Raw genomic sequence first — 57,671 nt, 5'->3', positions numbered from 1 at the left:
CCAGCAGGACCTCCCGGTCGCCGATGTGGCGCAGGATGACCGAGAGCGGATCGTCGGTCGGCACGGCAAGCCCCATGGCGCCCGCGATCATCGAGGGCACGATCGCCGGATTTTCCAGCATGGCGAAGTCCACGAACGCCACCCGGTTCTCGAAACGCGGTGCAAGCTCGTGCCCGAGCGCGATGGCGAGCGCGGTTTTCCCGACCCCGCCCGGTCCGGCGATCGTGAACAGCGGGGATTGCGCCACTCGGTCTGCGAGCAGTTGCAGATCCTTGCTGCGGCCTATCAACCTGGCCAGTCGGGGCGGGAGGTTGGTGGGATTGGGCAGCGGTGGGGCCGGTTGCGGGGCCGCATCGGGTACGACGGCCGCCCCGGTCCGCTCGAACGGGGCGACGAAGGCATAGCCGACACCGACTTGCGTGGCGATGTAGCGGGCGCCGTCGTCGCCGTCGCCCAGCAGCTTGCGCAGCCCTGCCATGTGGAAGCGCAGGCTGCCGTCCTCCACGACGACGTCGGGCCAGACCCGTTTGAGCAGGTCGCGCTTGGACAGAACCTGCCCCGGCCGGTCGGTCAGGGCGACGAGGAGATCGAACGAGCGTCCGCCGATGTCGACCGGCATGCCGTGTTTCATGAGCAGCCTTTCGGCAGGGGCGAGGCTGAACGGCCCGAAGGAAATGCGATCGCCCGCCCCCCGATTGTCGATGGTCGTATCCGCCAAGAGTTCGTCGTCCCGTTGATCGATGTCGTTGCGAACGCTCATACACGGTCAGCCGAACGTGAATACATAGGCGCGCACGCCAGGGCGGGAAAACTCGATGGTGATCGTTCGGTCTCCGATCGCACTGGACTGGCGAACGAGCTGGTAGAGGCGATCTTCGCGGACTTCGCCCCAGCCGTCGGCATCGATGTCGGTGCCGTGGTTCGTGCCGGGCGCGGCGCCGTCCAGCAGGACGCGGAAGCGCACGGGCTGGCCGTCCGGCGCGCCGCCCAGCACGAGATGGGCATCGCGGGCATGGAAGCGAAAGCGGATCGATCCGCCCGGCGCGTCCAGCGTGGTGAATTCGCGGCCTGCCGTCCAGGCACCTGCCAGATCCCAGCGATTGAGCGAGAGCCGGTCCGCCGATGCGTATATCTTCCGGGCATCCCTGACGAGACCGCCGGGAGAGGCAAAGCCCTGCGCCTTGGCATAGCCCAGATAGGCTTCCGGCGAGCGCAAGTTGGCCCAGTCCGCTTCGGCCTCGATTCCCTGTCCCGTTATCGGCGTAACCGGGATATCCGAAGGGTCGTGTCCGGCTTCGGCCAGGAGCTTGCGGATCAGCGCTTCGCTTTGGGCATAGTCGCCTTCGCCGACACGATAGCCGCGCACACGGCCCTTGGCGTCGATGAAATAGAACCCCGGCCAGCCCTCGTTCGCGAAGTCGCGCCATACGGCATAGTCGTTGTCCTGAAGGTTGGGGTAGCCGACGCCGAGCCGGCTTGAGGCGAGGCGGACCTTGGCCGCGTCATGCTCGAACTGGAACTCGGGTGCATGGACGCCGACGACCACCAGGCCCTTGTCCTTGTAGCGTTCGCTCCACGCCTGCAAGTACGGCAGCGCGCGGATCGAGTTGATGCAGGAATACGTCCAGAAATTGACGATCACCACTTTGCCGCGCAGCGACTGCGGACCGCCGGGGACGGGAGTGATCCAGGGTTTGGCATTTTCCAGCACGTCTACGGGCCTTGTGATCGCCCCGAAGGGAGCGGCGGGGAGGGGCAGGGGGGCGGCAACACTGCGCAAGTCGAAGATCTCGGAACCGGCCGGAGCCAGTCCCAGCGCTTCGGCGCAGCAGAATCCGGTCGTCGCCACGGCGGCAAGCAGGGAGGTGGCGATGACCCCGAAAGAGCGGAATTTGGACATTGTCTTGAACCTTCCATGGCAGCCGTGGTGGCCGAGCAGGCAGGTCTTCATCTAGGCTTTTGGCGCCGGAGATCACGTTAGGGTGCGCTGTGCCGCGTTAGTTCCCGCAAGCACCGTCTAACGCGGCATAACCTCACCTAACGGGCGTCGCTGCAAGGGCTCCGCTATCTACCGGGCAACCCAACAGGATGTTCCCGGTCGAGGAGTAAGACAGTGTTCTCAGGCTTTTCCCTTCCCTTAAGGCCCGACAGGCTCGAACCCCATTCCCGCAGGCAGTTCGTTGCCGGAGCGGCGGCAACGGCGGCGATCGCCGGTGCTCTCGGTGCCATGCCGGGCATTGCCTCCGCTGCGACCAGTGTTCCGGGCGGCTCCACCGCGATCCGGCCCTTCAAGGTCGCGATCCCGGCTGCGGGCATCGCCGCCATGAAGCGCCGCGTGGCCGAAACCCGCTGGGCCGACGCCCAGCCGGCACCCGACGACAGCCAGGGCGTGCGGCGCGAGACGCTGGAGATGATGGCCCGCTACTGGGCGAAGGACTACGACTGGCGCAAGGTCGAGGCCCGGCTCAACGCGCTGCCGATGTTCATGACCGAGATCGACGGTCTCGACATCCACTTCATCCATGTCCGCTCGCGTCACGAGAATGCGCTGCCGATGATCCTGACCCATGGCTGGCCGGGTTCGATCCTGGAGTTTCTCAAGGCGATCGATCCGCTGACGAACCCGACCGCTTACGGCGGCAAGGCGGAAGACGCCTTTCACCTCGTCATTCCCTCCATTCCGGGCTTCGGCTTCTCTGCCAAGCCGACCAGCGTGGGCTGGGGTTCCGATCGCATCGGCCGGGCGTGGTCGGCGCTGATGCTGCGTCTCGGCTATGACCGCTACGTCTCGCAGGGCGGCGACTGCGGCTCGGTGATCTCGCAGCGCATGGCGCTCCAGAAGGTGCCGGGGCTCATCGGCATTCATCTCAACATGCCGGCCACGGTTCCGGCCGATGTGGTCAGGATCCTCGCGGCCGGCGATCCCGCGCCTGCCGGTCTCTCGGCCAAGGAGCGCGGGGCTTTCGACCAGCTCGAAGCGTTCTACCGCGACAACGCCGGGTATGCGGCGATGATGAACACCCGTCCGCAGACGATCGGCTATTCGCTGGTCGACTCCCCGGTCGGGATGGCGGCCTGGATGTACGAGAAGATTGCGCAGTGGGTCCAGGCCGACGGCCATCCCGAGCGCGTGCTCGGGGTAGACGCGATACTCGATGACATCTCGCTCTACTGGCTGACCGGCACCGGGGCCTCGTCTGCCCGGATCTACTGGGAAGACCACACCAACAACTTCAACGCACGTGGGATTATCGATCTTCCGGTCGCAGTCAGCGTGTTCCCCGGTGAGATCTACCGCGCGCCCAAGACCTGGGCGGAGCGCTGCTACACCGACCTCATCTACTTCAATGAAGCGGGGCAGGGCGGACATTTCGCCGCCTGGGAACAGCCGCGCCTCTTCGCCGAAGAAGTCCGCGCCGGATTCCGCTCGCTGCGCTGACCCCCATTTTCTTGCCCCCATTCCCTCAAGGAGACAGATCATGTCCGACATCAAGACCCTCTACACCGCCAACGTTCACGTCACCGGAGGCCGCGAAGGCCAGGCCCGCAGTTCGGACGGCCGCCTCGACGTGAAGCTCTCGCCGCCGGGCACTCCGGGCGAGGGCACCAACCCGGAACAGCTTTTCGCGGCGGGCTGGTCCGCCTGCTTCGAAGGCGCCATGGCCATCGCCGCCAAGGCGAAGGGCCTGACGCTGCCGGCAGACCTGGCGATCGATGCCGAAGTCAAGTTGCGCCACGGCCCGGACGGCTATTCGCTTGCCGCGGAACTTCATGTGAGCCTGCCGGAAGTGCCGGAAGAGGTCGCCCGCAGCCTCATCGAAACCGCCCATCGCACCTGCCCCTATTCGAAGGCGGTCAGGAACAACATCGAAGTGCTGGTGACGCTGGCCTGAACCGCGTTCCTTCGGGAGACAATTCATGAAATCACTACTTGCAAGCACGGCTCTAGCTTTCGCCGCGGGGCTTCTCGCACCGGCTGCGCAAGCCCGGTCCGAGGCGCCCGCTCCCTCCGGCAAGCCGACCGTCGTTCTCGTCCATGGCGCTTTCGCCGACTCTTCGAGCTGGAACGGTGTCATCACTCTTCTTGAGCGCGACGGCTATAAAGTCGTGGCGGCAGCAAACCCGCTACGCGGCGTCCGCTCGGATGCGGACGAGGTTTCCGACATCGTGAAGAGCATCGACGGTCCGGTGGTGCTCGTTGGCCATTCCTACGGCGGATCGGTGATCAGCGAGGCTGCCGAAGGGCAGGGCAACGTGAAGGCGCTCGTCTACGTCGCGGCGTTCGCGCCGGAAGCGGGGGAGACGGCACTGGGCCTGACCGGAAAGTTCCCCGGCAGCACTCTGGGGCCGACGCTCGCACCGCCGGTCCATCTGACCGGCGGCGGCGACGATCTTTATATCCAGCAGAGCCGGTTTCCCGACCAGTTCGCCGCCGACGTGCCGCTGGCCGCCGCCCGGCTGATGGCGGCCGGGCAGCGGCCGATCGCGCAGGCCGCACTCTCGGAAGCCTCGACCGCACCCGCCTGGAAGCATGTGCCGTCATGGTTCGTCTATGGCGACAAGGACCGGAACATTCCGCCCGCTGCCATGAGCTTCATGGCCGAGAGAGCGCATGCCCGTGAGGCCGTAGTGGTCAAGGGTGCGTCGCATGTGGTGATGGTGTCCAACGCCCCGGTTGTCGCCGCCCTGATCGAGCGGGCCGCCACGGCGCGATAACTTCGGGCACCGGCGCTATTCCCCCCGGCCCTCGGCGCCGGTGCCTTGCTTCACGACCGGCTGCGGTCTTCCCTCTACCGCAGCCGGTCGTGGACATTCGGTCATGGGACTACAGGACGGATCACGCCGCGATCGCTTCGCGCAGAGCGGGCATCGTGGCCTCCAGCAGTCGCAGGCTCTTCCAGCCTTCCTCGGGAGAGAGGCCGCCGAGCAGGGGCTGGAAGCCGATATTGCCGCCTTCCGCCTCGCGCACGCGATCGAGCAGCATCTGCGGTGTCCAGGCGGCGAACATCCCGGCGTGGCGAAGCACGGCCGGATCGGTCAGGCCCTTGAACGGCGAGTTCGAGCCGTCGCCTTCCGCTTCGGCCCATTTGGCATATTCGGTAATGACGTGGACTGCATGGGGGGCGATGGCCTCCCATCCCTGGTCGGGATCCTCGCACAAGTGGACCGCCAGCGGCATGCCGGGACGCGGACGGAAGTATCTGCGCGGCGTATGGCCCAGGCGTTCGCACTCGGAAAGGTAGATGTCGACGAGTTCACCCTTCATCGGCCCGAACCCGACGCCGAACTTTGCCGCGCGCTTCGCCGAAGCCGGAACGCCGCCGCCGACGAGAAGGATGTCCTCTGGCTCCTGCACCGGCAGCGGGCGGACGAACAGCGGCCGCCCATCATGCTCGAAGCGCTCTCCCTTCAGGGTGCGCAGGATGATCTCCAGTCCTTCGTCCATCAGCCTGGCCCGGTCCTTGAGGGACTTGCCGAACATCGCGAATTCGTAAGGTACGTAGCCGGCCCCGAAGATCACCCCGAGCCGCCCGTTCGACATATTGTCGACCACGGCGATCTGCTCGGCGAGTTCGAGCGGATCGTGCAGCGGCAGGATCACCGCGCCGAGCAGGAAGCGAATGCGGCTGGTGACGGCCGCCATCCCTCCGGCAAGCACGAAAGGTTGGGGCAGATAGCCGTCGTCGGAGCCATGGTGCTGCATCAGCCCGATCTGGTCCGCGCCGATCCGGTCCACAAAGGCCGCCATCTCGATCGCTGCCCGGTAGAGCTGCGGTGTCGGCGCCGCCCATTGGGGAGAGCGCATGTCGAACGAGACGGAAATCGTGAAGTCCTTCATCGGCATCTCCCGGCGCGGAACGGCTCTGTGGGGCGGGGAAAAGGTCCCGCCATCGCACCGGCCTCCATCAGGCGCGTTCAGTAGATCCGGAACGGGACCGGCAACAAGCCGTCAGGGCTTATTGACGCCCCGGCGATGTCAGTCGCTCGACGATGGCCGCCTTCAGCGGGCGGACATGGAATAGGGCCTTGCCGCCCGCGCCGATCCCCATGCCTTGTCCGGCACGGACTGCATGGTGAAGCGCAAGGTGCCGCCGCCGCGCACTTCGGCATCGGAAATCCATGCGCGGTCCAGCGTTCTGCCGTTCAGTTCCACTTTGCCGACATAGCGGTTGGCGTCCGACAGGCCTTCGGTCTCGACGGTGAATGTCTTGCCGCCGGGCAGGGTAATCGCCGCATGGCTGACGAAGGGGCGTCCGATCACGTACTGGTTCGAACCCGGAGTCACCGGATAGAAGCCGAGCGCGGTGAAGACCAGCCAGGCGGACATCTGGCCGAGGTCGTCGTTGCCCGAAAGTCCGTCCGGCGTCGGTTTGTACTGGCTGTCGACGATCTGCTTCAGCCGTTCCTGGGTCCGCCACGGCGCCCCGGCATGGGCATAGAGATAGGCGACGTGATGGCTCGGCTCGTTGCCGTGGATGTACTGGCCGATCAGGCCGGAGATGTCCTCGGCATGGCTGTAGTCCAGCTTCGAGTTGTCGAAGTCGAACATCGCGTCGAGCCGGGCAATGACCTTGCCGTCGCCGCCGAGCATGTGGAACAGGCCCGCCTGGTCCTGCGGCACGAACCAACTGTATTGCCAGGCATTGCCCTCGGTATAGTCCGATCCGTAGTTGATCGCGGTCGGGTCGAAGGGCGTGCGGAACGTGCCGTCGCTCTTGCGCGCGCGCAGCCAGCCCGTCTTCGCGTCGAAGGAATTGCGCCAGTATCCGGCGCGCCTGTCGAAGCGATCGGCCAGGTCCTTGCGGCCCATGGCCCGGGCCATGCGTGCGATCGCCCAGTCGTCATAGGCATATTCGACGGTCTTGGAGGCCGCTTCCGGTTCCTTGTCGATCGGCACGTAGCCGCGCTTCACATATTCGCCGAGGCCGCCGTAGGGCGCATAGTCGGCGCTGGCGACCATGGCATCCAGCGCCTTGGCCGGATCGAAGCCGCCAAGGCCCTTGAGATAGGCGTCGGCGATCACCGGCACGGCATGATAGCCGATCATCGTCCAGGTCTCGCGTCCGGCGAACTGCCAGACGGGCAGGATGCCCCAGGGGCTGTGCTCGCGGCTGGCGATCAGCGAATTGACGATGTCCGAGGTGGTTCTTTCGGGCTGGACCAGCGTGAGCAGCGGGTGTTCGGCGCGGAAGGTATCCCAGAGCGAGAAGGTGGAGCGGAAGGTGAAATCCCGGGCGAGGTGGACCTGATCGTCGGGGCCGCGATAGCGTCCGTCCGCATCGCTCCATACGCTTGGTGCGAGCAGGCTGTGGTAGAGCGCGGTATAGAGACTGGTACGCATCGGCGCGGGCGCGTCCATGCTGAGGCGGCCCAGCGCCGTGCGCCATTCGCTCTCGGTGCGGTGGCGCACGGTGTCGAAGTCCGCGCCTTCGGCATCGAGGTTGGCGATGGCCCCTTGCTCGTCAACGCCCGAGAGCGCGACCCGCACTTCCAGCGGGCGTTCGAGCGTGCCGAAGTCCAGCCGTGCCTCCAGCGCCTTGCCCAGTTTCTCGGCGAGGGCGTCGCCGCTGCCGCCGGGCAGGGCCTGGGGCGCGCGGAAGCCCTTGTAGGCGACGTGCTCGTCACGGTCGAGGAAGGCATGGTCCCTGAGCGGCGCGGAGAAGCGCATGGCGAAGAACAGTTTGCGGCCCGGCGCCCAGCCGCGCGTCTCGCGAAAGCCGGTGAGGGTGCCGTCCTCGTGCAGGTGCAGGCCGGACCACAGGATCTTGCCCGGATAGTCGTAAAGGCTGCTGCGCAAGTCGAGCAACAGGTGGGCTTCGCTGCCGTGGGGGAAGGCATAGCGATGCACGCCGACGCGGGTTCCGGCGGTCAGTTCCGCGCGGACGCCGCTGTCGGCCAGGGTCACGGCGTAGTAGCCCGCGCTTGCCGTCTCGGTATCGTGCGAGAAGCGCTGGCGATAGCCGGAACCCGGCTGGTCTGGGCTGCCGGGATCGAGCTTCACCGCGCCCGCCGGGCCGATGGCGGGCATCACCAGAATGTCGCCGAGATCCGAATGCCCGGCACCCGAGAAATGGGTATGGCTGAAGCCCTGGATCGTGCGGTCGTGATAGCTGTACCCGGCGGCGTGGGCATAGCAGTCGCGGATCTGGCAGGTGGCATCGGTGTCGGGCGAGAGCTGCACCATGCCGAAGGGGGCGCTGGCACCCGGGAACGTGTGCCCTTCCGGTCCCGTGCCGATCATCGGATCGACCCAGCGCAGCGGATCGTCGTCCGGCAGCGGGGCCGAAGGGGCGGCGCCGAGCGGCTGGATCAGCAAGGTTGAAGCAAGCAGCGCGGCCGTCGGAAACAGTTTCATGGCGTTAGGATGGCGGGGAAAGCGATCGCTGTCGAATCGACGGGGATGCGGAGAGCAGTTTCCGAAAATCCATCGATCTCAAGATCATCGATGATGCGATGCAAAATTCGTGTCCAGCGAGCCTGCAAGGGGCGTTTGTTGCAATTCGGCAACAAGTTTGCCCTATCTTATTTTTGCAACGCAGCATGGAGAACATTGCGTTTGCTACAACTGCGCTAAGCCCCTAAGCGCCCGCGCCATCAGGTCCAGGGTAATCAGGGTTTCATAAAAACATGCATCAGCGCCGATTCCGCCATAGCGCCGCCGCCTCGCTTTTTGCGATCGCCTGCGCCACGCCGCTTGCCGCTCAGGCCCAGAGCACGGCGGCTCCGGCCGGTGAAAGCGCCAGCAGCACCGACATCGTCGTCACTGCAACCCGTCGCGAAGAACGCGCCGTCGACGTGCCGATCGCGGTTTCGGCGCTGAGCGGAGAGAAGCTCGCCGCGATCAATTCGAGCGGCCAGGACATCCGTTTCCTTTCGGGCCGCGTTCCCAGCCTTCTGGCGGAATCCTCGTTCGGCCGTACTTTCCCGCGCTTCTACATCCGTGGCCTCGGCAATACCGACTTCTCGTCGGACGCCGCGCAGCCGGTTTCGGTGGTCTACGACAACATCGCCCTGGAAAGCCCGTTCCTGAAGGCCTTCCCCGCCTTCGACCTTGAGAACATCGAAGTGCTCAAGGGCCCGCAGGGCACCCTGTTCGGCCGCAATACCCCGGCCGGCGTCATCAAGCTGACCTCGGCGCGCCCAACCGACCACTACACCGGCCACGCCAGCGCCTCGTGGAGCACCTACAACACGGTGAACAGCGAAGTCGCGCTGAGCGGCCCGATCACCGAGACCCTGCGCTTCCGCGTCGCCGGCAACCTCCAGCACCGCGACGACTGGGTGAAGAACGACTACGCCGCGACCCTCAACGAGCACAGCTTCGACGGCTATGACGATCTCGCCGGTCGCGCCCTGCTCGAATACGACAACGGCCCGCTCAACATTCTCGCCAATGTCCATGTCCGCCACTTGCGCGGTTCGGCCCGCGTGTTCCGCGGCAACTCGATCAAGCCGGGCACCAACGATTTCGTGGACGGTTTCGACGTCGAGCACACCGCGCAGAACGGGTCCAACCCGCAGCGCCTCGACGGCTGGGGCGCCAACGTCCAGGCCAGCTACGACTTCGACGGTCTCGGCACCCTGTTCTCGATCACCGGCTGGGAGAAGGTCAACGTCTTCTCGCGCGGCGATACGGACGGCAGCTATCCCGCCGCCGTGCCGTTCTCGGTCGAGACCGGCAGCAAGGCCCGTCCGCGCGAATTCACGCAGGAACTGCGCTTCGCTTCGGAGAAGTTCGGCGACGTCAGCTTCCAGGCCGGCGCCTACTACTTCAACCAGAACCTCAACACCGCGGCGGTGAGCTGGAACGTCGACAATACCCGGACCAACGGCAATACCGCGCACCTCGACAACGAGACTTACGCGGTGTTCGGATCGGCCGAGTATACCCCGATCGAGCAGCTGATCCTGCGCGGCGGCCTGCGCTGGTCGCACGACCGCAAGTTCAGCACCCTGAACGCCGTCGACGGCACCCAGCTTTCGGAAGGCCGTGCGAAGGGCTCGAAGGTTTCGTGGGATGCCAGCGCGACCTACAAGCTCGACGACGACCACTCGCTCTATGCCCGCGCCGCTTCGGGCTATCTCGGCGCCTCGCTGAAGAACGACGTGATCGCCGGTGTCGCCACAGTCGCCAAGCCGCAGACCACGACGTCGTTCGAAGCCGGTTTCAAGGGCAACGAGCGCGGTCTCGTCAGCTATTCGGCGGACGTGTTCTACATGAACACGCGCAACATCCAGCTGACGGCCGTGGGCGGCGCTTCGAACACCACCACGCTGATCAACGCCCGCAAGGCGATCGGCTGGGGCGTCGAAAGCGAAATGACGCTTACCCCGGTCGAGGGCCTCGTCCTGACCGCGGGCGGCAGCTACAACTTCACCAAGCTCAAGGACCGCGATCTGAGGGTCGAGCCCTGCTCGGGCGGCTGCACCGTGCTCGATCCGGTCGTGGCGGGCACTTCGCTCGTTTCGATCGACGGCAACCGCCTGCCGCAGGCACCGCGCTGGATCGCCAACTGGACCGCGGGCTATACCTACCCGATTGCCGAGAACCAGGAAGTCTTCGCCTATACCGACTGGGCCTATCGCAGCTCGGTGAACCTGTTCCTCTACGATTCGATCGAGTTCACCGGCAAGTCGTCGCTCGAAGGCGGCCTGCGTGCTGGTTGGCGCGACACCAAGGTGGGTGTGGAAGTGGCGGCCTTTGCCCGCAACATCACCAACCAGATCCGCATCGTCGGCGCGATCGACTTCAACAACCTGACCAGCATGGTCAACGAGCCGCGTATCATCGGCGGCGAAGTGAAGTTCCACTTCTGATCGAATGGTCTCAGCGGCCCGGTTTTCGAAACCCGGGCCGCTGAGGCTGATCCCCCATCGTCCGTCATTGCGAGCGTAGCGAAGCAATCCAGAGTAGGGCTCAAGCCGCCCTGGATTGCTTCGCTACGCTCGCAATGACGAACTGGCATAAGTTCGCGATTCACCGCGTGACCGCTTCGGCGTGAACGACGTAGCGCCAAGGGCCGCGCCGGATCGCGTCGAACGGGTAGCAGGTTACCAGATCCAGCCGCTCGCCCACGGGCGCATCGGCCACCGCATAGCCATCCCAGTGCACCACTTCCGCTCCGGTCACCCGGTAGCGCCGTTCCACGCCGTCGCGGGTCTGGACGAACAGAAGTTCGCCGACCTTGAGTTCGCGCAGGAAGCGGAAATGCGTGTCGCGGTGGGCCGCGATCACGGCGGTTCCGGACTGGCCGAGCCTTGCCCCGCCGGGCAGGAGCGTGGGGCCGAACGCCAGCGCCTGACCCGATCCGCTGTCCAGCACCACACTCGAAGTCCCAAGGCCCGGAACCACCAGACGGGCCAGCGGCGTCATGTCGGCCCAGGGCCAGGGCTTGCGGGGGGCATGATCGACGCGGCTGCGGTCGAAAGCGCGATCAAGCAGGACCTGGGCCACCGCAGCCTTCGCCGGGATGTAAAGTCCGCGTGCGATCTCTGCCGCGCCGGACAGGCACAGAGCCAGCGCCAGCAGGGCGAGGAGGCCGCGCTTATGCGCGACCTCCCGGATGCGGAGCGGCATGCGCAGGGCCGCCGCGTTCATGCTGCCCTCCGGCGCAGGAGCAGCGCGAGGCCGGTCATGCCCGCGAGCAGCAGGGCAAGGCCCTTGCCGACGAGGCCGAGGAAGCCGGTGGCGGTCTGCGGCAGTTCCAGCGCCTGGGCCTGCATGGCGGCAAGATCGCCCGAGCCGTCCTTCGGTGCCTGCTGGACGGCATCCTGGCCGAACAGCGTGTCGAAGTCCCAACCGGCGGGCAGGTTGATCGGCAGTTCCTCGCGTGTCAGCCGCGCTCCTGCCGGGCGGGTTGGCGTCTCGTCCACGGCGACCAGGCTGGTGCGGCTGGTGACGATGCCGCTCTCCATGCCGATCCGCTCCACTTCGGCATCGGCGCGGTCGTCTTCCAGCTTGCCGAGCGCGCGGTCCGCCTCGACGTCGGTGATCCGGCGGTGTGCCCAGAGCTTCTCGATGGCAGGGCTGGGCAGGGCGGAGGCGAGGTCCACGCGCTGTTCCCAGGGCTTGCCTCCGATCTTGCCGCTGACGGTGAGGGTGCCCGCCAGCTTGTCGGTGCGACCGACCAGCACCAGCGGCCGTCCGGCATAGACGTCGGGCAGGCGAGAAGGTGTCAGGTCGAGCGAACCGCCTTCGACCCGCACCGAAAGGTCGCGCACCGCCGGGTGGCTGAGCACGTCGAGCAGCGGCATCATCTTGGCCGCGACTTCGCCGGGTGCGCCGACATGGGTGTAGACCCCGCCGCCGATCGTCGACATGCGCTCCATCAGGAAGTCGTTCGGCGCGGAGCCGATGCCGACCATGAAGACATGGCTGCGTCCGCCGTCGGCGCCGATCGCGGCCATCATCTCGCGCTCGTTGGAGATCTCGCCGTCGGTCAGGAACACGATCTGGCGCAGGATGTCGGGATCGTTCCCGCCTCCGGTTCCGGCATCTTCCAGCGCGGACTTGAGGGCGGGCAGCATCTCGGTGCCGCCTTGCGCTTCCAGCGATTCCGCGAAGCGGGTGGCCAGCGCCACCTGGTCCGGCGTGGCGGCGACGCTGTGCTCGAACAGGCGGGTCATCGTGTCGTCGAAGCGGATCACGTTGAAGTGGTCCTGCGGGCGCAGGGTGCCGAGGGCGTGGATCAGGCTGGCCTTGGCCTCATCCATCGAGTCCCCGCCCATCGAGCCGCTGTTGTCGATCACGAAGACCATTTCGCGCGGGGGGCGGGGCAGGCCGTCGAGATTTGCGGGCGGCGTCACGGAGGCCATGACGTAGTCGCCCTTGTCGGTATGCTGCGCGAAGAGGCCGAGCGTCGGATCGGCCGAGGCGGAGCGCCATTCGAGCACGAAGTCGCGGTTGGCGGGCACGGTCGCATCGGCCAGGCTGACGGCGCGGTTGTCGGTCGGCCCGGCGACATTGATCTTGTGGTAGCGGCTGACGAGATTGGCGACGCCGAAACCGGGAGCGAGGCGGACCGAGATCGAAGTGGGGTTGAGGCCCCCCTTAAGTCCGGCGCCCAGCCTGGGATCGAGCACCGGCGCGGCGGTGACGGCATCCGCGTCTTCCACGGCGGCGGCGGAAGTCAGGGTATGGGGCGGCGTGTAGCGTGGGCCGACGACTAGCGGCAGGCGCAGTGAGAACGTGCCGTTGGCCTGGGTGACCGGCGCCTGGTACTCGATCGAGATGAGCACGGTCTCGCCGGGGCCGACATTGGCGACCAAAGTGCTGAACATGTTGGGCCGCTGCTGTTCGACGAGGCCTGCCTTGCGGCCGCTGGCCTTGGCGGCTTCATATGTCTGGCGGGCCTTCTCGCGTGGTTCGATATGGCCGACGATCACGCGCTGGCCGACGACCATCTTCAGCGAGTCCACCGCGCCGTCCTGCGGCAGGGGATAGAGATAGCTGGCCTCCATCCACTTGTCCGAGGTGTTGCGGAAGGCCTGCGTGACCCGCACGCGGGCGACCTGTCCGGTCACGGTGACGTCCATGTCGGTGCCGAGGCGCACGGCGGGAAGGCTCTGGGCGACGCCCTTTCCGCGCAGCATCAGGGTGCCTGCCGCTGGGCCGTCTTCCGAGGCGGCATCCTCGGACGCGGCTTCGTCGGCAACGGCGGTGGTGGCATGGACGGCGATGGCGACGGGTGCACCCAGTGCCAGCACGACAGCGGGGATGAGGGCGCCGCGAAGCAGGGGCGGGCGGAAAGCGGGGGAAAGCGGCATGGCGGGCTCCAGTTCAATCGGGAGCCTTTTCTCTATGCGCACGGCGTACCGCACAGCCACGAGCAGTCTTGGCCGGTTTTCGCCATGCTTGTGCGGAAAGTGCGCCGCCGCAGGAAAGGATTGACGAAATGTGCGCATTTGTGCGGAAAGAGGCGGTGATGACTGCTTTCGAAAACGATCCGACCGAATCCGAAGCGCTTTCGGCAGAAGGAGCCGAAACTGCGCGCCTCGTCCGCGAGGAAATCGCCCGCCGCCGCATCTCGCGTCAGGCCCTGGCGGACATGGCGCGGATCAGCCTCTCGACGCTGGAAAAGGCCCTGGCGGGCAAACGTCCCTTCACGCTGGCGACGCTGCTGCGCATCGAGGAGGCCCTGGGCGTCACCCTGCGCACAGGCGGGGCGCCTGCCGGTGCAGGGACCGCAGGCGACGTCGCGCCGGACACGATGGGTGCCTATGCCCGTTCGGCGGTGACGTGGATGGAAGGGCGCTACCTGACCCTGCGCCCCAGCTTCGGCACGCCGGGCGGTCTCTTCGCTTATCTGACAACGATCCGCTGGGTGCCGGAGAGGGCCTGCCTCGGCTTTGCGGAATCCGGCCGATCGGATTCCCGCTTCGAGCAGGCGGGGCACGTTTCCATGCCGAACCTGTCAGGGCATATCTATCTGGTGACGAACGAACAGGGCCAGTACCGCCTCGCGATCCTGTCGCGACCTACCATCGACGGGCAGCTTTTCGGCATTCTCACGACGCTGGAAGTCGGCAGCGGATCGCAACTCGTACCCGCCGCGGCACCGGTCGCCCTGCGCAAGCTGGCGGAAGCGGAGGAAGCGCCGCTGGGTCTCGTCACCGCGGACATGCCGCATTTCGAGACGTACCGAGAGATGCTCGCCCGTTCGACCGGGGCCGACTTCGCCCGGCTGCATCTTCCCTGTTGAAGGTGGCTCAGCGCCAGAAGCGTTTCGCGTCCACGAAATTCCCGTAGGCGTCGGCGGCGTGCTCCAGCAGCCTGGCCTTATGCGCCTTTCCGAACAGGTCTGCCGCTTCCGGCATGTCGAGCAGGTCGAGTGCGGCAAGCAACCTGGGCGCTCCGGCGAGATCGTTCAGCGCGCCGAGCCGGTCCTGTAGTTCTTCCAGCGCCGCGACAAAGCGTTTGCGTCGCCGTTTTTCGCGCTTCCCGGGAAAGAGCGCGGCAAAGAAATCGACCGCATAGCGCAGCTTTTTCGTCGTCTTGCGGACTTCGTGGCGGGCGTCATCGTCGAGTTTTTCGAGCTTGCGTCCGCTCTTCTTCACCTTGCGGCGAAAGCGGTCGAGCACCTTCACGGCAAAGTCGCGGGCGGGTATCTCGCGGATGTCGCGGTTCTCCGCATCCGAGCGCCAGTCTCCAGTCGAGGTCCATTCCGCAATGCGGAGCAGGAGCATCCGCGTGCGGTGGGAATCCAGTGCCGCGATGGCCACTCCATAGGCATCGTCCTGCGCGGCAAGGAGGCGGTCGCGCAGCTCACCCGGTGCTGCCCGCTCGATCAGCACGTCGAGTTCGCGGGCTTGCCCGAGCTGTCCGGCGAGCCGGCGCAGCTCCCCATTGAGTTCGCGGCGCGTGTCTTCGTCCAGCATGGCCTTGAACAGGGTCATGGCGGAGCGCAGGCGCCGGATGGCCACGCGGACCTGATGCAGCGCCGCGCCGTCGCGATTGCCGAGAACGAGCGGCTCGTTGCGGCGGAAATGGTGCAGGCAGTCCGCTGCGATCGCCTGAAACGCTTCGGCAGGGGTCATCTTGATGTCGAGTGCGATGCGGTGTGCCTTGGTGGCCGAAGCGACCGGGGCGAGCAGGCGGTAGCCGCGCTCCGCCTTGCTGGCGATGCCGAGGCGCACCGGCACGATATCGGCGATGCGGTGGGCAAGGGCGAAGAGGGCGGCGGCGTCTCCCTGCTTCAGTTCCAGTTCGATCTCGCAGAACGCGATCTCGCGTTCCGACGCGACGATCCGCGTGCGGTCGAGCGTGATCTCGATCCCCTCGTGGAGCCAGACAAGGCGCTCGTTCTCGACCGTGAAGACAGGCACGATATCGTCCAGCGCGTCGCCCAGCAGGGCCGGGATCGGTGTCGTATGGTCGATCACCGGAGTGTCGTCCGCAACCAGGCGTTCCCATTCCGGGCGGATGAAGAGGCCAGCAGCCTTGCCGTCCGCCTTGACGGTCTGCACGCGCCGGATAGCGTCTCCTTCGCTCGCCTTGCGGATGCGCAGCGAGAACCCGGCCTCCGACAGGGCGCGGCCTGGCGTATCGAAGTAGACGGCATGCTGGCGGATCGCGCGCGGCTCGCCTGGGAACGGTCCGGCAGCTTCAAGCCGGTCGGCATCCTCGTGCGCGAGGTCCAGCTTCAGTTCGGCTTCCTGATCGGCACTTGCCGTCATCGTCTTTCCACTCCGCCGTTGAACCAAAGAGAATGCCCGAACGTCCGATCCACAAGGGGTTATTCCGCCGAGCCTCCTTCTGCAAGACGAGGATGACCGGGCCGTTGCAGTCGAGGCTTTACAGTCTCGCTAATTACAGATAAAAAATATCCGCATTGAGAGTCGGCAACGAGGATGAAGCGAATGACCCAGCGTATCGACTATGCGAAGCAGTCCCCCGAACTGGTCCGCAAGATGACCGAGCTTTCCATGGCGGTGAAGCACAGCGCGATCGAGCAGAGCACTCTGACCCTGGTCGATATCCGTTCCTCGCAGATCAACGGCTGTGCCTTCTGCCTCGACATGCACGTCAAGGAAGCCAAGATTCAGGGGGAGCGCGAACTGCGGGTCCATCATGTGGCGATCTGGCGGGAATCGCACTTGTTCAGCCCCCGCGAGCGGGCGGCGCTGGCCTGGACCGAAGCGTTGACGACCCTTGCACAGGACGGCGTATCCGACGAGATCTACGCCCTTGCCCGCGAGGAATTCTCGGAAAAGGAACTGGTCGACCTGACGTTCGCAGTGATGACGATCAATGCCTGGAACCGCCTGTCGATTTCGTTCCAGGCGGTGCCCGGTTCGGCCGACAAGCTCTACGGCCTCGAAAAGTCCGGACTGGCCTGACCCGCAATTTCGCGATGCAAAAGGGCGGCTCCGCAAGGAGCCGCCTTCAGCCTGCGCGGTCCAGAAGCCAGTCGAAGCTGCGCTTCAGCATGTCCGGCGCAAGGTCTTCCGCAAGCATCTCCTGAAGATCGGCGAGCGTGACCGCCGCCAGCGACTGACGCCACGCTTCGTCGGCCCGCCACATGATCCGCGCGACCGCGCAGGGCTTGTCGTCACAGGCATCGGCCGGGCGGCAGGGATTGTTGGCGCGGATTTCGCTGCACTGGAACGTGGACTTGCGGCCTTCCACGGCCTCGACGATGTCCAGGAAGGTGATCTGTCCGGCCTCGCGCGCCAGCCGATAGCCGCCGGTCGGCCCCAGCGTCGTCAGCACCAGCCCGGCCTTCGACAGACCTTGAAGCGCCTTGCCGAGGTATTCCTTGGGCACCCCGTGAAACTCGGAAAGGCTGCGCGTCGAAAGATAGCGGCCTTCCGGCAGCGAACTCATCACCGCGCAGCAGTGAAGGGCCCACTCGACCTGGTTCCTGAACTTCATCCTTGCGCTGCGCCAATCATGGACATTCGATATCCTAGATTGGCGCAGCCTCTTCGGCAACGATGAAAGCGCTCAGTATTTGACGCCCAGGGTTAGGCCGTAAGTGATCGGCTCTGCCCAGACGCTGCCGATCCCGAGCGAGGCATAGTTCACGGCGGAACGATAGCGGTGGTTGGTCACGTTCTCGCTGAACAGCGCCACCGAGATCTTCTCGGAAGGATCGACCCATTCCGCGCGCAGGCCCAGCAAGGCGTACTGGCTCTGCTTGAACTGCTCGGCGATGCCGAAATAGAACGAGGAGGTGTAGTAGAGATTGCCCGACAGATTGAGCCGACCGCCGCCCACGTCTATCCCGTAGGAGACCGCGAGATTGCCGGTCAGTTCGGGTGTGCGCTGCATCTTGAAGCCACCGGCATCGATGGTTGTCTCGACAAGTGCGCCCGGCCCGAGACCGCCCAGACTGGTTGGCGTACAGGCCACCGGCGAACTGCCGAACACCGCAGCGGGGTCGCAGAACTGGTAGAACGGCGCGTTGGGGAAGGACTTGTAACGGGCATGGGTCCAGGCGAGGCCGCCGCTGACCGTCAGGTCGCTGGTGATACGGGCGCTGGCCTGTCCCTCGATGCCGTAGATTTCCGAGCTGGCGGCATTGGTGATGCGCGCGGTCCCGGCCTGGAAGCTGGAGACCTGGAGGTTTTTGTAGTCGTAGTAGAAACCTGAAAGCTCGGCGGTGAAGCGGCCGTCGCCGTACTTGTAGCCGAGTTCGTAGGCGTTGATCTTCTCCGGCTTGACCGGCCGGTAGGAATAGCCGCCGACATTGAGCAGCCCGGCCTTGTAGCCCTGGGTGAAGGACGCGTAGAGGCTCGATTGCTCGCTGGGCTTGTAGCGCAGCACCACGCGCGGAGTGACGCGGTTGTTGGTCAGCTTGGGAACGTCGAAGCGGGTGTAGAGCGGGGTTGCCGGATCGAACGGCACCGGATTGCCGTTCGCGTCCTCATAGACCGGGGCGGTGAGGGCGCGCTGGAAGTAGGCCTGGTCAACCCAGTCATGGCTGTAGCGTGCGCCGGCGGTAATGAAGAACTGCGGCGTCACTTCGTACGTGGCATCGCCGAATACCGCGATCGACTGCGACAGGGTTCCGGATTCGCCGTTGCGCACGAAGGGCGCGGTGCCGAGCTTGGCTTCGGTCGGCCAGGTGTCGCGGTTGCGGAAGTAATAGACGCCGGTGGTCCACTGGAGCGGCGATCCGGCCTTTGAGTTCAGCAGGACCTCCTGTGTGAAGGTCTTCGAGTTCGATCCGATGCCGATGGTGAAGATCGGCAGGGCGGTGGCGTCGAGGTCCTGAATGCTGGTGACGCGCTCGTCGCGGAACTGGGTGTAGGAGGTGAGGTCGGCAAAGCCGAGATCGGCCTTGATCGTGCCCTGGATCACGTCGGTATTGGTGCGCGCGCCCACGCCGTCGCCCGGATTGAGGGCGACTTCGTTGGGCTTGGTGGCATAGAAGCCGGGCGGCGTGAACTGGTAGATCCAGGGTGTGCCGTTCCCGTCGACGAAGGCGTTGTGCATCAGCGCGGAGGGATCGTCGGTCTTCGAATGGGTGTAGCGCAGCAGCACGCTGACGTCCGGCGTGACCTCCACTTTCAGGCCGGTGCGGACCGACCAGCGGTTGTACTTGCCGACCTGATCGTTGCCGTCGACGATGTTGCGCTGGAAGTTGTCGCTGCGGCGGTAGAGGCCCTCGATGTCGAAAGCCACGCCGTCGGTGATGCGCGAGGTTGCGTAAGACTGCACTTCGACGGTGTCGAACCGTCCATAGGAAACGCGCAGTTCGCCGGAAGGGTCTTCGCTGGGCTCGGCTGTCGAGACCAGGATTGCGCCGCCGGTGGTGTTGCGCCCGAACAGCGTTCCCTGCGGGCCTTTGAGCACCTGGATGTTCTGGACTTTCAGAAGCTGGAAATCGGTGGCCGCCGCGCTCGGCAGGAAGAAGCCATCTACGTAGGTGGCGACGTTGGGGCCGCCCCCGGACGTGGCGATCGCGGTGCCGACGCCGCGGATCGTCGGCTGGGTATAGACGCCCGACTTGTCGAAGCGCAGCGCAGGGACGACTTTCGACATGTCCGAAAGCTGGCGCACGCCGGCATCGGTCAGGGTATCCTCGCTGAGCGTGGTGACGGTGATCGGCACGTCGAGGGAGCGTTCGGCGCGGCGCTGGGCGGTGACGATGATCTCTCCCGTTTCGGTTGGTGCCGCAGACGCAGGTGCATTCCCGACCTGCGCGGCAGCTTGCCCGGCGAGCAGGGCCGATGCCAGCGCTCCCGCTCCGGCGCCTGCCGAAATCAGGCCTTTCATCGATTTGCGCATTGCGTTCCTCCCCTTGCCCTTCGGCCATTTCCCCGATCCGGCTTGTCCGCCGGGTAGGGCCATTTTCCATGAACGGGCTGCCGGCGAAATCGGCGGCGGCGCGATATCGCGGAGGCGTTGAGGCACCGCCCCGGCGAGAGGTTTCGGACTTCGAACGGGCGAAAATCCCGTCCCCAAAGGAAATTTTTGCGGCAGGTTGAAATCCAGATGCGATGTTGTGCAAATAGCGCTTCTGCGAATCATTAGCATCAAGGCGATTCTTAAATGACTTTTCCTACTCGGCGTGCGTTTTCCCGGGCGTTGCGGCACTCTTCGGCCCTCGGCGTGGCGGCGATTTTCTGCACCGGTGTTCAGGCGCAGGCTGCGGATGACGAGTCCGTCAAGCTCGGTTCGATGCGGGTCGAGGATACCGCGCTCGGCGAGCAGCAGCAGGGCGTCGATCGCAACGCCGCCGGCAAGCCCGCCGTGCTCACCACGACGACCTCGGGCGAGACCCTGCGCGAGCGCATGGTCGACAACATTGCCGAATATGCGCGCCGCGTGGACGCCGGGGTGAACTTCAGCAGCAACAACCAGAGCATCAACATCCGCGGCCTGGATTCCAACCGCGTGCTGACGACCGTGGACGGCATCCGCCTGCCGTGGATGAACGACGGCGCACGCGGCGTGCAGGGCGGCGTCGCTGCCTTCGACTTCAACTCGTTGAGCGCCATCGACGTGGTGAAGAGCGGCGATTCCAGCTACTTCGGGCAAGGCGCGCTCGGCGGCGTCTTTGCAGTGCGCACGCTCGATCCCGAGGACCTGCTGACCGACGGCAAGAAGCAGGGCGCGCTCGGCAAGGCGACCTATGACAGTGCCAGCGACAGCGTCTACCTGAACCAGGCGGCGGCCTTCCGCACCGGCGACACGCTCGTGCTGATCCAGGGCGGCTACCAGAACGGCCACGAAACCGAGAACCAGGGCAAGGTCTATGGCACCGGCGCCACGCGGACCGCCAAGAACCCGGCTTCCTACGATCAGGAAAACCTGCTGGTGAAAGTTCACCAGTACCTTGGCGGCGGCCACCGCATCGGCCTGACCGGCGAGACCTTCAAGCGCAGCTATGACGAGGACACGCTCACCAGCGTCAACGCCACCTACTCGTCCTATGCGACGCTGGAGCAGAACAAGCGCAAGCGCGTGGCGGGAACCTATGACTATCAGGCCGAAGGCGACGGCTTCGTGCAGGAAGCCCATCTGGTCGGCTACTGGCAGCGCCTGAACCTGCGCACGTACACGCGGGCCATGCGCACCACCGCGCCGATCGGCCAGTACGACCGCGACAGCGATCTTCAGGACGAATCCTGGGGCGCCAACGGCTCGATCGTCGGGCGGGTGACGACGGGTGCGGTAAGCCACGCGATCAGTCTGGGCGGCGAAGTCTATGCCACCAAGACCACGCAATATGCCGCGGGGGTCGACAACTGCACCCCGGCGACGCGGGCCTGCTCGTTCCTTCACGTGAACCAGTCGGACATGCCCGATGTCGACGGCATCGACCTCGGCCTGTTCCTCCAGGATCGCATGACTTTCGGCAACTTCCACCTGACGCCGGGCCTGCGCTTCGACTGGTATCGCCGCAAGCCGCAGGAAACCGCGACTTATACGGCTAATGCGGCCTATGAGGGCCTTCCTGCACGTTCGAGCGATTCCCAGTTCTCGCCCAAGATCATGGCCGAGTACGATATCCTTCCGAACCTGACGGCCTATGCGCAGTATGCCCAGGCCTTCCGCGCGCCCTCGGCGACCGAACTCTACCTGACTTATGGCGGCACCGGCAGTTACGTCAGCATCGGCAATCCGGACCTCAAGCCGGAGACGAGCAAGGGCTACGAACTCGGCCTGAAGTTCGGCGACGCCAAGCGCGGTGCCAAGGTGAGCTTCTACGACAACTACTACCGCAACTTCATCGACACGATCACCACGACCGCGTCCGAGGCAGGCCTCAGCGGCAGCTACCCCTTCGGCGTGTTCAAGTACGTCAACCGCGCCCATGTCCGGATCTACGGCATCGAGGCGAGCGCGCAGTGGGCGCTCACCGACAACTGGCGGGTCTGGGGCTCGATCGCCTATGCCCACGGCAAGGATACCGACGAGGACGTCTACCTGAACTCGATCCCGCCGCTGCGCGGCATCGCCGGGTTCGGCTATAGCCAGGAGCGCTTCGGTGCGGACCTTTCCGCCACGGTCGCGGCGAAGCGCAACAAGGTCGAGGACCCGACTTCCACGATCAACAAGACGCCGGGCTACGGGATCGTCGATTTCACGGCATGGGTCAAACCGGGCCTGTTCGAGGGTCTGCGCCTTCAGGGCGGCGTGTACAACGTGCTCGACAAGACCTATTACAACGCGCTCGACATTTCGGACAGCGCTACCGTATCCCAGAGCTACTACAGCCAGCCGGGACGGACCTACAAGGCGTCGATGATACTGGCGTTCTGACGCATGGAGCCGGGGCGGCGGCATTCGCCGTCCCGGCTTCCCACGCGATGCAACCGAAGAAGGAATACCCATGGATACGACACTTCAGACCCCGGCGGAAACCGGCCGCGCGAAGCGTCTAAAGGCTGCCACCACGGAAACCCACGACCGGCTCGACAAGCGCATCATGGCGGGCGAGCCTTTCGCCGCGGTTGCGAATTACGGTCGCTTCCTGGCAGTGCAGCGTGCGTTCCACCGCGATATCGATGCGCTTTATGGCGATGCGCAGCTGGCCGCGCTGGTGCCGGATCTCGCCGGGCGTCGGCGGTTCGACGAGATCGGCCAGGACATGGCGGATCTGTCGCTGACCCAGTCCGAACCGACCGAATTGCCCCGCTTCATTGCCGGGGAGATCGACGTGCCGACCGCGCTCGGCTGGCTCTATGTCGCGGAAGGTTCGAACCTCGGCGCGGCGTTCCTGTTCAAGATGGCCCGCGCGCTGGGTCTCGACGAGAACCACGGCGCGCGCCATCTCGCCGGACATCCGGACGGCCGCGCGCAGCACTGGCGCACGTTCACCGGCGCGCTCGATCAGGTTGCGCTGGACGAGGCGGAAGAGATGCGCGTGATCGACGGTGCCAACGCCGCCTTCCGCCGAGTTCATGCGCTGGTGGAGCAGCATTACGGGTGAGGTGAAGGGGAAACTTGCCGCGCTTTTAAACGCAAAATAGCTTAAAAAGCCAACGTCATCCTGAACTTGTTTCAGGATCCATGTCTGGCCATCAGCGGCAGCTTGTTCGGCGAGATGGATCCTGAAACAAGTTCAGGATGACGAGTGGACGCGGCAGGGTTGTGGTCATCCATGGACCCTAAGGCTGCATCAGCATGCGGCTGACGCTCCGCGAAACGAAAGGCAGCCTCGCCGCCGCCCGCAGCCCGGCGTGACGGGCCGCGCGTGCAGCTGGATGTTCGGTCGTATAGAGGCCGACGATCATGTTCGTGGCCGTGTAGATCGGGCGGCTGGCCAGGCGGTGGGTCGCTTCGTAGCGGCGCAGGAGCAGGGAGGCGCCGATGTCGCCGCCATGCCGAACCGCATCCGAGACCAGCTTGCCCAGCAGCCGGGCACTCGCCAGCCCGAGATTGAAACCGTGCGCCGTCACCGGGTGCATGCCCACCGCCGCATCGCCGATCAGCGCCGCGCGCCGGGCCGCGAAGTGGCGGGCGTAAGTGGTGGCCAGCGGATAGACATGCGCCTTGTCCACGAGGGTCATCCGGCCCAGCCGTCCCTCGTAGCGGCGCGTGAGTTCGGCACCCAGCGCCTGCGTATCGAGGGCCGCGAGCCGGTCGATATCCTCGCTCGGCAAGGTCAGGACGGCGGAGGAGCGGCGGCCGTTCAGCGGCAGCATCGCGATCGTCTGGCCATGGTCGAACCATTCGGTCGCCACGCCTTGGTGATCGCCTTCGTGCTCGACCCGGCAGACGAGCATGGAGCGGCCGAGCCGGTTTATTTCGGCGCCGATGCCGAGCTGTTCGCGGACCCAGGAGAAGCGCGAGTCCGCGCCCACCAGCAGGCGGGCTTTCAGGTTTGCGCCGCCGTCGAGCGCAATGTTCACACCTCGGTTGTCGTGATGGAGGGCGGAAACCGAACGGCCTGCAAGGATCTCGACCTCGGGTATTGCCGCCACGACTTCGAACAGCGCGCGGCGGATCAGGTGGTTGGAAACGAGATGGCCAAGCTGTTCCTCACCGCTTGCCCCCGTTCCGAAAGCCAGTGCGAACGGCGAGCCGCCGTTCAGCACCCGGGCTTCCTGCAAGGGTGCGGTGCCTTCTGCGGGAATGTGGTCCCAGGCGCCCAGAGCCTGAAGTTCGCGTACCGATCGGAGGGTGAGCGCGATCTCTCGTCCGTCCACCGGCGGGGCGGCGAGCACGGCGGCAGGCTGGCGCTCGATCACCGCGACACGCAGCCCCGATCCGGCCAGCGAGGCGGCCAAGGCCAGTCCGGCCGGGCCTGCGCCCACTATGGCAACGTCATGCGTCATTGTCGGTCGTTCCATCATCGTGGCGCGATCATGAGCGCCCGTTTCGCCAGGCGCCATGATCCGCGTCAATTCAGGCGGCTTCCTTTCGCGCCTCGTCGTCCTCGGCAGGGGCGTGGCCGCTGATCTCCGATCCGGCATCCGGCGCGAAGCGCAGGTTCCAGAACGTGGCGGTCAGCGAGAGGGTCGTCACCACCCAGAAGGCGATCGAGAAGTCGGTGAGCGTCGGTGCCTCGTGGCCGCCCGCCTGCATCGCCAGATGGAGCGCCATCGCCGCCACGCAGATGCCCAGCGAGAGCATGAGCTGCTGGAACGTCGAGTAGAAGGCCGTGGCGCGGCTCATCTGCTTCTTGTCGATGCCGTCGTAGGCGATGGTGTTGTAGGCGGTGAACTGGAACGACATGAAAAAGCCGGACAGCGCCAGCACGCAGAACATCGTCCAGACCGGCCAGCTCGGATTGAACAGGCCGCAGATCGCATAGCCCGCCGTGGCGATGACCCCGTTCCAGATCAGGGCGCGGCGGAAGCCGAAGCGGCGGAGCACGCGCGGGGCGAAGCTCTTCATGGCGAGCGAGCCGATCGCCGTCGCGACCGTGATCGTACCGCTGCGCGCGGCGGAGAAGCCGAAGCCCACCTGCATCATCAGCGGCAGCAGGAACGGCTGCGCGCCCTGGGTGATACGCGTGATCGAACCGGCGATGACGGAGAGGCGGAAGGTATCGTCGCGCATGAGCGAGAGGTCGAGGATCGCGCTCTCGCCCTTGTTCTCGCGCCTGCGGGCGTGGAGTATGTAGAACAGGCCGGTCGCGAGGCCGATCAGGATCAGCACGGAGGCCGTGGCGCCCTCGCCGGGGCGGCTCACCATCTCGAAGCCGAAGAGCAGGCAGCCGAGCGACAACCCGCTCAGCACGAAGCCGGGCGTGTCGAAGCGGCCGGGGTCATCCTCGCGGATATTGGCGATGAAGCGACCGACCAGGTAGAAGCCCAAGATGCCCATCGGCAGGTTGATGTAGAAGATCCAGCGCCAGTCGAGATAGGTCACGATCAGGCCGCCGAGCGGGGGGCCGATGATCGGGCCGATCAGGGCGGGCACCAGCAGCCAGGACATCGCATTGACCATGTCCTGCTTGGCCACCGAGCGCAGCAGCACGAGCCGCCCGACCGGGATCATCATTGCGCCGCCTATGCCCTGGAGGAAGCGCGAGATGACCATCATCTCCAGCGAAAGCGACTGGCCGCAGGCCAGGCTGCCGAGCACGAAGAGCAGGATCGCGGTGCGGAACACGGTCCGCGATCCGAAGCGGTCGGCGATCATGCCCGAGGCGGGAATGAAGATCGCCAGCGCCAGAAGATAGGAGGTCAGCGCGACGCTCATCTCCTGCGGGCGGACGCCGAAATCGCGCGCCATGGTGGGCAGGGCGGTGGCGAGCACCGTTGCGTCCACGAATTCCATGAAGAGGGCCGAGGCGATGATGAGCGCCACCAGCCGGTAGTTGGCCCCCGATACCGGCGGTCCTTCGTCGTGCGTCTTGGCGAGGGAACCGGCGGCGGGGACGATGCCGTCGCGAACTTCCGCATTGACCGAAGCCATGCCGCGACGGCGCGGCCTCAGCATGGGGCCTGCGTGCTGGGGAGAGGGGATGACATGGGCAACTTTCGAATTCGCGGGACTGAAACAATCCCCTCCGTCAGAAGGCCGTCCATCTGTCATGCGGGCGTGCCGACGGAGGACGATATAGGCGAAATCCCGCGAAAATGAAACCCGCGGGTCCGCCGAAAACGGCCGCTTGGGCCCGATTTAACGCAAGATGCGGTTGCAAAAAACGCGCAGTGACGTTCAGATTTCGTATTCGAGCTGCCACTCGCCGCGTGGTGGTGCAGCTGCCGGAACGCGCGGCTGACGGCTGCTCATCTCGCCATGCAGCTTGCGGATCATGTTGCTGCCGGTCCGCACCATCAGGCCCGGAATGAAGCCGTGGACGATCGCACCCAGTCCCGCGAGGATCATCAGCACGCCGAAGCGATTGGCAACGAACCAGTGCTCGCCGTAGGTCTCGTTCACGGTGCGAGGATGATCGACGAACAGTTTGCGGAACACGGGATTCTCCAGAGCTTCACCCGCATGGATCCGGGTGAACGACAAGGGACGGGATACATCGCAGGGGAAGGCCGTTGCAATCTCGGCTCGCAAGTATACGATATTTGAAAATGGATGCGGCACGATGCCCATCGGCAAGGGGCTTGAACGGGTGCGACAATTTCTGGGTAGCTGCGCGATTGGCGGTCTTGTAGCCGGTCTTCTTCTGTCGGCGCCCGCGCAGGCCGAGAGCGCTCCGGCCGAATGGGAGCAGCCGGAAGTCCTGCGCCAGGGCGCCGAGCCGATGCACACGACGTTCGACGGGTTCGAGACCCGCGCCGGTGCCCTGTCCCGCGATGTCGCGAAATCGCGCTATCATCTCTCGCTGGACGGGGCGTGGAAGTTCCATCTCTCCCCCACCCCGGAAAGCCGTCCGGCCGATTTCTTCAAGCCCGACTTCGACGTGAGCGGCTGGGGCACGATGAAAGTGCCCGGCATTCTCCAGGCCGAGGGACACGGGCGCCCGGTCTTCGTCGGCAGCGGCTATCCGTTCCCGCGCAACCAGCCGTGGATCGATCACAGCCTCAACGAAGTCGGCTCCTACCGCCGCGATTTCACGGTTCCTGCCAGTTGGTCGGGGCGCAAGCTGCTGCTGACGGTCGGCGCGGCGGGCGCGGCCTATTACATCTGGGTCAACGGCCAGCGCGTGGGCTATTCCGAGGACTCCAAGCTGCCCGCCGAGTTCGACGTGACGCGCTATGCCCATGCAGGCAAGAACACCGTCGCCATCGAACTCTACCGCTTCGCCGACGGCAGCTATCTGGAGGATCAGGACTTTTGGCGCGTCAACGGCATCGAGCGCAGCGTGACGCTCTACGCCGCGCCGGCAACGCATATCCGCGACCTGACCGTCGATGCCGGATTGGAGAACGATTACCGCGACGGCAAGCTTGCACTGAAGGTCGATCTCGGTGGCCAGCCCGCCGCCATGCGGGTGCGGGCGACCGTGCTCGATGGCAAGCGTGAGATCCTAACGCGAGAGGGGGCTGCGGCAGGCGGCGCGGTATCGCTGGCGGCCTCCATTCCCGCCATACGCACATGGTCCGCCGAAGATCCGCAGCTCTATACGCTGCTGGTCGAACTGCTCGACGACAAGGGCCAGCTGGTCGAGGCGACCAGCCGCCGCATCGGTTTCCGCATGGTGGAAATCGCGGGCGGCGAAGTGCGCGTGAACGGCAAGCGGGTGATGATCCGCGGCGTCAACCGCCACGAGCACGATCCCAAGACCTTCCACGTCATCTCCGAAGAAACGATGCGCCGCGACATCGAACTGATGAAGGCGGCCAACGTCAACGCCGTGCGCACCTCGCATTATCCCAACGATCCGCGCTGGTACGATCTCGCCGACGAATATGGCCTCTACGTCATGGACGAGGCCAATATCGAGAGCCACGGCTATCTCAGCCTTTCGCAGGAACACGGTAACGATCCCAAATACCTCCTGGGCAATGATCCCAAGTGGAAGGCGGCGCATCTCGACCGCGTCGAGCGGATGGTCCGGCGCGACCGCAATCACCCCTCGATCATCTTCTGGTCGCTGGGCAACGAGACCGGCATCGGCACCAATTTCGAGGCGGCGGGCAAGTGGGTGCGGGAGAACGATCCCACGCGCCTCATCAATTTCCTCGGCTGGAGCATGAGCAACTGGCGCCACCCGACCAACAGCTACGTCGATATCTTCGCGCCGATGTATGACGACGTGCCGAAGATGATCGACTACGCCAAGGACCCGGCCTTCACCCAGCCGCTGATCCTTTGCGAATATGCGCACTCGATGGGCAACAGTCTCGGCGATCTTCAGGGCTACTGGGATACCATGCGGAGTTATCCCAAGCTCCAGGGCGGCTTCATCTGGGACTGGGTGGACCAGACGATGGAACTGAAGGACAAGGACGGGCGCACCTACTGGGGGCAGGGTCTCGACTACGACCCCGATCCGAAGGCGCCGGGCGTCCATGGCGATGACAGCCCGGTGGGCGACGGCGTGATCCAGTCCGACCGCACGCCCGATCCGGAATATTACGAGCTGGCCAAAGTCCAGTCGCCGATCGCCTTCACGCAGGAGGCAGGCGGCTACCGCGTGCTCAACCGTCACGACCATATCGACCTCTCGCGATTCACGCTCGACTGGACGGTGATGGAGAACGGCAGGGATGTGGCGCATGGTGCCCTGACGGTGCCGGCCGTGGCGGCGGGCGCTTCCGCGCCGCTGACCGTGCCGGTTCCGGCGGCCAAGGACCCGGCGGCCGAGCGCATCCTCGTGCTGCGCGCTCGCGCCAAGGCGGGTGCGGTGCCGACGCAGCCTGCCGGGCATGTCGTCGGCTGGGAGCAGTTCGAACTCTCCGCGCCTGCCGTGGTGCCGGTAGCGGCGGGGGCTGTCGCGCCGAGCGAGACGGGCGCGACCCTGCGCCTCGCATCGGGCGATGCCGTGCTGGAGATCGACAAGGCCAGCGGCCTCGTCACGCGCTACGAGCGGGGCGGCAAGCTGCTGCTGACCGGCGGCGCGCCGAACTTCTGGCGCGCGCCCACCGATAACGACCTCGGCGCGGGCGTGCCGAAGAGCCATGCCATGTGGCAGTATTTCTCCGAGCACCGCCGCGTCGAGGCGATCGAGCGTGACGGCAATGCCATCGTCGTCCATCACGACATGGGCGTCGGTTCGGTGAAGACCGAGACGCGCTGGACGATGGCGGCGGACGGCAGCGTGGGCGTGACCGTCCACTTCGAACCGCTGCGTGACACGCTTCCCGATCCCTTGCGTGTGGGTCTGGCCTTCGAAACGCCGGGTATGCTCGATCAGGTCCGCTGGTTCGGGCGCGGACCGCAGGAGACTTATGCCGACCGCAAGACCGGCGGACTGATCGCCCAGTGGCAGGGTGCGCTGGCGGATCAGTTCCACGACTATGCCCGCCCGCAGGAGTCCGGCAACAAGACGGACGTACGCTGGATCGAACTGACCGGAGGCAAGACGGGGCCCAAAACCGGCCTGCGCGTGACCGGCGCCCAGCCGCTCTCGGTGAATGCGCTGGCGTTCCCCTATGCCGATCTGGCGACCAAGCCGCCGTCGCAGGCGCATAGCTCGGACATCCGTCCGCATGGCAACGGCACGCTGCTGATCGATGCGGCGCAGGCGGGCGTCGGCGGCGATACCGGCTGGAACCTCGATGGCCGGGCGCACATGCCCTATCGTATCGCCCTCAAGCCACTGACGTATTCGTTCACGATAGGCGCGGCGGCTGCCCGCTGAGGTTTTGATAGGCCGGTTGGCAACGCATACCTTCCGTTTACCTCACCCGTCATCCTGAACTCGTTTCAGGATCCATTGCTGGGCCTCCTCCGATCGCTTGCGGGAAGAGCGCGGCGATGGGGGATTGTCGATCGGACGGCGGGGCAGGAGGCATGATGGATCCTGAAACAAGTTCAGGATGACGTTGAGTGTTCAGGATAAAGTGATGAGCGTTCGGGGCGTTTGGCGGAGGGGGGAGCGGTGCCCCTTCACGGCAAACCCGATCCCTCTGCCAACAACCGCAATTCGTCCTCGCTGAAGACACGGCCGCGCGTCAGGAACCTTTGCTCGCGGCCGTTGTCGAGGCTGAACATGCCGCCCCGACCGGGCACGACGTCGAGGATCAACTGGGTATGCGCCCAGGCCTCGCCTTGTGCGCGGCCGATATAGACAGGCGCGCCGCCCACCCGGCCCAGCAGGATGTCGCCGTCGCCGATGCGGAACTCGCCCTGCGGATAGCACATCGGCGAGGAGCCGTCGCAGCAGCCGCCCGACTGGTGGAACAGCACCGGCCCGTATTCGGCGGTCAGTTCCGCGATCAGGGCAAGTGCCGCCGGGGTGGCGGCGACCCGTTTTACCTCATTCGTCACCCCGGCGAACCTCCTTGCTTAGCTAGTCATGTCAAGGACGATACGCCCTTCGATCTGGCCCTTGTGCATGCGTTCGAAGATCGAATTGATGTCCTCGATTTTCGCGGTTTCGACGGTCGCCTTGACCTTGCCTTGCGCGGCGAAATCGATCGATTCCTGCAAGTCGAGCCGGGTGCCGACGATCGAGCCGCGCACGGTGATGCCGTTCAGCACCATGCCGAAGATGTTGAGCGGGAAATCGCCCGGCGGCAAGCCGTTGAGCGCCACGGTGCCGCCGCGCGCGACCACGCCGACCGCCTGCGCGAAGGCCTTTTCGCTCACCGCCGTCACCAGCGCGCCGTTGACCCCGCCGCCGGTCTCGCGCTTGATGATCGTGGCCGGATCTTCGTTGCGGGCGTTGACGGTGATCGTCGCGCCAAGCCTGCGGGCAAGGTCGAGCTTGGCATCGTCGATGTCGATGGCCGCGACGTTCAGGCCCATGGCGACGGCATATTGCACCGCCATGTGGCCAAGCCCGCCGATGCCGCTGATCGCCACATAGTCGCCGGGCTTGGTGTCGGTCATCTTCAGGCCCTTGTAGACCGTGACGCCCGCGCAGAGTACCGGCGCAATCTCGGTGAAGCTGATATTGCCGGGCAAGTGGCCGACGTAATTGGGATCGGCGATCACGTAGTCGGCAAACCCGCCGTTGACCGAATATCCGGTGTTCTCCTGCGTCTCGCAAAGCGTTTCCCACCCGCCGAGGCAGTGCACGCAGTGGCCGCAGGCGCTGTAGAGCCAGGGCACGCCCACGCGGTCGCCTTCCTTGACATGGGTGACGCCCGCGCCGACCTGGCTGACATAGCCCACGCCCTCGTGGCCCGGAATGAACGGCGGATTGGGCTTGACCGGCCAGTCGCCCTCGGCGGCGTGGAGGTCGGTGTGGCAGACGCCGGAGGCCTGGATCGCCACCTGGATCTGGCCGGGGCCGACTTCGGGAACCGGCACTTCGTCGATGGTCAGCGGCTTGCCGAATTCACGCACGACGGCAGCCTTCATGGTCTTGGCCATTGCAACATTCCTCTCAGGGATGGTCGGGATGAGGAGGGCGCGCCCCGCTTACGGGAGAGAGCGGAGCGGGGCGCGCCGGGGACGAAGCTCAGAAGAATCCGAGCTTCTTGGGGCTGTAGCTGACCAGCATGTTCTTGGTCTGTTGGTAGTGGTCCAGCATCATCTTGTGCGTCTCGCGCCCGATGCCGGACTGCTTGTAGCCACCGAACGCCGCATGGGCCGGATAGGCGTGATAGCAGTTGGTCCAGACGCGCCCGGCCTTGATCTCGCGGCCGAAGCGATAGCAGGTATTGGCATCGCGGCTCCACACGCCGGCGCCGAGGCCGTAGAGCGTGTCGTTGGCAATCGAGAGCGCCTCGTCGGCGTCCTTGAAGGTGGTGACGGAGACGACCGGGCCGAAGATCTCCTCCTGGAAGATCCGCATCTTGTTGTGGCCCTTGAACACGGTCGGCTTGACGTAATAGCCGCCGGAGAGTTCGCCTTCGAGTTCGGCCGCCTCGCCGCCGATCAGGATTTCGGCGCCTTCCTGGCGGCCGATGTCGAAGTAAGAGAGGATTTTCTCACGCTGCTCGGAGGAGGCCTGCGCCCCGATCATCGTCGCGGGATCGAGCGGATTGCCCTGGACGATGGCGGCGACGCGCTGGAGCGCCCGCTCCATGAAGCGCTCGTAGATGCTCTCCTGGATCAGCGCGCGGCTGGGGCAGGTGCAGACTTCGCCTTGGTTGAGCGCAAACATCACGAAGCCCTCGATCGCCTTGTCGAAGAACTCGTCGTCCTTTTCGGCCACGTCTTCGAAGAAGATGTTGGGCGACTTGCCGCCGAGTTCCAGCGTGACCGGGATCAGGTTCTCGCTGGCATATTGCATGATGAGGCGGCCGGTCGTCGTCTCGCCGGTGAAGGCGATCTTGGCGATGCGGCTCGACGAGGCGAGCGGCTTGCCCGCTTCGAGGCCGAAGCCGTTGACGATGTTGAGCGTGCCGGGAGGGAGCAGGTCGCCGACGATCTCGGCCCAGACCATGATCGAGGCGGGGGTCTGCTCGGCGGGCTTGAGCACCACGCAATTGCCTGCCGCCAGCGCCGGGGCAAGCTTCCAGGCGGCCATCAGCAGCGGGAAGTTCCAGGGAATGATCTGGCCGACGACGCCCAGCGGCTCATGGAAATGATAGGCTACCGTGTCCTGGTCGATCTCGCTGATCGAGCCTTCCTGCGCGCGGATCACGCCTGCGTAGTAGCGGAAGTGGTCGATGGCGAGCGGGACGTCGGCGGCCAGGGTCTCGCGGATCGGTTTGCCGTTGTCCCAGGTTTCGGCGGTGGCGAGGCGTTCGAGGTTCTCCTCCATGCGGTCGGCGATGAGATTGAGCACGCGCGAGCGTTCGGCCACCGAGGCCTTGCCCCAGGCGTCCTTGGCGGCATGGGCGGCGTCGAGCGCGGCCTCGATGTCGGAAGCGTCGGAGCGGGCGATCTGGCCGACGACCTTGCCGGTGATCGGTGAGGTGTTGTCGAAATAGCGCCCGGCCTTCGGTGCGACCCAGGCGCCGCCGATGAAGTTGTCGTAGCGGGCGGCGAAGGGGGCCTGGAGTACGGTCCGGTCCTGAACAGGTGCGTCCACGGAAGTCTATCCTCTCTTGCGGCGCCTGATCTGGCGTCTCGTCGAAGAGGAGTGTTGCGCACTGGAATGGATTGCGGAAGCCCGAGACAAGGGCTGGTTACCCCCCGTTGTCTCACCCGCGAGACAGTTTTCCTCCCCCAGCGGGGGAGGGGGACCATGCGAAGCATGGTGGAGGGGCACAGGCGGCTTAGGCGAGGTCTGCGGAAGAGATGCGAGGGCGCGTAAAATGGCGGCAACGAACCGCAGGAGTTCCCGAAAGATTTTGCGTAAACTGCCCGTGCCCCTCCACCACCCTGCGGGTGGTCCCCCTCCCCGGAACGGGGATGAATCAGCGCGAAAGGCCTGCCTTGGCCATGCGGCGATAGAGCGTCGCCCGGCCGACGCCGAGGATACGTGCGGCCTCGCTGGCATTGCCGCCCGCCTGTGCCAGCGCCTGCCGGAGCACGCTGCGGTCGCTGTCCTCGAAGGATGGGCCTGGGGAATCGGCACCCAGCACCTGATCGAGCGGACGAGGCCGGGCAAGAAGGTCGTCTGTCAGCCGCAGCCGGGTGCGTGCACCCCGGCTGGCGCCGATGACGAGATCGTCGCGGTCGGTTGCGAGCAGGGCGGTGCCGTGGACCGGATCGTCGGCCAGGAACACGATGCGAGATCCGGCGAAGTGCTGGCAGAAATAGTCGCGCTCGATCCGCCGTGCCGCATCGCGCACGAGGGCGGAGACCAGTTCGGCCATGGCGGGTCCATGGTCTTGCCGGTAGCTCGACACGTCGAGCGCACCCGCTAGCCGCCCGAAGGGATCGTGGAGCGGAGCATCCATGCAGCTTATGCCGACATTGCGGCTGGCGAAGTGCTGGTCGCGATGGATGACGACCGGCTGATCCTCGAACAGGCAGGTGCCGATGCCGTTGGTGCCTTCCTCGGCCTCGCTCCAGCGCCCGCCCTCGACCAGGCCGACCGCGTCGAATTCGGGGGCATCGCCGTCGCTGACGCGGCGATCGAGGACGATCCCGGTCGGATCGCTGAGAATCACGCCGCAGCCGGACCGTCCGACCGAGCGGAACATCTGGTCGAGTACGGGCGCGGCGACGGCGAGGAGGGTTTGGTGCTCGGCACGGTGATGACCGAGGGTGGAAAAATCGACGCGTGCGCGCTTGGCGCCGGTGCCGGGATCGAGGCCATGGTGCAGCAGCGAGCGGCACCACGAAGCCGTGACCGAGGAGAACCCGGCGCTGCTCGGCGAGCGCACCGCGTCCATGACCACATCGATGTGGCGCAAACCTGCGCTGTTGCCGTTCCGACTCATCACATCTCCTGCGGTGGAAGATCACCCTGAAAGATGGGTGAAGTCAAACACGCGCTTTCTTACCCGTCCCGTCGTGGGAAAGGCGCCCGGCAACCGCACCGAAATTCGCCGCGCTTTTCGGGCGTTGCGCTCGATTGCGCATCTGGTAGGGGTGAAGCACGGCGGGCGTTCGGGGCGGTGAACGGGCTTTGCGCCGCTATCGAAACCGCAAGAGTGCGTCAGGGGCGTTAGCAGATGGTCGTTGGTCGCCGATGACGGCGGAAGAGGACATCGTCGGGATCGAGGAAACGCGCCGTTACCGCGCGTTCCTGAGCTATAGCCATGTCGACGAGCGTTTCGCCGGCAAGCTGCATCGCTGGCTGGAATCCTATCGCATCCCTGCGCGCCTGGTAGGCACCGTTACCCGCTCTGGCGTCGTACCGCGGCGGTTGACGCCGATCTTCCGCGACCGTGCCGAGCTACCGGCAGCCTCCAGCCTCGACCAGGAAGTACGGCAGGCGCTGTCACAGTCCGATGTCCTGCTGGTGCTCTGCTCGCCCGCAGCGAGGAATTCGCGCTGGGTCGATGCCGAGATCGAGCTGTTCCGCAGCCTCCATCCAGACCGGCCGGTGATCGCCGCATTGCTGGAAGGCGAGCCGGAGGAGAGCTTCCCCGCCTCGCTGGTCGGCCCCGATGCCAAAGGCGTTACCCACGAGCCGATCGCGGCGGATTTCCGCGCCGATCACGACGGTCCGAAACTCGCCCGCCTGAAGATCGTCGCCGGGCTGACCGGAATCGCGCTCGACCAGATCATCCAGCGCGATGCGCAGCGGCAATTGCGCCGCGTGATCGCGATCACGCTTCTTACCGTCCTGCTTACTCTATCGATGGCCCTGATGCTGATCTTTGCGTTGCGTGCGCAGATGGAAGCCGAGCACCAGAGACGGCAGGCCGAAGGGTTGATCGAGTTCATGTTGACGGACCTCAGACAGAGGCTGGAAGGCGTCGGCCGTCTGGATGTGCTGCGATCCGTGAACGAGCGGGCGCTCGACTACTACGCCGACCAGTCCGACCTGAACGCGTTGCCGGTCGAATCGCTGGAGCGCCGTGCCCGCATTCTCCATGCCATGGGCGAGGACGATCACAAGCGCGGCGACTATGCCGGTGCCGTGGCCAAGTTCGCAGAGGCGCATCGCGTCACCGGCACGCTGCTGGCGGCCGCTCCCGGCGATGCCCCGCGCATTTTTGCCCATGCCCAGAGCGAATTCTGGCTTGGCTACGTGGATTTCATTGCCGGACGCCATGAAAAGGCGCTGCCGCGCTTCATCGCCTATCGTGCGCTGGCCGAACACCTGGTCCGTCTGGTGCCCGACAATCAGGCCTACTGGCGGGAACTCGCCTATGCCGAGGGCAACATTTGCACCATTGCTGTGACCCGCAAGGGGCCGCCGGACCAGCTTGCCGAATGCGGTAATGCACTCCACACGATGGAGCGGGTCGCCCGGCTGGCGCCGAAGGACCGCAGCGTCGATGCCGACATCGCCAACCGTCATGCCTGGATGGCCGATGCCTTGCGCGCGCAGGGCCGCGATGCCGAAGCCCTGCAGGAACGCGCGCAGCAGGCCGCGATCATCCAGCGGCTCATCAAGGAAGATCCGAAGAACGTGACTTACCAGCAGGACTGGATGCTGGCGCGCTATTCGAACTCGCAATTGCTCTATAGTCTCGGCGACAAGGCGCAGGCCCGTCGCATGAGAGAGGAAGCCCGGCGCGACGTCGCCCGGCTCATCGAATCCGATCCGGAAAACAACGATTGGCGGATGTGGCAGAGCAAACTGGCACGGCCGTTCGAAGATTGAGGTGAATGATGTCTACGCTTAATTATACCCAATACGGCTTGTCGCCGTCCATCGAACTGGGACTTTCGGACGATGCCGAAGTGATCCCGTTCAAGGTGACGCTGGAAGTCGATTGCGATGGCAAGATATCTTTGACCTACGGCGTCGTTGGCGAGGACGTGGACTACATCCCGATCACCTGCAACACCAAGGTCGAGGTCGAACTGGTCGGCGAGCAGCTCTACTTCTCGAAGGAGTGGGACGCGATCACCACCAAGGAAGCGCTGTCTTCCTATTATGGCGCTCTCGAATACAGCAATTACGATGAGGATCTGGATCGCTACAAGACGGTTACCTTCCAGGCGCGCTACAATCAGGGCGGCAAGCTGGGCACGAAGCATCGTTTCAACATCAACGTGGACCTGTTGCAGGGCACTCGCTGCGATCCCAAGTGGATCGGCCTGACGATCGATCCCGACATCAAGAACCCGCCGCCGAACAAGTTCTGAAGCCCGAATTCGCGTCTGGAGGTGCGAACGTGACTCTTCCTGCCCTTGCCAGAATCCGGCAGATCGCGCGCGCGGGGGATATTCGGCGGGCTTGGCGGATGTTCGAGGATGCCGGTCTTTCGGCATCCTCGGTTCCGGAGGCGCTGAGCCTCAAGGGCAGGCTTCTGAAGGACCGGGGCCTGCAGGCGCACGGCAGCCAGCGGGCGCAGCTGCTGGGAGAAGCGCAAAAGGCTTATCTCCAGGCGGCGGGCGATCGTTCGGCGACTTATCCGCTCATCAATGCGGCAACGATCGCGTTCCTGAACGATCGGTCCGAAGAAGCGCAAGGCATCGCGCGTCGAATTCTCGGCATTCTTTCCAGTGGTGCGCACGAAGCGGAAACCCGCTACTGGCTCGCTGCCACCGAGGCCGAGGCGCGGTTGCTGCTCGATGACCGGCCAGGAAGCCGTGCGGCTCTGGAACGCGCGATGCAGGCGGCGCCGCAGGCCTGGGAGGATCACGCCGTTACGCTGCGACAGTTCCGCCGGATACTGGAACGGCTAGGCCATGCGGCGGATTATTTCGACCACCTGCAACCGCCGCCGAGCCTCTATTTTTCGGGGATCATCGGACTTCCGCATGACGAGACGGAAGTGCGGAAGCGGCTCGAAAAGGCGTTGGATGAAATCCGGCCGGGTGCGGTCTTCGGGGCTTTGGCCGCCGGGACCGATATTCTCGTGGCGGAACTGGCGCAGGCGCGCGGTGCGCATCTCCATGTCGTCCTGCCGACCTCGGTTGCCCGTTTTCGTGACGTTTCGGTGGCGGACTACGGTGCTTCCTGGGGCGAACGCTTCGATCGGTTGATCGATGAGGCGGACGTGGTGGAAGCGCTCGCTACCAATGCCGGTCTTTCCGAAGCGGCTATCCTGAACGGCTCACGGGTGGCCATGGGGCTTGCCCTGCGGCATGCCCGCAATCTGGCGACCCGCGCGGTCGCTCTTCACGTCTCGCGTTCGACGGATGCGGCGGGATATTCGGAATCCGAATGGCGGGCGCGTGGCTTACCGGTTCGGGAGGTGGTTCTGGCGGACTCGCTGCCTGCACGCAGCGGCTGTCTCGATCCGGCTCTGAACCGCGCGATCATCGCATCGACGGAAGCGCTCCCGGTTCTTTCCGACAGCCGATCCGTTGCTGAAATCGTGGCGGATGGGGCAAGTATGCTGGCCTTCGATGACCTCGCCGCCGCAATGGAACATGCGGTTACGCTGTCACGTGCGATACCGGATATCCGGCTGGGCCTCGATCATCGCGCCGTGACGCCGGGTGAAGATCTGGAACTTTCGAGTGAATTGGCTATCTTGCTGGCCCGAGCGGCTCCGCCGGGGAGCATCTGCGCATCCTGGCCGCAGATTGCGGCGCTGGACCTGATCGCACCGGAATGTCGTTTCGAGTCGGCCGGAGAGATCGTCACGACGTTGGGCGACGTTCCGATCGGGCTCTATTGTCCCCCATCTTCCGCATCGCCTTCCTGACTGCCCGTTTTCAGCAGATCATTTCGGCCAGCATGCGCGGGGCGTGAATGGTCAATTGTTCCTCGTCCCGGCTGATGATCCCGCGGCGGATGAGGGCGGCGATGGCGCGGGATGCGGTTTCGCGAGTCGTATTGGCGCCCAGCGCCAGCGTAGTGACACGTGGCGGCGGGGCGATATGCTCGCGCCCATCGGCAAGGGCTACGAGTTCGGCATAGACTCGCCCGGCCGCGCTATAGGTCATACGTGTGACCATGCGGTCGAGCGCACGGTCGAGCTGCCGGGCAAGCAGGCGCGCCATGCCTGCGGCGATCTGCACGTTTTCCGCCACCAGTTCGGCAATCTTGCCCGCCTCGGCGCAGAGCAGCTGGCAATCGAGCAAGGCGTTGATCTCGGCGCGATGGACGGTCGGGGCCGGGTAGGCGCCGAAGAATTCGCCGGGACCGAACTGGGCGACTTGCTGGCGCTGTCCTTCCAGTCCGTAAGTCTCGACTCGCAGGGCGCCGTCGATCACCAGCCAGCAGTAATGCGAAGGTTCTCCCTGGCGGGCGAGAATGTCCTTTGCGGAAAGGCGTTGGGGGATGAGGACGCGCGCGAGCGCTTCGGCGGAATGCCGATCGCAGCGAAAAATCGCGGTTATCGCCTCGATCTGAACCTCGAAATCCAATGACACTGCCCCCGAGTCGAGCGTTCATCTCGACAGGCCGTCAATCGCCGGGCCGTCCCCATAACGACCATCGTCGATGATGCGACTGCAACCAGCCTAGCCAATTCTGGCACGGGATGGAATGCTGAGGTAGTCAAATCGCGGTCGGGTGTGATCCCGGTCACACGTCCTCACCATTTCGAAGCCTAAAACCAAAGTGCGACCCGAAGGCGGCTCGTAACAGAGCAGCCCCATTCCTGGCCCGGAGGTCTTATGGCCTTCGGGCCACTTTTTTGCGGCACTTCCGGCGCTGATTCTTGCGATCGAGGTTCTTCGATCGAGGTGCGACCCGCAGGGATGCGGGAGTGACGGGTTCTTTTTCGTCGCCCGGAAAAAGTGCCGCAGACAGTCGGAAGCGACAAGTGAAAGTACAGTCATTGCGGTGATAACCCGCTTATGGCGGTTGCGACCGGGCGGGCGGCAAGGAGAACTTCGCTCTCGCCGGTATGTCGACGAAAATACAGCGAAGTCATTCCGTTACATTCCGGGGCGAATTTCAGCGCAATCGATAGGCTTTTGTCGGCGGAAAGAAGACCGGATCGGTCCTATCTTAGGTCTGCGCCCAATGGAAAGCCCTGTCCTGAAACGATTGCATCGCTTCAGGACAGGGTCATTACCAGAGGCTGATCTTATTTGCGCGATGCCGCCGATGCATCGCGGGTGGCGCGGAATTCGCTGTCCTGCGACCAGTTCGGCCAGATGTGGCTGTTCGCGATACGATTGCCGAGGTTGTAGAGCAGCGTCAGGTCGCCGGTCCAGCTGCTGGTGTTCCAGGTGGCATCGTACTCGTCGGCGGGCTGGTGATAGCGGTCTCGGGTGTAGATGTCGGCCAGTTCCTTGCCGCGCGCAGCGCCGCCGTTCACCAGTTCGCTGCCCGAATCGTAGGAGATCGCGGGAACGCCGCGCTTGGCCATGGGGAAGTGGTCGGAGCGGTAGAAGCTGCCGGCTTCCGGCCGTGCATCCGGCGTGTAGTGGCGTCCGAGCTTGCCGCCTTCCTCGGTCAGCAGGGTCAGCAGATCCAGCTTGGCGGCGCCGGAGATGCTGAAGTCCAGGGTCTTTTCAGGCGCGAAGGGGCCGTCCATGTTGATGACCCCGGCGGTGGTCGCCAACGGTCGGAGCGGATTGTCGGCGTAGAATTCCGATCCGAGCAGGCCCTTTTCCTCGGCCGTCACGGCGAGGAACAGCACCGAGCGCTCGGGCTTCGCCTTGGCATAGGCGCGGGCGAGTTCGAGCAGGGCGGCGGTGCCGGAAGCATTGTCGAGCGCGCCGTTGTAGATGCGGTCGCCCTTGGCGTCGGGCAGGCCGATGCCGAGGTGGTCCCAGTGCGCCGAGTAGATCACCGTCTCGTCGGGATATTTCGAACCACGAACGAGGCCCGCCACGTTGTGCGAGGTGATGATTTCGGACTTCACGCCGTAGTTCGCGCTCATCGTCGCCTTGAGCGGGATGGGCTGGAAGTCCTTCTTGCGCGCGGCTGCCTTGGCGGCTTCGAAATCGATGCCGGAGGCCTTGAGCAGTTGGGCGGCGAGGTCCTTCTGGATCCAGCCTTCCATCTGGGTATGCGCGGCCTTGGGATCGGCGCGGACGATGTCGAACATCGTGTTGGTGTTGGAGTTCTTGACGGTGGCCCAGCCGTAGGAGGCAGGTTCGCTTTCGTGGACGACCAGCACGCCCGCAGCGCCCTGGCGCGCAGCTTCCTCGTACTTGTAGGTCCAGCGGCCGTAGTAGGTCATCAGCTTGCCGCCGAAATCGCCTTCACCGCCCTCGAAATCGGGATCGTTGACGAGCACGACCATGATCTTGCCCTTGAGGTCCACGCCCTTGAAGTCGTCCCAGCCGCGTTCCGGCGCCTTCACGCCGTAGCCGACGAAGACCAGCGGCAGGTCCTTGAAATCGACAGCGGTCTGGCCGGTTTCGGCGGCACGTACGGCGATCTGCTCGCCCTGCGACAGCGGCGCTGCGGCGGTGCCGATCGTCATCGAAAGCGTGGGTGTGCCGACGATGTTCGACATGCGCAGCGGCACGTCCTGGAACCACGAGCCTTTCTCTCCGGCGGGCTGGAGACCGGCGGCCTTCATCTGCGCGGCGAGGTAGTCGATGGTCTTCTTTTCCGCCGGGGTAGCGGGGCCGCGGCCTTCGAATTCGTCGCTGGCGAGCGTCTTGATGTCGTTCGAGACGCGCGCGATGTCGAACTTGGGCGCAGGGGCGGCAATCGCCGCGGCGGAAGCGGAAAGCAATCCGCCAAGGGCCAGCGCGCGCAGCGTCTTGCGCGCAAAACGGGAGGTCGGGGAAATCATCGGTACTCCTTTGCCGGTCGGCCGGAAGTTTATGGCATGCTGAATCGGTGCGATCCGCTGCCGCCGATGATGACGATCCCCGTCTGCTTGTCGATATGTATACTACGTGATTTCGACAGGTACGCGCGCTCCGTGGACTTCGGGCTGCAACGACGCGACGACTTCGCGGGCCAGCTTCGCCAGTTGTCCGGTCGGTCCTTCCAGTCCGGGCGCGGTCTGGAGAATGCAGGAGACATTGGGAAGATCGGGAAGCCCCTCTTCGACCAGCGGGGAATCGCGCAGGAACAGCGGAGTGCGGCAGGTCAGGCCGAGGCCGGCGTCGACTGCGGCGCGCAAGGCGGTGAGATTGGGCGTTTCCACCGAGATCCGGTAGGACCTGCCGGCATCTTCCAGCGCCCGGATCGCCGCCTCGCGAAAGCGGCAGGGCGGTTCCAGCACGGCGAGCTGGATCGTTTCCTGCTGGGCCAGTTCGGACTTGCCGTACCAGGCCATCGGCGTGCTGGCGATGGCGTTGGGATCGTTGTTGGCCGAAAATCCCAGAACGATGTCGAGCTGACGGGTTTCCAGCTGGCCGAGCAGTTCGGCGGTCCCGGCGACGCGTGAATAGAGCTGGGCTTCGGGGTGCAGCTCGGCAAAACGGGCGAGCAGGCCCGAAAGCATCATTTCGGCGAAGTCCTGCACCATGCCGATCCGCGCGGGTCCGGTGAACTGGCCGGCGGTGACGGCGGCGACGGCCTCGTCATGCAGGTTGAGGACCTTGCGGGCATAGTCGAGCATGAGTTCGCCGGAAGGGGTCAGCGTCAACCGCCGTCCTTCTCGGTGGAACAGGGTCTGCTGAAGCAGTTCCTCCAGTCGCTTGATCTGCAGGCTGAGCGCCGACTGGCTCACGAAGACCCGTTCCGAAGCATGGAGCATCGATCCGGTGTCAACGATTGCCACGAAACTTCGCAGGAGATTGGTGGGCAGATTGACGGGCATGACAGGATCTCTCGGAGCGGCGGACGAGGCAGGTATATGAGCTATTCTCAACTGAAACAGTAGAGAATATGTTTAGCGTTGCAAACCTCGTCTGCGCTTGCCGCGCGCGCTCCGCCGTGCGCCGAAGGGATTTCGGCGCACGGGGAAATCGTTTTGCAGGTTTTTTGGGAGTTTCGGCGTCCCGCCGTCAGGCGGCGGGGCGGAATGCCAGCCCGGATTCGGCCAGGGCGCGGCCTAGCAGGGCGGCCTGCTCGGGGGTGTTCCAGGCATGGAACGAGGCGCGCAGGCAGGTTCCGCGCACGTCGTAATGGAAGCCGCCGGGGGCAAGTGCGGCGCGGAGGCTGTCGATGTCCTCGAACGTGAGGCACAGCGTCCCGCCGCGATCGTCCATGGCAACGGGGCGTCCCGCCGCTTCGACGAAAGCGGTAATGCAGGCGCGGTTGTGGCGCTGGATCTCGCTCTGGCCGATGCTCATCACGGTCTCGATCCCGGCGCGGGCGAGTGCGAAGGGTGCGATCGAGGGACTGCCGCCCTGGAAGCGGCGGGCATCCGGCGCATGGCGGAAATGCCGGATATCGAACTCGTAGGGGTTCTCGTGCCCGAACCAGCCGAGATCGAGCGGTTCGAGCGTCGCGGTAAGGTTGTGGCGCAGCCAGAGCCAGGCCGCGCCGGGGCCGCCGCAGAGCCATTTCACACTCGATCCGATCACTGCGTCGATGGCCCATTCACGCGGGATGACGGGCAGGATGCCCGCCGACTGGGCGGCATCGACGATGGACAGCGCGCCGTGGCGGTGGGCCATGTTCGCGATCTCCGCAATGGGCGAGATCATGCCGGTGTTCGAATGAACATGCATGGCGACGACGGCGGCGATGCTGTCGTCGAAGTGACGTTCCCAGTTTTCCGGGTCTCCGGGCGATTGCGCTGCGGGGATGAAGCGGGTCTCGAAGCCGAGCCGCTCCAGTCCTTGCGCGACATAGCCGACCGTCGGGAAGGCCTGTTCGGACATCAGTACCCGGTTGCGGCCCGGTGTCGGACGCAGCCCCGAAAGCAGCGAGAACAGCGCCGAGGATACGCTCTGCTGGGGTGCGACTTCGGCGACATCCGCGCCGATCAGCGCGGCGACAGCGGTGCGGAATCGCTCGATTTCGTCCAGCCACGGCCCCCAGGCGGCGCCGCCGGTGGACTGCCACGGTGCGAGATAGCTCGCCTCCAGCACCTCCCGCGCCTTGCGGGGCAGGCAGCCGACGGAATGGGTGAGGAGATAGGGGCCGCCCTCGGGGACGTGGAACAGGTCATGCATGAATTCAGTGTTCCGCCTTTTCCGCAATGCTGTCGCGAACGCGGCCGTAGTCATGGCCCCATTCGTCGGTCATTTCCACGCGCACGTCCCAAAGTTCCGGGAAAAAGCGATGTTTCGCACCGGCTTGCAGGAGATCGACCGAACGCCCCTTGAGCGAGGCCGAACCCATGCCGATCGAGCGGTGGATCAGGAACAGGTGATGCCAGCGAAACTTGCCGAAAAGTTCGTCCAGCTCGATCAGCGCCTCGGCCACGGCATAGGCTTCGTCGTGGGCATAGCCGTGATCGTAGATGTCGCGCACGGTGCGCCCGGCGCCGGTGACATAGGCCTGATCGAAGGTCTCCCAGAGATCGGGAATGATCCGGAGCAGCACGCGGAAGCCCGGCGATTCCTGTCCGCTGCCGTTGCCGAGTTGCAGGCGGATCTGCTGGTATTCCTTGGGCGACATCGTTTCCAGCAGGTCGAGCTGGTCGGTCATCATGCGCATGATGCGATGGCAGCGGCCGAGCAAGGTCACGGCCCGGAACGCCTGCTTCTCGCGCATATATTCGTCCACCGCGACGACCGTGTAGGCCATCAGCTTCATCCAGAGTTCCTCTACCTGGTGGACGATCTGGAACTGGAGTTCGTCGGCATTGGCGAGGTCGTCGAAGGGCTTCTGGCAGGTCAGCAGCTTTTCGGTGTTGAGGTAGAGTTCGTAGTCGAGCGCGGCGGGCGCTTCGAGCAGTTCGTAGACCTTGCGGCGTTCCATGTTGTCTCCCCGGGGATTGTGTGGGAGGACAATAGCACTGCTCCTGCGGGACATTGGTCCCAATCGGTGGGCAGAATGCCTCGTGTGAAGAACATAAGGCGTGATATTGGAATTGTAGGGGAACGTTCGTTTCGATGCCGAAGGATCTGCCACTCGACGCGGCCGACAGGCGCATTCTCGCGGCGCTGGAGCACGATGCGCGGCTTAGTTTCGCAGGACTGGGCGATGCGGCGGGGCTGTCGAAAACGCCGAGCTGGAAGCGGGTGCAGGCCATGGAGAAGGCCGGGGTCATCACCGGCTACCGCGCCGTGATCGATCCGGCCGCGATCGGTCTCGGCACCAGCGCCTTCGTCCATGTCTCGATCGAATTCGACCGGCACGAGGCTTTCGAGCGCGCGGTCGTCGAGGAAGCGGCGGTGCTGACCTGCCATGCCGTCGTCGGCGATTTCGACTACATGCTTCATGTCATGACCGGCGGCGTGCCCGATCTCGACGATTTCCTGCGCAACCGCCTGCGCCGCCTTCCGGGCGTGCGCCATTTCAACACGACGCTGGCGATGCGCGACGTGAAGCCGCGCGCCTATCTCACCGATGCGGCGAGACAGGCACGCGATTGAGCTTCAGGCGTCCTCGACCTGATCGAGATAGGAAGCGTAGCCTTCGTCCTCCATCTCCTCGCGCGGCACGAAGCGCAGCGAGGCGGAATTGATGCAGTAGCGCAGGCCGCCGCGATCGAGCGGGCCGTCCTCGAAGACATGGCCTAGGTGGCTGTCGCCGTGGGCCGAGCGGACTTCGGTGCGGATCATGCCGTGGCTGCGATCGACGATGTCGTTCACGTTGGCCGGCTCGATCGGCTTGGTGAAGCTGGGCCAGCCGCAGCCGGATTCGTACTTGTCCGAGGAGGCGAAGAGCGGCTCCCCCGAGACGATGTCGACGTAGATGCCGGGCTTCTTGTTGTAGAGGTACTCGCCGGAGCCGGGGCGTTCTGTGCCGCTGTTCTGGGTGACGTGGAACTGCTCGGGCGTCAGGCGGGCAATGGCCTCTTCGGTCTTTTCGTAAGTCGGCATGCGGTGTTCTCCTTGGGCGCGAACATGGGGATCGGACGGGCCTGAGGGAAGGGCCGATCGGGCATTTCGGCAGCCTTGGGCGTGGAGAAAGAAAAACGGGCAGCGCAGGCGGGGTCGGGGGAGGGGGAATGACCTGCGCTGCCCGGCAAGGTGGAACCGGCTTTGGTCCGGTTCGAAGCTAGCAGGTCTCAGAAGAACCGCGGAAAGGGTCCCCGTTGCGGAGTCTGGTCGGGAAGATCGATCTCCACGTCGTCGACATAGCACCAGCCCCAACCCTCGGGCGGATCGTAGCCTTCGATGATCGGGTGGTGCGTCTGGTGGAAATGGGCGCGGGCGTGGCGGTGCGGGCTGTCATCGCAGCAGCCGACATGGCCGCAGCTTCGGCACAGGCGCAGATGGACCCAAGGGCTGCCGATCTTCAGGCATTCCTCGCAGCCGCGCGCGCTGGGGGTGACTTCGTTGATCGTCGAACTGTGGCGGCAGGAATTCATGGCGCGTCCTTTCGGGCGAAGAGGGCGTGGATCTGCGAAACGACCGCGGCGCCTTCGCCGACGGCGGCGGCGACCCGCTTGGTGGAGCCGGCGCGGACGTCGCCGATGGCGAAGACGCCGGGCATGGCGGTTTCCATGGGCAGTTTGGTATCGCTGCCGGTGACGACGAAGCCCTTGGCGTCCTTCTCGACCGGGGCGGGGAGCCAGTCGGAATTGGGATCGGCGCCAATGAACAGGAACATGTGGCGCAGAGGACGCTGCATGAGCGTACCGTCTCGGCTGCGGATGCCGACGGTGGAAAGCGTGCCGTCCTCATGCCCCTCCAGCGCGACGACTTCCGCGCCGACGTGGATCTCGACATTGGGCAGTTCGCCGATACGTTCGATCAGATAGCGCGACATCGTCTCTTCGAGGCCGCGCCGCACGATCAGGTGGAGCTTCTTCACTTGCGGAGCGAGGTAGACCACCGCCTGCCCGGCCGAATTGCCCCCACCCACGAGCGCCACTTCCTCGCCCGCGCAGAGCCGCGCCTCGATGGGCGAGACCCAGTAGGAAATGCCCGCGCCCTCGAAGCGTTCGAGGCCTTCGATCGCGAGGCGGCGATAGCGCGCGCCGGAGGCGATCACCACGCTCCGCGCTTTCACATGACCTTCGCGGGCGAGGTCGATGCGCAAGTGATCGTCCTCGGGTTCGAGGGCGGTGACGGTGACCGGAATGGCGATCCGCGCGCCGAACTTGAGTGCCTGGTTGAAGGCGCGCCCGGCGAGCGCCTGCCCGGAAATGCCGGTGGGAAAGCCGAGATAGTTCTCGATCCGCGCCGAGGCGCCTGCCTGTCCGCCCATGCTGCGCGCATCGAGCACGACGACCGACAACCCTTCCGAGGCCGCATAGACAGCCGCCGCCAGTCCGGCCGGACCGGCGCCGACGATCGCCACGTCATGAAGCATGTCCGGGTCGAGATGGGAGGTTAGGCCGAGGCAGGCGGCCAGTTCCTCTTCGCGCGGCCGCCGCAGGATCGAGCCGCTGGGGCAGACTACCAGCGGATACTGTGCTGGCTCGACGCCGAGCCGCTCGACGAGGGCCTTGCCTTCCTCGTCGCTGCTCACGTCGAGCACCAGCGAGGGATAACCGCTGCGGCGCAGGAATTCCTGAAGTCGCACGACGTCGGCGCTTTGCGGCACGCCGATGATGACCGGTCCGGCGCCGCTTTCCTCGATCAGGCCGACGCGGCGCAGGATCAGCGCGCGCATGACTTTCTCGCCCAGTTCGGCGGCGCCGATCATCAGGGCGCGCAGATGGGCGGCGTCGATGGGAAGCGCGATGCAACCTTCCGGTCCGGCGGTTCCGCCCGCGATCGAGGGACGGCCCGCAAGCTGGTTGATCTCGCCGCTGAACTGCCCGGGGCCGTGGGTTGTGATCCGGGCCTCCCGGCTGAGGCCGTCGCGCCGCTCGACTTCGATCGATCCTTCCAGCACCAGCCAGGTCGGTGCCTCGCGGTCGCCGATGGCATAGACGGTCTCGTCGGGAGAGAAATTCCGCAGCGGCCCGCTGGCGAAGCGCCGGGCGAGCGCGAGTTCCGGCGCTGAAAGCACCGGGAACATCTGGTCTTGGCGCGTCTCGATCGTAGTCATGGTGCCTCGTCTGGTGTGCGCGGTGCGCCAGGTGCCTGCTCGTCGGGGCCATCGCGGCCTTGTCCGCCCCTTTCATGTGATCGCTCCGGCGCGCCGCCGCCATCATACGCTGGTTGGGGGTTGGGGGCAGGCATGGTCGCCGCCCCCAACCCCCAACCCGAGCCTGTAATAACCAAACCAGCGTATGATGGAAAAGCGGGAAGCGTGGGGCGAAAAGGCGGCATTGCAAATGCTCCGCCCGCCGTTCGTCCCGGTCCGCCGAAAGCGACGGTTCCGGACCGGGCCGATCCAGAAGGAATGCACGATGTCGATGGTCCAACGCTCGTCGAACCGGGAAGGTCCCGGTAATCGCGCCGTCCAGTCTTTCGGCTCGCCAGGATCCGGCGAGGAGATAGAGGGCGAAAGCGATCACCGCATCGCCAACAACCTGCAATTGCTCATGGCCATGGTCGCGGCGGAGAAACGTGAGCTGGCGGACCCGGCCGCCGGTCTGGTGTTCGATCGTATGCTGGGCCGGATCGGTGCTATCGCGGGCGTGCACCGCCAGCTTACCCGCCCGCAGCAGACCGGATTCGTCGACGCGGGCGGCTACCTCCGGACTCTGGTGAACCAGATCGAGACGGGATGTTGCGACGTGGCGGGGGGAAGGCGGCTGACGGTCAGCGCCGACCCCGTTTCCGTGCCCGCGCGCCTGGCGGGGGCGATGGGGCTGATCGTCTCCGAATGCGTGCTCAATGCCTGCAAGTATGCCTATCCCGCGCAGAGGCCCGGTGAAGTGCGGATCGAACTGCGATTGGCCGGTCCTCACGCCCTGCGGTTGAGCGTGGAGGACGACGGCACCGGGAGATCGCAGGATGAAGGCGGCTCCGGCGGCTTCGGTACGCATTTGATGGAAGCGCTGGCGGCAAGGATCGAGGCGACCCTCGTTCGTGAAAACCTGCGTCCCGGAACGCGCATCGTGCTGGCCGTGCCGCTTGCCTGAGAGACAGGCCCTGCGGTTGACCTAAACGAAGGTTGTGGTTGCGTGCCGCTCAACTCGGCGGCAGTTTGTCGCGTCGGGGCCAGTATCGGTTCCCGGCAGGAGGAGGCAAGGCGCGGCGATGCCGAGGCAGGGGTGTTGGTGAACAGATTCTATGCCCTGGCGGGTGCGATACTGGCGCTGGGGATTTTCGCACTGGATGTCCTGAGCCCGCTTCAGGGCGCGGTGGCGGTGCTCTACGCGACCGTCGTCGTGCTGGCGGGGCGGACCCATTCGCGTGCCGTGGTCCTTGCCGCTGCCGCTTATTGTGCGTTGCTCGTCCTTGCCGGTTACGGCCTGTCGCACTGGGATGCGCCGATGGGCGCGCCGGCGATGCGCCTTGGCGTCAGCCTGGTCGCGCTGCTCGTCACGACGGTGCTGATCCTGCGCCAGCTTGCCGAAAGTGCCGAGCGGGAGCGTTCCGATGCACGGTACCGGACGATCTTCGCGGCCGCGGGCTTTCCGATATGGGAATCCGACTGGTCGGGCGCCTGGAGCCTGCTGCAGCACATGGGCGAGATCGACGAGCGCGTGGTCGAGATGGCGTTCGGCTCCGCGCGGGTGCGCAATGCCAACCATGCCGCCGCGCGGCTGTTCGGCCTCAGCGAGCGGGGCGAACTGATAGATGGAACGATCGGCGATTTCGCGACCCCGGCGGCTTTCGAATCGCTTGCCCGCATCTATGCCGGACTTCTGCGGGGCGAAGAGGCGGTCGAGGAGGAGACGCGGTTCGTCACGCGTTCGGGCGATGAGGTGGACGTGCTGCTTCAGGTCTCGCTGCCGCCCGATCATGGCGGCTGGAAACGTGTGCTGGTCATGGCCATCGACGTGACCGAGCGGAACCGCTCGCAGACCCGGTTGGCGCAGTCGCAGGCGGATCTGACGCACATGTCCCGCGTGACGACGCTTGGCCAGCTTGCCGCATCCATCGCCCATGAAGTGAACCAGCCGCTTTCTGCGATCATCACCTATGCGCGCTCGGGGCGCCGCTGGCTTGAAAAGGGGCTGGAGCAGGGGCTCGATCGAAATGCTGCGGCGGCCAGTGAAGTCGCCGACTGCCTCGAACACATCACCAGCAACGGCACCCGTGCGGCAGACGTGATCGCACGCATCCGCGAATTGGCGCGCAAGGCCGATCCCAAGCGGGAGGCGATTGCCTTCGCACCGCTCGTGGAGGAAACCCTGGCCCTGCTGCGGCGCGATCTCTTGACCCACGGCGTGGGCCTGCAAGTCGCGATCGATCCGGACTTCCCCGACCTGTTGGGAGACCGCGTGCAACTGCAACAGGTGCTGATGAACCTGCTCATGAACGGGGAGCAGGCCATGGCGGCAGTGGCGCCGGACGAGCGGGAACTGCACTTGCGGGCGACGCGCCGGTCGGAGGGAGACGTGATGATCGAGATCAGCGACCGGGGCAGCGGAATCGTGGGCGATCCGGAGGATCTGTTCCTGCCGTTCTTCACGACCAAGGGCGATGGCATGGGCATGGGGCTGGCGATCTGCCGCTCCATCGTCGAACAGCACGGCGGCACTTTGACCGCCGCGAACGTACCGGGCGGCGGAGCGGCTTTCCGGTTCTGCCTGCCGGTGCCGGTGGAAATGGTGCCGGCATGACGTCCTCGGAAACGAAACCTGCGACGGGCGAGGAGCCGGAAGGCTGCGTCTGCGTGCTGGACGACGATGCCGACGTGCGCGGCAGCATCGGCAGCCTGCTGCGGGCCAGCGGTTTCGAGGTAGCGCTTTTCGCTACGAGCGAGGCTTTCCTTGCCGCCGAACTGCCCGAGCAGGCGCGTTGTCTCGTCCTGGATATTCGCCTTGCGGGCGAAAGCGGGCTGGACTTCCAGGAGCGGCTCGCGGCCGAGGGCATCGCGGTTCCGGTGATCCTGATTACCGGCCACGGCGATATTCCGATGACCGTCCGCGCGATGAAGGCCGGTGCCGTCGATTTCCTGCCCAAGCCGTTCGACGAGGAACAGTTGCTGGCTGCCGTGCGCGCCGGGCTGCAAGCGGATCGCGCGCGCCGGTCCGTCCATGCCGACAATGCCGCGTTACGGCTCGGCTTCGAGACGCTGACTCCTCGCGAACGTGAAGTCATGGCCCTGGTCGTGACCGGGCTGATGAACAAGCAGGTCGCTGCGCGGCTCGACTTGTCCGAAATCACCGTGAAGATCCATCGCGGGAATGTGATGCGCAAGATGGCGGCGCAGTCGCTGGCCGACCTCGTGCGCATGGCCGAGCAACTCGGCGTGCGGGACGAGAGCATCACCCGCTACAGGAGCTGACGTCGCCTGGACCGGGATGTTGAACCGGGCGACGCCGGTGACGATCAGCGAAGGACCCGTGGCGACGAATACCGGCCCGCGCCGTTCAGCCTTGCGCATCCGTCATTGCGTCTTTTCGCGAAGCGGTCAGGCGGAGCATTGCATATCCCGCCAGGGCCGAAACGATCGAGCCGCAGAGGACGCCGATCTTGACTTCGTCGATCAGCGCCGGATCGCTGAAGGCAAGGCCGCCCACGAACAGGCTCATCGTGAAACCGATGCCGCAGAGTAGGCACATCCCGTAAGTCTGGAGCCAGGTGGCGCCGCTCGGACGCCGGGCGATGCCGAAGCGCGCGCAGAGCCACAGCGCCAGGAACACGCCGACCTGCTTGCCGAGGAACAGGCCCCCGGCCACGCCCATCGGCAGCGGCGCGAGCAGTTGTTCCGTGCCAAGCCCTGCCAGCGAGACTCCCGCATTGGCAAAGCCGAACAGGGGCACCACGCCATAGGCGACCCAGCCGTGAAGGCCGTGCTCAAGCCGGTGGAGCGGCGATTCCGCGCTGTCCGGCGCGCCCGGGGTGGCGCGGATCGGGATCAGGCTGGCCGCCAGCACACCGGCGATGGTGGCATGGACTCCCGAAAGCAGAACCGCCAGCCAGAGCAAGGCCGCCAGCACGAGATAGGGCCAGAGCCGTTTCACGCCGATACGGTTGAGCACGAACATGACGCCCATGACGATCCCGGCGGCGAGCAGGGCGGCGCCCTTGATCTGGCTGGTATAGGCCAGCGCGATCACCGCGACCGCGCCCATGTCGTCGACGATCGCCACGGTGGTCAGAAACAGCTTGAGCGAGGCGGGCACCCGTTTGCCGAGAATGGCCATGACGCCGATCGCGAAGGCAATGTCGGTAGCGGCGGGAATGGCCCAGCCGCGCGCGAGGCCGGGTGTCGAGCCGGCAATGGCGAGATAGATCAGTGCGGGGCAGATCATGCCCGCCGCGGCGGCTATCGCGGGAAGGGCGCGGTCGGACCAGTTCGACAGGTGCCCGTCGACGAACTCCCGCTTGATCTCCAGGCCCACGAGCAGGAAGAACAGCGCCATCAGGCCGTCGTTGATCCAATGCGTCAGCGACAGGGAGAACCACGGTGGGCCGACTCTGAAGTGCAGGGCGTGAAAATAGCTTTCGGCCAGCGGGCTGTTGGCCACGATCAGCGCCAGCGCCGCCGCGCCCATCAGCAGAATACCGCCGGAGGCTTCGCTGCGCAGGAAGGCGCGAAGGGCGGAACGGGGGCGCTTGGAAAGGATCATCGATCGGTAGCGGTCGCTCGGTAAGGCACTGGGCAAAGGCGGGAAGCTGTGAGGATACTGCGATGCTCAGCCTAGACGCAATGGCAGTACGTTGCCACAGGGACCGGCCTCGCCCTTAACACCTGAGTATGATGGTATTGGCCTGACCGTCTTGCCAATTGGAATGAGGGTTGAATGGAACCACGGCCCTGTCCGAAGGTTTCGCCCGAGATAACTGGAGTATGCATTGGTCGCCCCCCTAGATAACAGCCCGCTGACGCGGCCGCTCGTGGCCGTGGTGGACGATGATGCCGGGGTGCGCGGCAGTCTCGACAGCCTGCTTCGTTCGGAGGGGCTGACGAGCATCGGCTTCGCCCGCGCAGAGGACCTGCTGGCCAGCGACCTGCTGCGGCATGTCACGACGATCGTCACCGACCTGCACATGCCGGGCATGACCGGGCTGGCGATGCAGGCGGAGTTGCGGCGTCGCAACTGCCCGCAGCCGGTTATCGTGATGACCGGCTATCCGACCGATGCGGCGAGGGAGCAGGCGATGTCGGCCGGTGCCAGCGCCTTTCTTGCCAAGCCGATCGATCCGGATGTCCTGCTTGCCGCGATCGTGGCCGGGCTGAACTGAAGCGGATGGAAAGCGCCCGTCAGGGCGTCGTTGCAGCAGGCGCCTCGGTCGGCACCGGAGCGGCGCTGACCGGTTCTACGCCATTCGGTTCTGCGCCGGTAGGGGCTGCGTCCGTAGGGGCCACCGGCGCCGGTTCGGTACCTTGCGGCGACAGGGTCCCGTCAGTCTTGCCGGGCGTCTTCAGGCCGGGGCCGTAGACCGGCACCACGTCCGGCACGGTGCGCCCGTGAAGCGCTTCGATTTCCGCCTCGCGCTGCTTGAGGTAGAGATCGCGGTAGGCGGCATAAGGCCGGTCTTCCTTCCGGATCTTGTTGATCTGTTCGTCGAAGGCGGCACGTTCGCCAAGCTGGTTCATGATCGTCATCGGCAGGACGACTGCAGGCTTGGTGAAAGGCTTGCCGACGGCGGCAGGCAGCAGGAGCTTGTCCACCGTATCGCCGACGATATCGCGAAGTGTCGTCGGGCCGACGATCGGCAGGTAGAAATACGGTCCCGGCCCGACGCCGTAATAGCCCAGCACATTGGCAAGGCCGTTGGGGCGATACGGCAGGTTGAACGGCTTCTTCTTCGCGACATCGACGAAACCGGCGACGCCGAGCGTGGTGTTGATGACGAAGCGGCCCGCCGTTTCGGCGGCCTTGCCCGGCTTGAACTGGAGCAGGTAGGCGGCGAAGACCACCGGCTCGCCCAGGTTGCTGAAGAAGTTGCGCAGGCCCTTGCGGACGGGGCGGGGCAGGCCCTTGTTGTAGGCCTTGGCCACGGGTTCGAGCACGGCCTTGTCGACCGCTTGCACGGCCTTGAAGGATTCGACGTTGAGGTGTTGCAGCGGGTCACCGGGCGGTGCCGGTTCCGGGCGCGTGACGACGATGACCGACTCGGGGCCCGTTTCTGGGCTCGCAGCGGGATCGCCGGGCGCGGTTGCCGGGGCCTCCGGAGCGGGAGCAGGCTCGCCAGGCAGCGGAGCCGGTGAATTCTGGGACTCCGGCGCTCCGGCCATCTCGCCAGTTGCAGCAAGCGGTGCATCGGCGGCGGTTCCCGCGGCGTCCTGCAACGCCATGGGAGCGGGCATGTAGGCGGGCGCGTCGGGAACCGGCTGGCCCGTCATCAGGATCACGACGGCAGCGGCCGGCAAACTCATTTCTTGGTCCTTAGCATGTTGCCGCCACGGCTGCGAAGATCATTTCGCGGAGACGCAATTTCCGGCTTTCCTCCCGGCGGCTAGGCCGGATTTCCCTATCCGTCAATTGCACCGACGGATCGACTGCTTGCGAAAGACGACCCGCCCGGTGGGCCGGATAGCCAAATGGGGGCAGGGCGTTGCCAGAGCGCGCCAAACCGCCTATGGGCATTTCCAGCATCAAGAGTTGGGGCGACGCCCAACGCCAACCTGCCGATCCGGGCAAGGTGGCACTCCGCAAGGAGGATGTGGCCGACCCGGCAATCGAACGGATCAAGCCACCAGCGTCGTCCCGGAATTGAGGACCGACGCGAAGTGCCGATCAAGATACCCGACGACTTGCCCGCCCGTTCCATCCTGGAGAACGAAGGCGTGGCCGTCATGCGCGAAAGCGATGCGGTGCGGCAGGACATCCGCCCGCTGCGGATCGGACTGCTCAACCTCATGCCCGACAAGGTCAGCACCGAAACGCAGCTCGCCCGCCTGCTGGGCGCGACGCCGCTCCAGATCGAGCTGACGCTGGTGCGGATCAGCGATCATGTCGCCCGCAACACCTCGGCAGAACATCTCGAAGCCTTCTACCGCCCCTGGCGCGATGTCGAGCACGAGCGGTTCGACGGCTTCATCATCACCGGCGCCCCGGTCGAGCGGCTGGCCTTCGACGAGGTGCGCTACTGGCCCGAACTGCGCCGCATCTTCGACTGGACACGCAGCCACGTCCATAGCTGCCTGACGATCTGCTGGGCGGCGCAGGCTTTCCTCCACCACTTCCACGGCGTGCCCAAGCACGAACTTCCCGCCAAGGCCTTCGGGGTCTATCCCCACCGCAACCTCGCCCCGAACTCGCCGTTCCTGCGCGGGATATCGGACAGCTTCGCGGTGCCGGTCTCGCGCTGGACCCAGGTTCGCAAGGCGGATCTGCCGGAGGGCGGCAGTCTGCAGGTGCTGGCCGAAAGCGACGAAGCGGGTCTCTGCCTGCTCCATGACCGGGCGGACCGGGCGGTGCTGATGTTCAATCACCTCGAATACGATGTGGATACGCTTGGCAACGAGTATTGCCGCGACGGCGGTCCGGTGCCGGTAAACTATTATCCCGACGACGATCCCGCGCAGCCGCCGGTCAATGCCTGGCGAAGCCACGGACACTTGTTCTTCGGCAACTGGATCAACGAGATCTACCAGACCACGCCGTTCGATGGGGCGTTGATCGGTGGCGGAATTCCGAAGGAACGGATGGCTGAACTCGATCCGGCCTGACGCCAAGTTCGAGCGCGATCGATTTTTTTCGGAATAATATGAACGTTTTGTAAGTTTCTGTTGATGGGATTGGTGGGGTGCGAGGTGCACTCCCGCCGATGGGCTGTCGGCCGTCCTATAATGGCACTGCCCCCCTTTGTCCCAAAACAGGACTTCCATGCAGTTCCCCTCCTCCGCTGGGCTCGTCCTGGCGCTGTTTCTGTCCGTCGCTGCCCCGGTCGCTGTCCCGATCACTGCCCATGCCGCCACCGACACGCCCGACTTCACCGTCTCGGGCGCGGCGACGATCATCAGCGACTATCGCTTCCGCGGCATTTCGCTGACCGGCAAGGACCCGGCCGTCCAGGCGACGATCAACGTGAGCCACTCCAGCGGGGTCTATGTCGGCACTTGGGCGTCCTCGCTCGACATGGGCGACCGCTACGGCCCGACAGAAGTGGATTTCTACGCCGGCTGGGCAGGCGCCGTGGCGCCCCGGACGACGCTCGACACGATGCTGGCCTATTACAGCTATCCCGGCGGGGAGGGCTCGGGGAAGATCGAGTACCTCGAAGCCACCACCAAGCTCACGCATGATTTCGGCCCGCTGAGCGCCACGGTGGGTTCCGGCTACAGCTGGAGCCAGGCCGCGCTCGGCGGCGATCACCTCTACCTCTTCGGCGATACCGCCGCGCCGATCCCCGGCACGCCGCTGACCCTGCGCGCCCATGGCGGCCGCAGCAAGGGGGCGATCAGCCCGAAGCCCGGCGGTTACTACGACTGGTCGCTGGGCGCCGATGCCGCGCTGGGACCGGTCACGCTGGGCCTGGCCTACATCGACACCAATCTGCGCCGCAATCCGGCCGCCACTGCCGCCGCGCTCTTCTCCGTCACCGCGGCCTTTTGATCTACCTTCCAGGAGCTGGAAAATGAGAGACTTGTTCAGTCGCATGCATATTGCAGGCAAGCTGATGACGGTTGCCGGTCTGGCGATCGCCGTTCTGCTGCTGCTCGGCTTCACCGCCGTCGTCTTCGAGACCGGTTCGGAGGTCGGCAAACTGTCCGACCAGTCGGCGATCGCCCAGGCCGATGCCGAGGGCAATCAGGTCGAAACGGAAGTCGCCAATTTCGCAGGCACGGCCCGGACGCTGGCATCGACGCTGGGCAACATGCACGAGCGCGGCACGCGCGATCGCGGGCTGGCCGTGAGCGTTCTCAAGACCGATCTCCTCAAGTCGAAAGTCGCGCAAGGCACCTGGACGATGATCCTGCCGGATCAGTGGGACGGCGGCGACGCGGGCAAGGCCGGTCAGCCGGGTTCGGGCAGCAACGGCAGCTTCAGCCCCTATTGGGTGAAGACCAACGGCGCGCTCACCATGGCGCCGAACAACGAAAGCGACGCTTACCAGAAGCCCTATTTCCGTAAGGCGGTAGACAGCGGCGAAGGGGCTATCGTCGATCCCTATGCCTACGATGTGAACGGCACGACGATGCTGATGACATCGATCACTTATCCGGTCCGCTCCGGAAACCGCGTGATCGGCGTCGCCGGTGTGGACATGGATCTGGGCGGCGTTTCCGAGCGTCTCTCGAAGCTCAAGCCGTTCGGCACCGGCCGGATCATGCTGCTGTCTACCGCTGCGACATGGGTGGCCAATCCCGACCCGGCGAAGCTGGGCAAGCCCTATGAAGGCGCCGGGCTGGACGAAGTGAAGGCGGCCCTCAGCAGCGGCCAGACGCAAGTCGTTTCCGATCTCGATGTGGACGGCGTACCCACGCGCCGCGTGATCCAGCCGGTCGTGCTCGAAGGTCTGAACACGACCTGGGCGCTGGTGCTGGACGTTCCCGAAGCGACGATCTCCGCGCCGGCGCGCAGCATGGCGTGGCAGCTGGTGATCGGCGGTCTGGTCATCGTCGCCGCCGTGCTCGCCAGCCTGTTCTACGCGGCAGGCGGCATCATCGGCCGTCCGATGGCCAAGCTCAGCAGCGCCGTCGACCGGCTCGCCAAGGGTGAGAACTGCGCGATCCCCGAGCTGGGTCGTCAGGACGAGATCGGCACGATGGCCCGCGCCGCCGACGTGTTCCGTCAAGCCGCCGCCGACCGCGCCGAAGCCGATCACCGCGCCGCCGAAGAACAGAAGATCGTCACCACCGCTGTCGGCGACGGTCTCGACGCGCTGCGCCAGGGTGATCTCACCCGCGAGATCGCCGTGGCCTTCCCGGCCGGCTATGCTGCGCTCAAGGACAACTTCAACGCCGCGCTCGGCGAACTGCGTCGCATGATCGGGGCGGTCGCCAACAGCGCGGGCGGCATCCAGACCGGCTCGGCGGAAATCGCCCAGGCTTCCGAGGATCTCGCCCGCCGCACCGAAGCCAATGCCGCCAGCCTGGAGGAAACCTCCGCCGCGCTCGTCCAGATCGACCAGCGGCTCAAGGCTTCGGCCACGGCTTCCTCGCAGACGGTGCGCCGCGCCGACGAAGCGCTCTCGACCGTCTCGGGCGGGCGTGCGGTTGCCGGAGAAGCCGTCGCGGCGATGGACCGCGTCAGCCTCAGCGCCAAGGGCATCGACTCGGTGATCGAAGGGGTCGACAAGATCGCCTTCCAGACCCGCGTCCTTGCGATGAACGCCGCCGTCGAGGCGGGCCGGGCGGGTGATGCCGGGCGCGGTTTCGCGGTCGTCGCCGACCTCGTCTCGGCGCTCGCCATGCGCTCGGAGGAAGAGGCCAAGCGTGCCCGTGAGCAGCTTACCGCGACCCAGGCCGACATCGGCACCGCGGTCGATGCGGTGCAGC

General features: G+C 65.5%; 46 protein-coding genes and 1 riboswitch (1 of these 47 running past the window's edge). Of the genes, 20 read left to right on the top strand and 26 right to left on the bottom strand.

Annotated features, from left to right (window positions below):
- On the bottom strand, positions 1 to 760 hold the beginning of the coding sequence (locus V7066_RS12980) for an ATP-binding protein (RefSeq protein WP_334183462.1). It extends 1,073 nt beyond the left edge of the window; the window shows 760 of its 1,833 coding nt (coding positions 1-760); it begins with the start codon at positions 758 to 760; its stop codon lies beyond the left edge, outside the window.
- Between the two features lie 6 nt (positions 761 to 766).
- The gene (locus V7066_RS12975) at positions 767 to 1,900 is read right to left on the bottom strand and encodes a redoxin domain-containing protein (RefSeq protein ID WP_334183461.1); all 1,134 of its coding nucleotides are present in this window, start codon (positions 1,898 to 1,900) and stop codon (positions 767 to 769) included.
- A 213-nt stretch (positions 1,901 to 2,113) separates the two neighbouring features.
- Here V7066_RS12975 and V7066_RS12970 point away from each other — a divergent pair, with 213 nt between their 5' ends.
- The 3 genes from V7066_RS12970 to V7066_RS12960 are packed head-to-tail and all read left to right on the top strand — an operon-like array spanning position 2,114 to position 4,716.
- Entirely contained in the window at positions 2,114 to 3,439 is a 1,326-nt protein-coding gene (locus V7066_RS12970; protein ID WP_334183460.1) for an epoxide hydrolase family protein, read from the top strand.
- Between the two features lie 40 nt (positions 3,440 to 3,479).
- The gene (locus V7066_RS12965; RefSeq protein WP_334183459.1) at positions 3,480 to 3,893 is read left to right on the top strand and encodes an organic hydroperoxide resistance protein; all 414 of its coding nucleotides are present in this window, start codon (positions 3,480 to 3,482) and stop codon (positions 3,891 to 3,893) included.
- 25 nt (positions 3,894 to 3,918) lie between these two features.
- Complete coding sequence (locus V7066_RS12960; RefSeq protein WP_334183458.1) at positions 3,919 to 4,716, top strand: alpha/beta fold hydrolase; 798 nt, start codon at positions 3,919 to 3,921, stop codon at positions 4,714 to 4,716.
- 121 nt (positions 4,717 to 4,837) lie between these two features.
- Here the strand turns inward: V7066_RS12960 and V7066_RS12955 are convergent, their stop codons facing one another.
- Together V7066_RS12955 and V7066_RS12950 are read right to left on the bottom strand one after the other, a co-directional pair.
- A complete protein-coding gene (locus tag V7066_RS12955) occupies positions 4,838 to 5,839 on the bottom strand; it encodes an LLM class flavin-dependent oxidoreductase (protein WP_334183457.1) in 1,002 nt (333 codons plus the stop codon).
- A 162-nt stretch (positions 5,840 to 6,001) separates the two neighbouring features.
- On the bottom strand, positions 6,002 to 8,356 hold the full coding sequence (locus V7066_RS12950; protein WP_334183456.1) for a GH92 family glycosyl hydrolase: 2,355 nt from the start codon (positions 8,354 to 8,356) through the stop codon (positions 6,002 to 6,004).
- A gap of 272 nt (positions 8,357 to 8,628) precedes the next feature.
- Here V7066_RS12950 and V7066_RS12945 point away from each other — a divergent pair, with 272 nt between their 5' ends.
- Positions 8,629 to 10,818, top strand: a complete 2,190-nt coding sequence (locus V7066_RS12945) for a TonB-dependent receptor (protein ID WP_334183455.1) — start codon at positions 8,629 to 8,631, stop codon at positions 10,816 to 10,818.
- Between the two features lie 160 nt (positions 10,819 to 10,978).
- Here V7066_RS12945 and V7066_RS12940 read toward each other — a convergent pair whose 3' ends face one another.
- Complete coding sequence (locus tag V7066_RS12940; RefSeq protein WP_334183454.1) at positions 10,979 to 11,599, bottom strand: class GN sortase; 621 nt, start codon at positions 11,597 to 11,599, stop codon at positions 10,979 to 10,981.
- Positions 11,596 to 13,767 carry a marine proteobacterial sortase target protein gene (locus V7066_RS12935; protein ID WP_334183453.1) on the bottom strand — a complete coding sequence of 724 codons (2,172 nt, stop codon included), beginning with the start codon at positions 13,765 to 13,767 and terminating at the stop codon, positions 11,596 to 11,598. The genes V7066_RS12940 and V7066_RS12935 overlap by 4 nt, the downstream gene beginning before the upstream one ends.
- A gap of 158 nt (positions 13,768 to 13,925) precedes the next feature.
- On the opposite strand from V7066_RS12935, the gene V7066_RS12930 reads away from it, so the two are divergent.
- Complete coding sequence (locus V7066_RS12930; protein ID WP_334183452.1) at positions 13,926 to 14,702, top strand: helix-turn-helix domain-containing protein; 777 nt, start codon at positions 13,926 to 13,928, stop codon at positions 14,700 to 14,702.
- A 7-nt stretch (positions 14,703 to 14,709) separates the two neighbouring features.
- Here V7066_RS12930 and V7066_RS12925 read toward each other — a convergent pair whose 3' ends face one another.
- On the bottom strand, positions 14,710 to 16,176 hold the full coding sequence (locus tag V7066_RS12925) for a CYTH and CHAD domain-containing protein (RefSeq protein WP_334183451.1): 1,467 nt from the start codon (positions 16,174 to 16,176) through the stop codon (positions 14,710 to 14,712).
- A 183-nt stretch (positions 16,177 to 16,359) separates the two neighbouring features.
- Between V7066_RS12925 and V7066_RS12920 the strand changes: the two genes are divergently transcribed.
- On the top strand, positions 16,360 to 16,839 hold the full coding sequence (locus V7066_RS12920) for a carboxymuconolactone decarboxylase family protein (RefSeq protein ID WP_334183450.1): 480 nt from the start codon (positions 16,360 to 16,362) through the stop codon (positions 16,837 to 16,839).
- Positions 16,840 to 16,885: 46 nt separating this feature from the next.
- Here the strand turns inward: V7066_RS12920 and V7066_RS12915 are convergent, their stop codons facing one another.
- Positions 16,886 to 17,374 (bottom strand): RrF2 family transcriptional regulator, encoded by a 489-nt coding sequence (locus V7066_RS12915; RefSeq protein WP_334183449.1) that lies wholly within the window; start codon positions 17,372 to 17,374, stop codon positions 16,886 to 16,888.
- 72 nt (positions 17,375 to 17,446) lie between these two features.
- Positions 17,447 to 19,735 (bottom strand): TonB-dependent receptor, encoded by a 2,289-nt coding sequence (locus tag V7066_RS12910; RefSeq protein ID WP_334183448.1) that lies wholly within the window; start codon positions 19,733 to 19,735, stop codon positions 17,447 to 17,449.
- Between the two features lie 264 nt (positions 19,736 to 19,999).
- Here V7066_RS12910 and V7066_RS12905 point away from each other — a divergent pair, with 264 nt between their 5' ends.
- Positions 20,000 to 22,216, top strand: coding sequence for a TonB-dependent hemoglobin/transferrin/lactoferrin family receptor (locus V7066_RS12905; RefSeq protein WP_334183447.1), 2,217 nt, complete (start codon positions 20,000 to 20,002; stop codon positions 22,214 to 22,216).
- 70 nt (positions 22,217 to 22,286) lie between these two features.
- Positions 22,287 to 22,886 carry a biliverdin-producing heme oxygenase gene (locus tag V7066_RS12900; protein WP_334183446.1) on the top strand — a complete coding sequence of 200 codons (600 nt, stop codon included), beginning with the start codon at positions 22,287 to 22,289 and terminating at the stop codon, positions 22,884 to 22,886.
- 178 nt (positions 22,887 to 23,064) lie between these two features.
- Here V7066_RS12900 and ubiM read toward each other — a convergent pair whose 3' ends face one another.
- The 3 genes from ubiM to V7066_RS12885 form a co-directional block, all read right to left on the bottom strand.
- A complete protein-coding gene (ubiM, locus tag V7066_RS12895) occupies positions 23,065 to 24,234 on the bottom strand; it encodes a 5-demethoxyubiquinol-8 5-hydroxylase UbiM (RefSeq protein ID WP_334183445.1) in 1,170 nt (389 codons plus the stop codon).
- A 70-nt stretch (positions 24,235 to 24,304) separates the two neighbouring features.
- On the bottom strand, positions 24,305 to 25,846 hold the full coding sequence (locus V7066_RS12890; RefSeq protein WP_334183444.1) for an MDR family MFS transporter: 1,542 nt from the start codon (positions 25,844 to 25,846) through the stop codon (positions 24,305 to 24,307).
- A gap of 222 nt (positions 25,847 to 26,068) precedes the next feature.
- Positions 26,069 to 26,329: a DUF6356 family protein gene (locus V7066_RS12885; protein WP_334183443.1), complete on the bottom strand. Its 261-nt coding sequence runs from the start codon at positions 26,327 to 26,329 to the stop codon at positions 26,069 to 26,071.
- A 124-nt stretch (positions 26,330 to 26,453) separates the two neighbouring features.
- On the opposite strand from V7066_RS12885, the gene V7066_RS12880 reads away from it, so the two are divergent.
- Positions 26,454 to 29,615, top strand: coding sequence for a glycoside hydrolase family 2 TIM barrel-domain containing protein (locus tag V7066_RS12880; RefSeq protein ID WP_334183442.1), 3,162 nt, complete (start codon positions 26,454 to 26,456; stop codon positions 29,613 to 29,615).
- Positions 29,616 to 29,863: 248 nt separating this feature from the next.
- On the opposite strand, the gene V7066_RS12875 is transcribed toward V7066_RS12880, so the two are convergent.
- The 4 genes from V7066_RS12875 to V7066_RS12860 form a co-directional block, all read right to left on the bottom strand.
- On the bottom strand, positions 29,864 to 30,244 hold the full coding sequence (locus V7066_RS12875; RefSeq protein ID WP_334183441.1) for a DUF779 domain-containing protein: 381 nt from the start codon (positions 30,242 to 30,244) through the stop codon (positions 29,864 to 29,866).
- A gap of 18 nt (positions 30,245 to 30,262) precedes the next feature.
- Positions 30,263 to 31,294 carry an alcohol dehydrogenase AdhP gene (gene adhP, locus V7066_RS12870; protein WP_334183440.1) on the bottom strand — a complete coding sequence of 344 codons (1,032 nt, stop codon included), beginning with the start codon at positions 31,292 to 31,294 and terminating at the stop codon, positions 30,263 to 30,265.
- Positions 31,295 to 31,382: 88 nt separating this feature from the next.
- Entirely contained in the window at positions 31,383 to 32,903 is a 1,521-nt protein-coding gene (gene adh, locus V7066_RS12865; protein WP_334183439.1) for an aldehyde dehydrogenase, read from the bottom strand.
- Between the two features lie 328 nt (positions 32,904 to 33,231).
- Positions 33,232 to 34,203 (bottom strand): GAF domain-containing protein, encoded by a 972-nt coding sequence (locus V7066_RS12860; RefSeq protein WP_334183438.1) that lies wholly within the window; start codon positions 34,201 to 34,203, stop codon positions 33,232 to 33,234.
- A gap of 251 nt (positions 34,204 to 34,454) precedes the next feature.
- Between V7066_RS12860 and V7066_RS12855 the strand changes: the two genes are divergently transcribed.
- From V7066_RS12855 to V7066_RS12845, 3 genes are read left to right on the top strand one after another with little or no spacing between them, the layout of a single operon-like run.
- Positions 34,455 to 36,041 carry a toll/interleukin-1 receptor domain-containing protein gene (locus V7066_RS12855; protein ID WP_334183437.1) on the top strand — a complete coding sequence of 529 codons (1,587 nt, stop codon included), beginning with the start codon at positions 34,455 to 34,457 and terminating at the stop codon, positions 36,039 to 36,041.
- A 5-nt stretch (positions 36,042 to 36,046) separates the two neighbouring features.
- A complete protein-coding gene (locus V7066_RS12850; RefSeq protein WP_334183436.1) occupies positions 36,047 to 36,529 on the top strand; it encodes a nucleotide synthetase in 483 nt (160 codons plus the stop codon).
- A 29-nt stretch (positions 36,530 to 36,558) separates the two neighbouring features.
- Positions 36,559 to 38,040, top strand: a complete 1,482-nt coding sequence (locus tag V7066_RS12845) for a TRAFs-binding domain-containing protein (protein WP_334183435.1) — start codon at positions 36,559 to 36,561, stop codon at positions 38,038 to 38,040.
- Positions 38,041 to 38,050: 10 nt separating this feature from the next.
- Here the strand turns inward: V7066_RS12845 and V7066_RS12840 are convergent, their stop codons facing one another.
- The 5 genes from V7066_RS12840 to V7066_RS12820 form a co-directional block, all read right to left on the bottom strand.
- Entirely contained in the window at positions 38,051 to 38,710 is a 660-nt protein-coding gene (locus V7066_RS12840; protein WP_334183434.1) for a Crp/Fnr family transcriptional regulator, read from the bottom strand.
- Between the two features lie 662 nt (positions 38,711 to 39,372).
- The gene (locus tag V7066_RS12835; RefSeq protein WP_334183433.1) at positions 39,373 to 41,040 is read right to left on the bottom strand and encodes a M28 family metallopeptidase; all 1,668 of its coding nucleotides are present in this window, start codon (positions 41,038 to 41,040) and stop codon (positions 39,373 to 39,375) included.
- A 102-nt stretch (positions 41,041 to 41,142) separates the two neighbouring features.
- Positions 41,143 to 42,018: a LysR substrate-binding domain-containing protein gene (locus V7066_RS12830; protein WP_334183432.1), complete on the bottom strand. Its 876-nt coding sequence runs from the start codon at positions 42,016 to 42,018 to the stop codon at positions 41,143 to 41,145.
- A 187-nt stretch (positions 42,019 to 42,205) separates the two neighbouring features.
- Positions 42,206 to 43,321 (bottom strand): aminotransferase class V-fold PLP-dependent enzyme, encoded by a 1,116-nt coding sequence (locus V7066_RS12825; protein ID WP_334183431.1) that lies wholly within the window; start codon positions 43,319 to 43,321, stop codon positions 42,206 to 42,208.
- Positions 43,322 to 43,325: 4 nt separating this feature from the next.
- Positions 43,326 to 44,072: a tryptophan 2,3-dioxygenase family protein gene (locus V7066_RS12820; protein ID WP_334183430.1), complete on the bottom strand. Its 747-nt coding sequence runs from the start codon at positions 44,070 to 44,072 to the stop codon at positions 43,326 to 43,328.
- A 134-nt stretch (positions 44,073 to 44,206) separates the two neighbouring features.
- Between V7066_RS12820 and V7066_RS12815 the strand changes: the two genes are divergently transcribed.
- Complete coding sequence (locus V7066_RS12815) at positions 44,207 to 44,689, top strand: Lrp/AsnC family transcriptional regulator (protein WP_334183429.1); 483 nt, start codon at positions 44,207 to 44,209, stop codon at positions 44,687 to 44,689.
- Between the two features lie 3 nt (positions 44,690 to 44,692).
- Here V7066_RS12815 and msrB read toward each other — a convergent pair whose 3' ends face one another.
- The 3 genes from msrB to V7066_RS12800 form a co-directional block, all read right to left on the bottom strand.
- Positions 44,693 to 45,139 carry a peptide-methionine (R)-S-oxide reductase MsrB gene (msrB, locus tag V7066_RS12810; protein WP_334183428.1) on the bottom strand — a complete coding sequence of 149 codons (447 nt, stop codon included), beginning with the start codon at positions 45,137 to 45,139 and terminating at the stop codon, positions 44,693 to 44,695.
- A 188-nt stretch (positions 45,140 to 45,327) separates the two neighbouring features.
- Positions 45,328 to 45,630, bottom strand: coding sequence for a UBP-type zinc finger domain-containing protein (locus V7066_RS12805; protein WP_334183427.1), 303 nt, complete (start codon positions 45,628 to 45,630; stop codon positions 45,328 to 45,330).
- Positions 45,627 to 47,261 carry an FAD-dependent oxidoreductase gene (locus tag V7066_RS12800; protein ID WP_334183426.1) on the bottom strand — a complete coding sequence of 545 codons (1,635 nt, stop codon included), beginning with the start codon at positions 47,259 to 47,261 and terminating at the stop codon, positions 45,627 to 45,629. Before V7066_RS12800 ends, V7066_RS12805 begins: the two co-directional genes overlap by 4 nt.
- Positions 47,262 to 47,565: 304 nt before the next feature.
- Between V7066_RS12800 and V7066_RS12795 the strand changes: the two genes are divergently transcribed.
- From V7066_RS12795 to V7066_RS12785, 3 genes are all read left to right on the top strand, one after another.
- Positions 47,566 to 48,243 carry a sensor histidine kinase gene (locus V7066_RS12795; RefSeq protein ID WP_334183425.1) on the top strand — a complete coding sequence of 226 codons (678 nt, stop codon included), beginning with the start codon at positions 47,566 to 47,568 and terminating at the stop codon, positions 48,241 to 48,243.
- A 138-nt stretch (positions 48,244 to 48,381) separates the two neighbouring features.
- Positions 48,382 to 49,893, top strand: a complete 1,512-nt coding sequence (locus tag V7066_RS12790; protein WP_334183424.1) for a sensor histidine kinase — start codon at positions 48,382 to 48,384, stop codon at positions 49,891 to 49,893.
- Positions 49,890 to 50,561: a response regulator transcription factor gene (locus V7066_RS12785; RefSeq protein ID WP_334183423.1), complete on the top strand. Its 672-nt coding sequence runs from the start codon at positions 49,890 to 49,892 to the stop codon at positions 50,559 to 50,561. The genes V7066_RS12790 and V7066_RS12785 overlap by 4 nt, the downstream gene beginning before the upstream one ends.
- Positions 50,562 to 50,646: 85 nt before the next feature.
- On the opposite strand, the gene nhaA is transcribed toward V7066_RS12785, so the two are convergent.
- A complete protein-coding gene (gene nhaA / locus V7066_RS12780; RefSeq protein ID WP_334183422.1) occupies positions 50,647 to 51,849 on the bottom strand; it encodes a Na+/H+ antiporter NhaA in 1,203 nt (400 codons plus the stop codon).
- Positions 51,850 to 52,075: 226 nt separating this feature from the next.
- Here nhaA and V7066_RS12775 point away from each other — a divergent pair, with 226 nt between their 5' ends.
- Positions 52,076 to 52,465 (top strand): response regulator transcription factor, encoded by a 390-nt coding sequence (locus tag V7066_RS12775; RefSeq protein WP_334183421.1) that lies wholly within the window; start codon positions 52,076 to 52,078, stop codon positions 52,463 to 52,465.
- A gap of 19 nt (positions 52,466 to 52,484) precedes the next feature.
- Here V7066_RS12775 and V7066_RS12770 read toward each other — a convergent pair whose 3' ends face one another.
- Positions 52,485 to 53,603 carry an MlaA family lipoprotein gene (locus V7066_RS12770; RefSeq protein WP_334183420.1) on the bottom strand — a complete coding sequence of 373 codons (1,119 nt, stop codon included), beginning with the start codon at positions 53,601 to 53,603 and terminating at the stop codon, positions 52,485 to 52,487.
- A 211-nt stretch (positions 53,604 to 53,814) separates the two neighbouring features.
- Positions 53,815 to 53,920, top strand: a riboswitch (SAM-I-IV-variant riboswitch).
- 37 nt (positions 53,921 to 53,957) lie between these two features.
- Here V7066_RS12770 and V7066_RS12765 point away from each other — a divergent pair.
- From V7066_RS12765 to V7066_RS12755, 3 genes are all read left to right on the top strand, one after another.
- Positions 53,958 to 54,899 (top strand): homoserine O-succinyltransferase, encoded by a 942-nt coding sequence (locus tag V7066_RS12765; RefSeq protein ID WP_334183419.1) that lies wholly within the window; start codon positions 53,958 to 53,960, stop codon positions 54,897 to 54,899.
- A 157-nt stretch (positions 54,900 to 55,056) separates the two neighbouring features.
- Complete coding sequence (locus V7066_RS12760; protein ID WP_334183418.1) at positions 55,057 to 55,785, top strand: TorF family putative porin; 729 nt, start codon at positions 55,057 to 55,059, stop codon at positions 55,783 to 55,785.
- Between the two features lie 22 nt (positions 55,786 to 55,807).
- Positions 55,808 to 57,671: methyl-accepting chemotaxis protein (locus V7066_RS12755; protein ID WP_334183417.1), on the top strand; the 1,864-nt coding region annotated here is incomplete at its 3' end.

The sequence above is a fragment of the Novosphingobium sp. genome (assembly GCF_036820275.1).
In the GTDB taxonomy this organism is placed as follows: domain Bacteria; phylum Pseudomonadota; class Alphaproteobacteria; order Sphingomonadales; family Sphingomonadaceae; genus Novosphingobium.
The sequence above is the reverse complement of the archived record's forward strand: the minus strand, read 5'-3'. Positions and strand labels throughout refer to the sequence as shown.

Coding starts and splice junctions, on each gene's coding strand:
- V7066_RS12975 (WP_334183461.1), bottom strand. CDS start 1,900: ATGTCCAAATTCCGCTCTTTCGGGGTCATCGCCACCTCCCTGCTTGCC.
- V7066_RS12965 (WP_334183459.1), top strand. CDS start 3,480: ATGTCCGACATCAAGACCCTCTACACCGCCAACGTTCACGTCACCGGA.
- V7066_RS12960 (WP_334183458.1), top strand. CDS start 3,919: ATGAAATCACTACTTGCAAGCACGGCTCTAGCTTTCGCCGCGGGGCTT.
- V7066_RS12955 (WP_334183457.1), bottom strand. CDS start 5,839: ATGAAGGACTTCACGATTTCCGTCTCGTTCGACATGCGCTCTCCCCAA.
- V7066_RS12950 (WP_334183456.1), bottom strand. CDS start 8,356: ATGAAACTGTTTCCGACGGCCGCGCTGCTTGCTTCAACCTTGCTGATC.
- V7066_RS12945 (WP_334183455.1), top strand. CDS start 8,629: ATGCATCAGCGCCGATTCCGCCATAGCGCCGCCGCCTCGCTTTTTGCG.
- V7066_RS12940 (WP_334183454.1), bottom strand. CDS start 11,599: ATGAACGCGGCGGCCCTGCGCATGCCGCTCCGCATCCGGGAGGTCGCG.
- V7066_RS12935 (WP_334183453.1), bottom strand. CDS start 13,767: ATGCCGCTTTCCCCCGCTTTCCGCCCGCCCCTGCTTCGCGGCGCCCTC.
- V7066_RS12930 (WP_334183452.1), top strand. CDS start 13,926: ATGACTGCTTTCGAAAACGATCCGACCGAATCCGAAGCGCTTTCGGCA.
- V7066_RS12925 (WP_334183451.1), bottom strand. CDS start 16,176: ATGACGGCAAGTGCCGATCAGGAAGCCGAACTGAAGCTGGACCTCGCG.
- V7066_RS12920 (WP_334183450.1), top strand. CDS start 16,360: ATGACCCAGCGTATCGACTATGCGAAGCAGTCCCCCGAACTGGTCCGC.
- V7066_RS12915 (WP_334183449.1), bottom strand. CDS start 17,374: ATGAAGTTCAGGAACCAGGTCGAGTGGGCCCTTCACTGCTGCGCGGTG.
- V7066_RS12910 (WP_334183448.1), bottom strand. CDS start 19,735: ATGCGCAAATCGATGAAAGGCCTGATTTCGGCAGGCGCCGGAGCGGGA.
- V7066_RS12905 (WP_334183447.1), top strand. CDS start 20,000: ATGACTTTTCCTACTCGGCGTGCGTTTTCCCGGGCGTTGCGGCACTCT.
- V7066_RS12900 (WP_334183446.1), top strand. CDS start 22,287: ATGGATACGACACTTCAGACCCCGGCGGAAACCGGCCGCGCGAAGCGT.
- ubiM (WP_334183445.1), bottom strand. CDS start 24,234: ATGACGCATGACGTTGCCATAGTGGGCGCAGGCCCGGCCGGACTGGCC.
- V7066_RS12890 (WP_334183444.1), bottom strand. CDS start 25,846: ATGCTGAGGCCGCGCCGTCGCGGCATGGCTTCGGTCAATGCGGAAGTT.
- V7066_RS12880 (WP_334183442.1), top strand. CDS start 26,454: ATGCCCATCGGCAAGGGGCTTGAACGGGTGCGACAATTTCTGGGTAGC.
- adhP (WP_334183440.1), bottom strand. CDS start 31,294: ATGGCCAAGACCATGAAGGCTGCCGTCGTGCGTGAATTCGGCAAGCCG.
- V7066_RS12860 (WP_334183438.1), bottom strand. CDS start 34,203: ATGAGTCGGAACGGCAACAGCGCAGGTTTGCGCCACATCGATGTGGTC.
- V7066_RS12855 (WP_334183437.1), top strand. CDS start 34,455: ATGACGGCGGAAGAGGACATCGTCGGGATCGAGGAAACGCGCCGTTAC.
- V7066_RS12850 (WP_334183436.1), top strand. CDS start 36,047: ATGATGTCTACGCTTAATTATACCCAATACGGCTTGTCGCCGTCCATC.
- V7066_RS12835 (WP_334183433.1), bottom strand. CDS start 41,040: ATGATTTCCCCGACCTCCCGTTTTGCGCGCAAGACGCTGCGCGCGCTG.
- V7066_RS12830 (WP_334183432.1), bottom strand. CDS start 42,018: ATGCCCGTCAATCTGCCCACCAATCTCCTGCGAAGTTTCGTGGCAATC.
- V7066_RS12825 (WP_334183431.1), bottom strand. CDS start 43,321: ATGCATGACCTGTTCCACGTCCCCGAGGGCGGCCCCTATCTCCTCACC.
- V7066_RS12820 (WP_334183430.1), bottom strand. CDS start 44,072: ATGGAACGCCGCAAGGTCTACGAACTGCTCGAAGCGCCCGCCGCGCTC.
- V7066_RS12815 (WP_334183429.1), top strand. CDS start 44,207: ATGCCGAAGGATCTGCCACTCGACGCGGCCGACAGGCGCATTCTCGCG.
- msrB (WP_334183428.1), bottom strand. CDS start 45,139: ATGCCGACTTACGAAAAGACCGAAGAGGCCATTGCCCGCCTGACGCCC.
- V7066_RS12805 (WP_334183427.1), bottom strand. CDS start 45,630: ATGAATTCCTGCCGCCACAGTTCGACGATCAACGAAGTCACCCCCAGC.
- V7066_RS12800 (WP_334183426.1), bottom strand. CDS start 47,261: ATGACTACGATCGAGACGCGCCAAGACCAGATGTTCCCGGTGCTTTCA.
- V7066_RS12795 (WP_334183425.1), top strand. CDS start 47,566: ATGTCGATGGTCCAACGCTCGTCGAACCGGGAAGGTCCCGGTAATCGC.
- V7066_RS12785 (WP_334183423.1), top strand. CDS start 49,890: ATGACGTCCTCGGAAACGAAACCTGCGACGGGCGAGGAGCCGGAAGGC.
- nhaA (WP_334183422.1), bottom strand. CDS start 51,849: ATGATCCTTTCCAAGCGCCCCCGTTCCGCCCTTCGCGCCTTCCTGCGC.
- V7066_RS12770 (WP_334183420.1), bottom strand. CDS start 53,603: ATGAGTTTGCCGGCCGCTGCCGTCGTGATCCTGATGACGGGCCAGCCG.
- V7066_RS12760 (WP_334183418.1), top strand. CDS start 55,057: ATGCAGTTCCCCTCCTCCGCTGGGCTCGTCCTGGCGCTGTTTCTGTCC.